This window comes from Ruminococcus flavefaciens, assembly GCF_900108555.1.
In the GTDB taxonomy this organism is placed as follows: domain Bacteria; phylum Bacillota; class Clostridia; order Oscillospirales; family Ruminococcaceae; genus Ruminococcus; species Ruminococcus flavefaciens_P.
This window is the reverse complement of record NZ_FNWV01000004.1, coordinates 230,076-287,746: the sequence shown is the minus strand read 5'-3', so window position 1 is coordinate 287,746 and position 57,671 is coordinate 230,076. Positions and strand designations below refer to the sequence as shown.

Below are 57,671 nucleotides of genomic sequence, written 5' to 3'. Positions count from 1 at the left end.
TTTTTCTTTTTCGGTCATTTTAAACCCTCCTTAATTTTAAATTATATTATTGTTAACTAAGTATTTGACGAGTAATGCTCCCCAGATAGGAGACGTGAACAATAAAAGGAAAAACATTGTTTTTAGATAGCTTTTCAGCTTGTAGGCATTCCGTCTGAAAAGATAGGGTGAATAGTACCTTTCAGGCTCATCCGGATCAATATATACCTTAAGAACAGGCTGGTCATTGAAAAATGATACCAGGCTTTCGTGGTCTGCGAAACGGTAGCTTTCGCCCTCGTAATAGTATTTGTATACAGGATTGCTGTAATGAGCTTCGGTATTCTGTGACGGATCGACAGCATAGAAGGAAAGGGTGTCACCTTCCACGTGTACAGGGCAGGTGCAGTGTCTTTTCCTGCTCGATACAGCCAGAACATTTATCACAAGAAAAATCAGCCTGCCGATGATTATTGCCGCAACAGCCAGTGCAAACAGTGTCAATATAATATTTGCACTGCTCATATCCGCCGAGCCTCTGCTGCCCTTGTTTTTTATGCTTGACAATGTGACAGCCACAGTCATGGAGCACACCAGCAATCCGATAATAAGGAAAGGCAGACGGTTCCATGCGTTGTTTTCGACTACTTTTCTGTTATGTCTGATAGTCCCCGAGCTGTCAAGCCCTGCCATTACGAAAGAAGCTCCGAACAAGAACATACATAAAGGCAGACAAATGAAGGCACAGATCATCATTACGGCGAACATAGAGAGGTAAACATAGAAAGGGAAAGTTATTTTAAATCCCTTTTCAGCGGGTACAGGTTTGTATATGTCATCGGCACTTATTTTTTCCGCCAATGGCAGTATATTCAGCTTTTTCATTTTTTCCCCCCATTATCACATAAGTCAGCGGTATATTTTATCATTTGAAAAGCAGCACTACCAGCAAGGGAATTGAAAAGACGAACATATACCCTAAAAACTGAAGGAATTCTATAAGGTTCTCACCGTTATCTGCAAAGAGATTGGGAGAATAATAACGATCGGGCTTTTCGGGATCTACGTATACCAGAGATGAGTCTGTAGGCGAAAAGAAATACAGATCCCTTGAATGGTCCGTGAAGCGATAGCCTATTCCCTCATAGTAGTATTTGTATACGGGAACATGGCACTTGTATTCGGTATCCGATGCAGTGACTGTACAGTCCGCAGCTGCTATGTCGGGCTCGATGTGTACAAGTGTACCGCAGTGTTCTCGCCTGCTGCGCAGGGCAAGCTCGACAGTCACAAGCATGATAAGTCTCGATATTCCCAATACTGCAAAAGCAATGAGAAACAGTTTCAGCATCAACATGAAATACGCTCTGGTCATGTCGGTATTGGCGCTTCTTGAGGGCTCTTCCGATATTAATATGAATATACCCGTTAATATGAAGAAAATACCCATGAATAATAGGGGGAGCCTTGTCCATATCATTTTCTCTGCTGTTGTGCCTTTTTTGTTCTTTCCTGTTTTGCCGTCTATACCTGCAACAATGAACAGTATACCGAATGCGATAATGCCGATGACAGGATCGGTATAACAGGCGATAAATGATATAACAGCTAAGACGGTATATACTGCCGAGGGTATTTTTACAGACGGCAGCTTTCTTTCGGTCGGTGCAGAGTAAAGGTTGTCGGCAGTTATTTTTTCTGCCAGCGGTAATATATGCAGCTTTTTCATTTTATCCCCCCTGTTAAACAGTACATTAATGAAGTATAAAAGGAAGAAACAGAGCCAATGGAAATAAGATAGCATTGCCAGCCAAATCACAGATTTGGGGCACTGCTTATTTGGCAGTCCGCAAGTGAGTAGTGAGTAGAGAGTAGTGAGTAGTATTGTAGGGAACGGTGGATTTAATTCGGAATTAAAAGTGCCGTAAGCGATGTACGAGTAAGGACGTTGATAAGAGTAAGCGAGTTTACGAGCGACAACGTGGCAAGCGGTCGAGCTGGCTCAGCTCGCAATGGGGTTAGGGTGCAGCGTCACGCTGCCTTAGCGTTTGCTGCCCTTTGAACCGAAGCTTCCGCCCATTGAAAGGATATTTGTATCGAAGGTATAGCTTATCTTCTCGCCCTGTCTGTAGCGTTTGAGAGCAAGCTGGATAAGTCTTTCGAGGAGCTCGGTATACTTCACGCCCTTTGGCTCCCAGAGATAGAATGCAAGAGAGCCCGGGATAGTGTTTATCTCATTTATGTAGACCTTATCTGTAGCCATATCTATCATGAAGTCGATACGTGTAACGCCGTTGAGACCAAGATAGCGGAATGCGTCAACTGCGGTCTTTCTGATGAATTCGTCCTGCTCGGGTGTGATATCAGCAGGTATCTTTCTTTTCAGGGTAGCCATACCCTTGCTGCCGCCCTTGCCGCCGCCTACGTACTTCTGGTCGTAGCTGAGGATATCATCGCCGCTTGCCTGTACAGGCTCTTCACATACGGAAGCTTCTGCGGACTCGCTGTCGCCTGCTACGGCGCAGTTTATCTCCTTGAGCTGTACTACGCATGGCTCGATGAGGATACGGTCAGCGAACTCGAAAGCCTCTTCGATAGACTTGATAAGGCTGTCTCTGTCCTTGCCCTTTGAGATACCAACGCTTGAACCGAGGTTGATAGGCTTAACGATAACAGGATAGCCGAACTTTTTCTCGACTGTCTCCACCATTCTGTCCATGTCGTTTATCTCGTATGAGGAGAAACGGCAGCAGTCAAGTACAGGGAAGCCTGCGTCTTTAAGGAGTATCTTCATTACGAATTTGTCCATGCCGATAGCAGAAGCCAGTACGTCACAGCCTACATAAGGCAGGTCGAGAGTCTGGAGATATCCCTGCAATGCGCCGTCCTCAACGTTTGTACCGTGAACGATAGGGAATGCAACGTCGATATCGGAAATGACATTAGTGCCGAACTTCTTCATTTTCTGGCGGATAAGCTGCACCTTGCCCTCGCTTCTTACGAAAACGCACTCGGTACACTCTTTGAGGAGTGCAGGTATATCCTTGAAGCTGTTGATGTCCATGAGCTTTTCGCCTGTCCAGAATTCGCTCTTCTTTGTCATATAGACAGGGATAATGTTGTATTTTTCCTTGTTTATGCTTGCCATAGCCTGAACAGCAGAGATAACTGATACCTCATGTTCAACGCTTCTTCCGCCGAAAAGAACTGCAAGATTGATCTTCATTGTAATTACTCCTTTTATTTGAGCCCTTAGCCGTTAGCCATTAGCTCTTAGTAGGGGAACCCGCCCTCGGGCTCCCGTTGGTTATATAATGTGTTTCGCGGGACGCCGAGGGCGGCGTCCCCTACTAACAGCCAATAGCTAATGGCTTTAATAGTTGTCGGGCAGGTCGTTTTCAAGAAGGACTATTTTCTTCTTGTCGGTCTGATATGCATTTACGTGGGTGAGAGCCTCGCCCAGACTGTCCGCAACGAAAACGTTGTCCATATCGTAGCCTGCGTCCTTGATACCGTTATATATAGGCACTGTCTGAGCCTTGCCCACAAGAACTATATGGTCACAAGCCTTTGCAGCTTCCTGACCAAACTCGAAATTCAGCTCCTCCTGCTTTGCGCCAAGCTCTACCATACCCGGAGTTACCAGTATACGGCAGGCATCGAAAAGACCGAGGACATTGAGAGCTGCACGGCAGCCGTTGGGATTTGAGTTGTATGCGTCGTCGATAAAGGTCATATTTCCGCCCTTGTCGAGAAGCTGTAATCTGTGTGGTACTGCGGCTATACGCTTAACGGGGAGCGTCAGCTTTTCAAGTGATATGCCCGTACCGTGTGCGTAGGCGATAGCTCCGAGGACGTTCTGAACATTGTGCTCGCCCAGAAGCTTCATTGAGAAACGCTGTGTCTCGCCGTTCGGAGCAGTTACCGTGAACTCAGTACCTCTGTCGGATACGGATATATCAGTTGCGCGGTAGTGGCTGCCCTCGGAAAGTCCGTAAAGCACAGCATTGGGGTACTCGGGAGCTTTCTTTCGGATAAGCTCGTTGTCGCCGTTGAGGTATATCTTACCGCCCTTTGCCTTTACATGGTCGGCAAGCTCGAACTTGGTATTAACTACATTCTCGATAGAGCCGAAGGTCTCTAAATGCTGAGGACCTACGGAAGTGATTATGCCGTCGTGGGGATCGGCAATGCCGCAGAGCTCCTTAATTTCGTGAACTCGTCTTGCACCCATTTCACAGATGAAGTATTCGTGAGTAGGCTTCAAGTCGCGGCGTATGGTTATGGTAACTCCCATAGGAGTATTGAAGCTCTCGGGAGTTTTCAGCGTGTTGTACTGTGAATTGAGAAGCTCGTCAAGGTAGAACTTCATGCTTGTTTTGCCGTAGCTTCCTGTGATACCGACCTTGTGAAGTGTGGGACACTCGGAGAGTATGCGCTTTGCGTCGTTGATGTACCAGTTCTGTACTGCCTTTTCTATGGGCTTATTGATAAGATTGGACAGCGGAACCAGTATAGGTGTGAGATACAGTGCCGAGCCCACAAGTATATATGGCAGAGCCGATATGAACCAGCGTTTTTCCATAGAGTCATAGGTGAAGTCTGTGTGAGCTTCGTTCCATATACGGCAGATATAGACCGTAGTCTCTCCCTTTAAAACAGCTATTACGTAGAATACTGCGATGAGTATGCCGCAGGTTATCATCATGCGCTTCATACGGGCTGTGTACACAAGTGGCTTCTTGAACTTCTTGCCCGGCTTGTTTGTAAGGGCTATTATTGCATTGAAGAAGCACAGCACTATGACGAGAGCCGTCCTCAGACCGCCGTGGAGCGGTATAAGCAGGAACTGCGCACACAGCAGCACCGCAGGGAGTATATACCTGTTTTTGTTTTTCTTCATCCAGCGTGAGTGCTCGGGGGTCTTGTAGCCGTTGAGCTGGAGCATATGGAACTCCCTCAGCCCGAGAAAAACAGCAGCAGTCAGCGAAATGACCGCATATATTATCCATAAAACCAAATTCATACTATTCTCCTTGTAATGAAGTTGAGAGTTGAAAGTGGAGAGTTGAGAGTTGCGGTGTCTGCTTCGCAGACTTATCTGAAAAAGCCTATTAACTCTCAATTCTCAACTCTAAACTCTCAACTATTATTCTATTTTGAGGAACGAGCACATCACGCGGTTGAATGTGAACTGCTGTTCGAGGAAGGAATAATGTCCTGCATTTTCCAGCTTTACAAGACCTGCATCGGGTATGAGCTTCTCCATTTTCTCGCCGTCGGACAGGGGAGTAGCCGTATCGTTCACGCCCCATACGAGCAGTGTGGGAGCTTTGATATTGGGCAGATATGGCTCTAAGTCCTCGTTGACTACCTTGACCATTACCTGACGCATCATGGGTGAAGCGGCGGCGTAGTCCGCACTGCCCATTTTCTTGCGGAAGTTCTCAAGCGCATCGGGGAAGAGCTTCTTGACTATGCCCCATGAGAGGACAGCCTTGCCCATTTTGTAATAACGCTGACGCCATGTCTTTTTACCCGACTTTGGCGGCATGATACCTGCGCTGTCCACGAGAATGACCTTAGTCACCTTGAAAGGCAGGTCATCACGGCTGTGCATCTTTATAATGACACGTCCGCCGAAGCTGTGACCGAGAAGCATTACTTCCTTTGTGCCGTAGTCTTTGAGGAAGTCGATGACGAACTGCACATATGAGCTCACGTCCCATACTTCCTTAGGCTCTTCGCTCTTTCCGAAGCCCGGCATATCCATAGCAACTACCTTGTACTTCTTAGAGAGGAGCTCTATCATGTTGGCGAAAAGGGTGATATTGCTGCCCCAGCCGTGAAGCAGTACGATAAGGTCGCCCTCGCCCTTTTCCTCGTAGTTTATCTTTAAACCGTTAACTGTCTTTATCAATTCTATTATCTCCAGATCGTTATTAATTGAGAATGGAGAATGTAGAATTGAGAATGAATGTGTTCGCGTACTTAATAGCAGAACAACTCTCAACTCTCAACTCTCAACTCTCAACTTTATATCATATACGGCATACAGCCGCAAATATACATATATAATCTATTATATCACCTGCACTATTTTATGTCAACAACTTTTTAGCCTTTAGCCTGTAGCCTGTAGGGGACGTTCTCGCCTGTCGGCTCGGTCGGTGCTTCTGCCTCTGGCAGAGGTGTCCCCCGGACACCCGCACCGTCCTCGACGTCCGGTGTATGCCGAACGATGCAAAAAGGACGGCATAAAGCCGTCCGAAAGAGGTCATTGTTCTTTTTCTTTTGTGTCGAGGTAGAGCTGCCAGAGGTCGATAACAACATCTTTGTCACGACAGTGGATAGTGAGGGTGCTGCCCTCTTTTACGTCAGGGAATCCGTGGACTAAGACATTAGGGCGATCGCCACGGTCGTCAAACGGAAGCTTGAAAGTTGGATATATCTCCATTGACAGTTTGTAATTTGTCATATCTGAGAAATCCCCGAAATCCCTGTGCTCAACATATCTTGCGTTGCTGCAGTCCGGCATAATGCGGACTATAAGTTCTTCGCGCGAGTCGATTTCGGCAGCGTCTGGTATTCCGTCATTGTTGCTATCGGTAATGTCAGCTTTATCACTCCAGCTATATGTGTTCACATTCGTGATTTCGGCTGTATAGTGGAGCTTATCAGAGCTAATGGGTATAACTCCCACAAACAGGAAAACAAATGCGGCTGCAAGCACTGCAAGTGTGCCGATGATAGCGGCGATTATTTTCAGCTTTATGCGTTTTTTCACCTTTTTCAGTGGTTTTATGTCCTTATTAGGGATATTTATATCATCTTCCTTTTTGTTCATGCTCTCATAGACTGCCTTGCACTCCTCACAGTCATGGAGATGCTTTTCTATTTCTTCGTTGCTGTCCTGAGATGTTAGCTTGTCGCAGTACAGCGGCAAAAGGTCTTTCACGATATTGCATTTCATAAGATCAACTCCTTTTTCGTGTAGGGGCTGATGCCTGCATCAGCCCGTTATTTTTATCATGACACGACGGGGCAATGTGGGTATCGCCCCCTACATAAGTTTCTGCTTGGCGCGATAGTAGGTCACTCGCGCCCATGTCTCTGTCTTGCCGAATATCTCACCTATCTCGCGGAAGCTCAGCTCCTGTGACGCGCGGAGCAGTATTATTTCCTTTTCCGTTTCGGGCAGGGAATGTATCTTTTTCAGAAGGCGCAGCCGTCCGTCGGAACTTTCCGCTTTCTCGTCGGGACGGGGAGCGGTATCCTCTATTAGCTTACTTATCTCCTCGGTCTTGTGTTTTCTGCGCTTGCGGAGCTCCTCGAGCCAGGCGTTTCGGGCGATACTGCAAAGCCACGTATAAACGGAGCACTCGCCCTTGTATTTCTTCAGGGAGCGGATAGCGCGGTAAAAGGTCTCCTGAGTGAGCTCCTCGGCAGTATCGGAGTTTCCGCACAGAGTCATCAGATAAAGGAACACCTTTCTGCCGTTTTCTTTGTAGTATTTTTCCATATCCGACGACATCGCGCCGCCTCCTCTCCTTGAACGTTCACTTATTAGTTGCATTAAAAGCACATTCGTTACAGAAAAAAACTAATTTTTTCAAATTGACATTGAAAATCTTTCGTGCTATACTTGATAAGTATCGAATATACGCTAATTATATCATACTCTACATACATCTTCAACCGCTACGCAGAACAACCGCGAAAAATGCACTTTACATTTATATATAAAAATGGTATAATAATAAGATAGCGGCGGAGCGCAGGTTTCCGCCATATGATTACTTCTACTGAGGTGTAAAATGTCAAATAAATATTCACTGGGCATTGATGTGGGTTCGACCACAGTAAAAACGGTCATAACGGACGCTGACAACAACATAATCTACTCGAAATACCAGCGTCATCTTTCCAAAGTAAAGGAAACTGTTACAGATCAGCTTAAAATAATACAGGCGGACTATCCCGATGAGGAATTCACAGTCTGCATCACAGGCTCGGCAGGTCTCGGACTTGCCAATTCTGCGGATATACCTTTCGTTCAGGAAGTCCATGCGGCTTTCCTTGCAGTTAAGGAGAAACAGCCCGATGCCGATGCAGTTATCGAGCTTGGCGGCGAGGACGCAAAGATAATCTTCCTTACAGGCGGAGTCGAGCAGCGTATGAACGGTACCTGTGCAGGCGGTACAGGTGCATTCATCGACCAGATGGCAACACTTCTCGGCATTACAGCCGATGAGCTTGACGAGCTTTCTCTCCACGCGCAGAAGATACACCCTATAGCTTCACGCTGCGGAGTATTCGCAAAGTCCGATATACAGCCGCTTCTCAATCAGGGAGCAAGGCGCGAGGACGTTGCCGCAAGTATCTTTCAGGCAGTTGTCGACCAGACCGTTTCGGGACTGGCTCAGGGACGCACTATCGAGGGAAAAGTCCTTTTCCTCGGCGGTCCGCTGTTCTTCTTAAAGGGACTGAAAAAGGCTTTCGTAAGGACTCTCGGGCTCGATGAGGAACACGCTGTATTTCCGCAGGAAGCTCCCGTATTCGTGGCTTACGGCTGCGCACTGTATGCAGCTAAGGCTGCGGAAGCGTACAAGATAGGCGATATGATCGAAAAGATACGCACTGCAAAGGCTTCTGACGCTATCGTTACAGGTGAACCCCTTTTCCGTTCACACTCAGAGTATGACGAGTTCATCGACCGCCACAAGAAGTTCGACCTCGGATATGCCGATATACGTACATATAAGGGCGATGCTTATCTCGGTATCGACGCAGGCTCTACCACTACGAAGCTTGTACTCATAACCGATGACGGACGTATGCTCTACAATCATTACTCCTCAAATCAGGGACAGCCTCTCGACAAGATAGCCGACCAGCTCAGACGCATATATTCGGCTATGAACCCCGAGATAACCATAAAGGGCTCGGCAGTTACGGGTTACGGCGAGGACCTTATAAAGGCAGGTCTTTCCGTTGACCACGGCATAGTTGAGACAGTTGCCCACTTCAAGGCTGCTGCATATTTCTGCCCCGATGTTGATTTCATCATTGATATCGGCGGACAGGACATCAAGTGCTTCAAGATAAAGAACAAGAGCATCGACAGCATCATGCTCAACGAGGCTTGTTCCTCGGGCTGCGGCTCTTTCATACAGACCTTTGCAATGGCTCTCGGCTACGATATCTCCGAGTTCTCTCAGTTGGGACTTTTCGCGGAGCACCCTGTTGACCTTGGCTCGCGCTGTACCGTATTCATGAATAGCTCGGTAAAACAGGCGCAGAAGGACGGTGCTACCGTTGAGGATATCTCCGCAGGACTTTCATCGTCTATCATCAAGAACGCCATTTACAAGGTAATACGTGCAAATTCTCCCGATGATCTCGGCAAAAACATCGTAGTACAGGGCGGTACATTCCTCAATGACGCAGTTCTCCGATCATTCGAGAAAGAGCTTGGCAGAAACGTTATCCGTCCTGCTATTTCGGGACTTATGGGAGCATTCGGCTGCGCACTCTACGCAAAGGAGAGAGCAAGCGGCGAGACTTCAAAGCTTATCTCTGCCGATGAGCTCGAAAACTTCACATACGAGTCACGTTCGGCTAACTGCGGCGGCTGTACCGCACACTGTCAGCTGAATATCATCAACTTCGGCAAGGGCAGACGCTTCATCTCGGGCAACCGCTGTGAAAAGGGCGGCGGTATCGCCAACAGGAACACAGTCCCCAATCTTTACGAGTTCAAGTATGACAGTATACTCAATACCGTAAAGACTCACCAGCCAAAGCGTTTCCGCGGCACAGTGGGACTTCCCCTTGCACTGGGCTTTTACGAGCAGCTGCCCTTCTGGCATATGCTGTTCACTACTCTCGGTTTCAGGACTGTTATCTCCGATGAGAGCTCCCGTGATATGTACTATCTCGGTCAGCACACTATCCCCTCGGATACGGTATGCTATCCTGCAAAGCTCACTCACGGACACATCGAAAACCTTCTTGACAAGGGTGTGGATTTCATATTCTATCCCTGCATGAGCTATAACCTTGACGAGGGCGGCAGCGATAACCACTTCAACTGCCCTGTCGTAGCCTACTATCCCGAGCTTCTCCTTGCAAACAACCCAAGACTCAACAATAAGAACTTCGTTCACCCATACCTTGACCTGAACATCAGAAAGAACGTCATAAAGGTGCTGGGACAGGTGCTGGGCAGGTACAACGTCAAGGGAAAGATATCCGAGGCAGTGGATAAGGCTTACGAAGCCCTTGAAAAGTATCATAACTCAGTTACGCGCAAGGCACTGGAGATAATAGATCAGGCAAGAGCCGAGGGACGCAAGATAATCGTCATCGCAGGCAGACCTTACCATATCGACAAGGAGATAAACCACGGCATACACAAGCTGGTATCAAGTCTCGGTATGGCTGTGATAACCGAGGACAGCGTTGCAGGTCTTGCAAGTACACCGAAGCTTGGGGTACTCAATCAGTGGACTTATCATTCGAGACTTTACCGTGCAGCCAAGTACGTTACCACACAGCCCGATATGCAGCTCATACAGCTGGTATCATTCGGCTGCGGAATTGACGCGGTTACAGGCGATGAGGTGAGACATATCCTCGAAAGCCGCGGTAAGCTCTATACACAGCTTAAAATAGACGAGATAAACAATCTCGGTGCGGCAAGGATAAGACTGAGAAGCCTTGTTGCCGCTATGGAGCAGGCAGAGCAGAAGCCTGCCAAAAAGCCCGAGGCACAGCCTGTAGCATAAGCTTAGGCTATGAAGATGATATATGGAGGTTTTTATGCCTGAATATGCAAGATTTACCGAGGATATGATAAAAACTCACACTATCCTCGTTCCCGATATGCTGCCCATACACTTCAAGATGCTCATTGCTATCTTTGAAGCAAAGGGCTATAAGCTGGAGCTGCTGAGGAACGACTCCCGTTCAGTTGTCGATGAGGGACTGAAAAACGTCCACAATGACGCCTGCTATCCTGCTCTCCTCGTTATAGGACAGTTCATGGACGCGCTGAAAAGCGGCAGGTACGATCCCGACAAGACAGCTCTCCTCATCACTCAGACAGGCGGCGGCTGCCGTGCATCGAACTATATCCACCTGCTGAGAAAGGCAGTTGCAAAGAACTATCCTCAGATACCCGTTGTATCACTTAATTTCAGCGGACTTGAAAAGGACAGCGCATTCAGGATAACCGCGCCTATGTTCATGCAGATGCTTTATGCAGTCCTTTACGGCGACCTGCTCATGACCTGCTATAACAAGTGCAGAGCCTATGAGATAAACAAGGGCGAGTCCAAGAAGATGCTGGATAAATGGCACAGGAGACTCTGCAATATCTTCCGCAAGGGCAGTAAGATGTTCCTGAAAACAAAGAAGATATACAGGGATATACTCGATGATTTCGCATCAATACAGCTCAGCGGCGAGAAAAAGATAAGAGTTGGCATAGTCGGCGAGATATACGTAAAATATTCGCCCCTTGCCAACAACCACCTTGAGGACTTCCTCATATCCGAGGGCTGCGAGCCTGTAGTTCCGTCACTTCTGGAATTCGTCATGTACTGCGCTGTTGCAAACTTCAACAATGCAAAGATATACGACCACCCCACAAAGAGCTCGGTTTTCAATAAGATAGGCTATAAGCTCATCTACGCAAAGCAGAAGGAGCTCATAAACGTTATGAAGGAGCAGGGCAGCTTTGAGCCTCTCCACGATTTCGAGCACCTGAGAAGGCTTGCCGACAAGTACATAAATCAGGGCGTAGTCATGGGCGAGGGCTGGCTCATTCCTGCGGAAATGGCTGCACTTGCAAAGTCGGGCGTTGAGAATATCATCTGCACTCAGCCCTTCGGCTGTCTGCCAAACCATATCGTTGCAAAGGGTATGTCAAGAGCTATCAAGGAGGACAACCCAAATGCAAATATCGTAGCCATAGACTATGATCCGGGAGCTACAAGAGTAAATCAGGAAAACAGAATAAAACTCATGCTTGCAAATGCCCGCCTTTGAGACTGAGCAAGGAGCTGTAACATGATAAAAACACGAAACGGCGATATTATCGTCACCAATGAAAAACAGAACAAGCTGCTGAAAAAGCTTTACGGCTGCTCACTTGGACGAGTTGCGCTGAAAACTCTCACCGCTCCCTGCGTATCCAAAGCGGCAGGAGCGTTCATGGACTCAAGAGCTTCAAAGCTTCTCATAAAGCCATTCATCAAAAGAAGCGGCATTGATACCTCACAGTATGTGATGTGTGATTTCCGCTCGTATAACGACTTCTTCACCCGTCTTGTAAAGCCCGATAAGCGTCCTGTGGACTATATTCCCAAGCATCTTATAAGCCCCTGCGACTCAAAGCTTACGGCGCATAAGATATCGAAGAACAGCATATTCCGCATAAAGGGTTCGCGCTACAGAGTAAGCGACCTTTTGCAGAACGACTTCCTCGCAAAGCGTTTCTGCGGCGGATACTGCCTTATATTCCGTCTCGAAGTGGACGATTACCACCGCTACTGCTATATCGACAATGGCACAAAGACCGATAATACCTTTATCGCAGGCGAGCTTCACACCGTAAACCCCATAGCTCTCGAACGCTACAACATCTACAAGCGCAACTGCCGCGAGTACACAGTGCTCCATACCGAGAATTTCGGCGATGTTGTGCAGATAGAGGTGGGAGCTATGATGGTGGGACGCATAGTCAACAACCACGGAGAAGCAAGCTTCGTCAGAGGCGAGGAAAAGGGCAGATTTGAGTTCGGCGGCTCTACTATAGTAATGCTCTTCGGCAGGGACAGTATCAGCGTTGACCATGATATACTGTGCAATTCCGCCGAGGGTATAGAGACTGTGGTAAAGCTTGGAGAAAAAATAGGAAAGGCAGGAGAATGACATGAAGAGATTACCGTTACTGCTTCTTGCAGGCGCGATGCTTTTTTCTCTGACAAGCTGTCTTGAGGACGAAAACAAGCCCGATATCCCTTTCGAGGTAGCACCAACTGTCGAGCCTCATACCGCTCCTGCGGGAACATTCGACGTTGATGCCGTAAGAAGTATGATAAACATTAAGGGACAGCATTTTGACCTGCCCCTGCCTATAGTCAAGCTTGGCAAGGACTGGGAGTTCAAATACTACGACAGGAAGGACTACGGACTCAAAGAGGGAAGCGGCTATGCTACACTATATTATAATGGTGTGGAAATGGGCACGGTATCTCTCGAAAACTGCTATACGGGCAGGGAGAAGGACAGCGTTATGTACAGTATCGCCATAAAGACCAGCGACTGCGATATATACGGCATAACTCCACAGATATCAACTATAGCCGATGTCGAGTACCTTGTAGGTCAGCCTGAGTCTGAGGACATGGTAGAAAAGCCGTATACCCATATATACCACTACGGTATCACCCTCGGCGAGGACGCTCACGGCATTGCCCGCGGTCATAATATCGCGGTATCCTTTGACGAGCAGGGCATAGTGGATTTCGTAAGCATTACCTATTCCGACCTTACTCAGCAGACACAGCAATAAAATTATTTCATTTACCCCTTGACAAAGTATGTGATATGTAGTATAATGTGTAAAGTGATTTTGTATTACACCTAAGAGAGGTGCGGCAAAAATGGCTAAGGAACTTAAATTTGTAATGCTTCTTGACTGTTACGGCGACCTGCTCACAGAGCACCAGCGCAGTATCATGGAGCTTTATTACTGCGAGGACCTTTCCCTTGCGGAGATAGGTCAGCCCCTTGATATTACGAGACAGGCTGTGCGCAGTATCATAAAACGCACCGAGGATATACTCCTCAACTATGAGGAAAAGCTTGGTTTTGCCGAAAGGCTCGGCAAAATGCGTGAATGCTTCGGACGCATACAGTCCGCCGCAGAGCATATCACAGACGAAGATGCAAGAAATACCATACTCTCCGAGACCGCAAAGGTAACGGAGCTGTTATAAATATACTAAGACAGAAGGAGGCTCGACATGGCATTCGAGGGACTTTCAGAAAAACTGAATACCGTCTTTAAAAAGCTCAAATCAAGAGGAAAGCTCAGCGAGTCTGATGTTAAAGAGGCTATGCGTGAGGTGCGTCTTGCACTTCTCGAAGCTGATGTCAGCTACAAGGTCGTTAAGGACTTTGTAAAGAGCGTTACAGAACGTGCTGTCGGAGAAGAAGTGCTGTCAAGCCTTACTCCTGCACAGCAGGTAATAAAGATAGTTAACGAAGAGCTGGTATCCCTTATGGGCAACAGCAATTCACGTATAAATATGGCATCAAAGCCGCCTACGGTCATCATGATGTGCGGACTTCAGGGTTCGGGTAAAACTACCCACGCCGCCAAGCTGGCTAAGCTTTTAAAGAAAGAGGGACACCGTCCGCTTCTGGCTGCCTGCGATATCTACCGTCCTGCCGCTATCAATCAGTTACAGGTAGTCGGCGCAAAGGCTGATGTCAAGGTATTTGAAATGGGACAGACTGATCCCGTTGTTATCGCTAAGAAGGCACTTGCCTATGCTAAGGACTACGGTCACGATATCCTTATCATAGATACAGCAGGTCGTCTCCATATAGATGAAGCTCTCATGGAAGAGCTTGTAAATATCAAGAGCGAAACTCAGCCCGATGAGATCATGCTGGTAGTTGACGCTATGACAGGTCAGGACGCTGTAAACGTTGCCAAGGCTTTCGATGATGCTGTTGGTATCACAGGTGTTCTCATGTCAAAGCTTGACTCTGATACAAGAGGCGGTGCGGCACTGTCTGTACTCTCTGTAACAGGTAAGCCGATCAAGTTCGTTGGTATGGGCGAAAAGCTTGACGATTTCGAGCAGTTCCACCCTGAGCGTATGGCTTCGAGAATACTGGGCATGGGCGATGTTCTTACCCTTATCGAAAAGGCTGAGAACGTTATGTCCCAGAAGGACGCTGAAAAGCTCACCAAGAAGTTCAAGGAGAACAAGTTCGATATGGACGATCTTCTCGACCAGATGAAGTCTATCAAGCGTATGGGCTCAATGAAGTCTATACTGGGTATGCTCCCGGGCGTCGGCGACAAGATCAAGGAAGCCGATATCGACGAGAGCCAGCTTGGCAGGATCGAGGCTATGATAACCTCAATGACCAAGGCTGAAAGAGCTAAGCCTTCTATCATAAACCCGTCACGCAAAAAGCGTATCGCAAAGGGCTCGGGTACAAAGGTCGAGGACGTAAACAGACTTCTCAAGCAGTTTGACCAGATGCAGTCCATTATGAAGCAGTTTACAGGCAAAAACGGCAAGATGTCACTGCGTAAGGCAAGAAAGAACCTTGCAGGCATGAACTTCGACAAGTATACAGGCAAGGGCGGCGGAAATCTGCCTTTCTAAAGCTTTCAATGCGGTCTCCCGCCGCTTGAATATATCATTATCAATCATACGGAGGTGAATTCAAATGGCAGTAAAGATCAGACTCAGAAGAATGGGTGCTAAGAAGGCTCCTTTCTATCGTGTAGTAGTTGCTGATTCAAGATACCCAAGAGACGGTCGTTTCATCGAAGAGATCGGTTTCTATGATCCTACAAAGGAGCCATCAGTTGTTAATATCGACGCTGATAAGGCTAAGAGCTGGATCGCTAATGGTGCTCAGCCTACTGATACAGTAAAGGAACTCCTCAAGAAAGAGGGCGTTCTTTGATCTAAAGCTTAATGGAAGAGGAGAGGCGTAAGGTCTCTGCCTCTGTCCCAGAGCTTGAACGGAGGTTTTACTATGAAAGATTTACTTTATGCTATCGCAGCAGGCCTCGTAGAAGACAAGTCCGCTATCAATATTACCGAAGATGCTCCTGATGAAGAGGGCGTTATCGTATTCCACCTTAACGTTGCTCCTGATGATATGGGCAGAGTTATCGGTAAGCAGGGCAGGATCGCAAAGGCACTCCGTACAATAATGCGCGCTGGCGCAGCTAAAAAGGACCAGAAGGTCTCTGTTACGATCGAATAAGTATGATAAGCTCCCCATTCGGGAGCTTTTTTGTTTTATACGCGGGGATATTGACAAAAAAGGCAATTTTTGATAGAATAAAATCATCATATATCAAGGGGGTATCGCTATGAGATGTAAATACTGTAATTACGAGAATAAACCCGGGGACAAGTACTGCGAGAACTGCGGCGCGAGCCTCGAAAACAATACGGGAATGAACGATATATCTTCTGTTCCTGTGCCGCCGCCTGCAAATCAGGGAGCAAATGCTCAGTCAACAGGCGCTAATAACGCTCCGCAGGCAGGAAACGGCTCTCAGGGCTATAACGGACAGCCTAACCCGTACGGACAGCCAAACGGTTATCAGGGCTATAACGGACAGCCTAACCCGTACGGTCAGCCAAACGGTTATCAGGGCTATAACGGACAGCCTAACCCGTACGGTCAGCCGAACGGCTATCAGGGTTATAATGGTCAGCCTAATCCGTACGGACAGCCAAACCCATATGGACAGCCTAATATGTACGGTCAGCCGCCTTTCGGCTATGATCCCATGTACTTCAATACTACTGACGAAAGTCCGAAGTATGTTGAATTCGGTGAAGCGGTATCGCTGTTTTTCAAGAACTACTTAAACTTCAAAGGACGCTCGACCCGAAGTGAATTCTGGTATGCTTTCCTGTTTACCTTCCTTGTGTGGCTTGGAGTAGTCTTTATGAGTATTTTTATGAGTAGGACTGCTTCAAATATTTTAACTTATGCTGTTGATGCGGCACTGTTTGTGCCTAATCTTGCCATTGAAGTAAGGAGACTGCATGATGCAGGGAAATCAGGCTGGTGGGTAGTAGGTTCTATACTGGCAACGCTGCTTATGGTTTATTCAACCATAGCAGGGCTTGTTGCAGGCTTAGGCGGCAATATTGAAGCTGGCAACGCGCTTATCGGACTTGGCTATCTGATAGCATTTCCTATATGCATCGTGCTTATCATATTCTGGTGCAGACCGAGCGTGGGCGCAAATAAATGGGGACTCCCTCCAAGACCTACAGGCTTCCGCAGGTGATTTAGCCCTTAGCCGTTAGCCTTTAGCCGCCCGTGCCTTACGGTGCAAATAACAAGATACCATGTGTAGGGGAGCCCGCCCACGGGCTCCCGTTACTTTACATTATATGTAAACCAAAGAAGCTCCGCAAATGCGGAGCTTCTTTTTGTATATTCGGTTTATTCTGCTGCGGACTGAACTGAGAATTTCTCCCCGTCCTTGACGGTGATATAGTAGAAATTATCCGAGTTTTCTGCAATGTAGACAAGGTCGCTGCCCTGTATTTTCAGGTAATTGACTTTTTTTGAAATACCCTCTGTCATTATAACAGTATCATCTGTTACTTTCCATGTTCCTGCACCCTTGTAGCTGCTCAGAACGCCCTCATAGTATCCGTAAGTACCGTCGGCATTAAAGGTGATAGTGAAATCGCTTCCCACGCCTTCTTTTTCGTATACATAGGTCTTGTCAGCAATGACTGCTCTATACGGACTTACAGCTTTCGCATCGAGCGATGCAGTAAATTTAGTGCGTTCCACCTGAGCTATATAAATTTTGCCAAGCTCAACACGCCTGTCGCCGTCAATAGCCTCTACAAGTACCTCGATATCCAAGCGTTCGGGACTGAAATTAAACTCGTAATCATAGGACATATATTTTTCAAGAGGCTCCCATATCACCATACCGCTTTTGCCTACTTCACAGGTCTTTCCGAGGATTTTATATTTACCTGTGCTGCTGTCGGTATTTTCAACAACAAAACCGCCTTCGGCAGCTGTCAGAGCTATGGGGTAGTCCTTAGAGTCGAATTCAAGGGATATGCCTATACCCTGATAGGCTTTGTTTTTTAAATAATCGTTGTCTATAGTTACGATATCGCTGAGCTTCGGAAACGGCTGACTGCTTGCGGAAGTATTAGGCTTTTGCAGAGTAACAAAGACTGCGCTCTCACTGCTGTTGGGATTTTTGCTGACAACGAGAGTGCCCAGATCAACGCTCTTGCCGCTGTCGTCACCTGTTACCTTTATCTTTGCTTCATAGCCGATAGGGATACTTATATCATCGGGCACCCAGCTTACAGAGCCGCTTTTGCCTACCTCGTAAGTCGAACCTACTTCGTTAACTGTGCCTATGCCGCCGCTTTTATAGGTGAATGTCTTGAAAGTACCCTTGTCAGCAGTCAGAGTTATCGGGTATTTTTCGGACTTAAACTCAAACCACACGCCTATTCCGTCAAGGGAGCTGAGTACAGGGGAGTAGCTGCTCGCCATTGGCTCATAAGGCTTCAATTCGACGTATTCGCTTCCCTTTTGAGGTATGACAGTGCTTAATTTGATAACGGGAGCTTCGTTCTCTGTGATACCGAGGAGCTTCTTCTGTATAGCCAATGCATCATTGACAGTCAGACCGTCACCGTTCATATCGGCGTTGAGCTTGCCCAATGCAGTGATACCTTGGTATTCCTCTGCTTTTTCGCCGTATCTATCAGGATTTGCAAGAGCCTGCATAATGAATACAACATCTGCCATATCCACCTGTCCATCGCAGTTAGAATCGCCTTTTATCAATCCTGCATCTTCCGAAACTACTTTAACATCATGTACTCCGCCGAATTGTCCGGGATATGTGTCAAGAGTTTCGGTATAACCAAATGTAAGCTTCATTCCCAGAACAGGATCAATATCACTGTCTATATCTTTTTTATACAGGAACATCAGATCCCTAAAAAAACGCGAACCATCAACACTTACTATTACATAAGTGTCGTATATATACTGAACCGTGAATGTTCTCAGATTTGTGTTTTCATTTGTCTCGCCTGTATCATTTCCGGAGTCTGTTGTTCCGCCGTAAGCAGTATTCGTGTTCAGATTAAAACCGTCCAGATACGGATCTAACTGGAGATAATTCAGTGCAGTGGTTATCTTTTTTATCTGAGTTTCCTCGTCGCTGTACATAGAAACAAAGTTATAATGGAAATATCTCCTGTAAACATATTCGCCCTTTTCGTTTTTCTCAGTGCGTATCTCAGCGTGTGAAAATAATAAAGATATCTCGTCACGGGGCAGTTTTGTAGCAAAATCAAGATAATTCGCCTGTACAGTGTTGTAGTCATCATATTTCAGCAATTCCGCAGCGCTTGAAGCTTCGTTGAGGACTTCTGTTCCGTCCTTTGTAACATAACGGGCATCGGGTTTAAGGATCACCGTAAAGGTATTGTCTTTGAGCGCAGCAGCAACTTCTTCTTTAGTCCATACGCCGTAGCCCTTATCCTCAGTAAGTCCCTTTTTGGCAAACAGAGCCTTCAGCTCGTTCTTTGTCATAGAGCCTATCTCATTGAAGTAATACTGCTTGCTTTCCAGAAAAGCTTTAACATCGTCTGTCCGTATGTCTATCTCTTCACACCCATTTATCTGGTCATTGCGGTAAAGAGTTATTTTTTCGGGAGATTTCCCCTTGCTTTCACCCATTACACGAAGAGTGTAACCGTCCTCAAGCTCAAACCTCCACTCAGTATAACCGTGACCTGACTCCTGACCGCTGTATATCATGAAATCCGACCAGTCAAGGGCATTGCCTTTCTTGGAAAGAGTGATAACATCGTCAAGTGTCATTTTCGTTTCGGCTGTATCGAGCTCGGAAGCATGGTAAAAATCCGAAGCCCATGCCATAAACTCGTCAATATCGTCCTTGCGTATATCAATGCGGTTCTCATAGCCGTCTTTGTACAGCTCCACAACAGCAGGTTCTTCGGGGGGATTACCCTCAACAAGCAGGAAAAATCCGCCGCCGAGGTCGTAATTGCAGACATGAGTATACATACCTATGCCGTGCCAGTCGCCTGCATACGGCTCAAAATCCGACCATGTTATCTTATCGCCCTTTTTGGAAAGCGGTATAACCTCTGACAGAGTGAGCTGCTTGGTGCCTTTAGATATAGTCAGACCGTTAAGCTCGCTGCTGTCAGCTTTTTTAGCGCAGTAAGCAAAAACTCCTTCACCGTTAATGTACTTCTTTAACAGCACATCACCGATGACAGTAGGCTTCATCATATAGTGCTTATTATCGCTCTCGGAAACATACTCTATCTTGAAAGCACCTGTGCTCCTGTCATCGAGGACTGTATAGGGAAGTCGCAGACTGCCGCTCAATATCGCTTCATCGGTCAGTGTGACAGCGGAGTCCTCAGAGCCGTAAAAAGTGACAGGTATGTACTTGTCATCTGTGACCTTGCAGCCGTCGCAAATCTCATGCCATACGATGCCCTTGCTATCCTTTCCGCAGGTAAGGCTGCCCTGTATAAAGAACGTAACAGAGCCTTTGTCAGCCTTTACGGTCATGGTCTTTTCGAGGACGGCTTCATCAAGCAGAACTATGATATCCTTGTCTCCTGCATCAATGGTAAGGTCTTTGCCGAGACTTTTTACAGTGCAGCTGCTGCTCACCGTATCGGAAGTATAGTTTTTGTCGATAATAAGCTTTGCAGTATCAGCTTCGGCAGTCGCGCTTATATCGCCGAGTTTAGAATAATAATCAACGTAAACGCCGTCAGACTGCTCACCCGAGATAAGGCTGCTGCCTGCTTCCTGAAGTCCCTTCAAGCCTTTGACCGAGTTTTCGGCAGTTGCATTATAAGGCACAGCACTTGCAAAGCACATCGCCGCAGTCAGAAACGCCAGTATTTTCCTTTTCATAATATCAGCTCCTCTGCATAAAAAATATCCGTTTATAATAAGTCGTATTTTTTCTGTTTTTGTCTCACTAAAACTGTCAAAAAGTCTATTTACGCTGTTTTCACCTTTATAATAGCATATAAGCAGCTTGAAATCAATACTGTGTCGAATATTTTTGTACGCAAAATGCTTCATTTTCCAAAATCATATATACTAAAATATTTTAATTTCAGAAAATAAAGTTTGTGAAATATTAGCCTTGAATTATGGGCGAAAAATGTGTATCATATAACATATAACGTTTTAAGTGTATCAAAAAGAAAGAGGTAACAATATGAAAAAGAAAATCATCATGTGTATCATAGCTTCCGCAATGATATGCGGCACATTTGCTTCGTGCGGCAAGGACAAGCCTTCCGACAGCAAATCAGATACAAAGACCACAACAGCTGCCACAACTACTGTAACAGAGGCTGCTGAGACAGAAACTACAGCTGCCGAGACTACAGAGGCTGTTACAACAACAGAAGCAGCCGAGACTACTACAGCTGCAAACAATAACGACAATGATGCTGCACAGGAGCATCTCACAGACGCTTCTGCTATCCTCAATAACCTTAATGATATCGACCGCATATTAGGCGGCAGTGTTGATACAGACGCAGATGACAAAAAAGAAGAGGGCACTATAGCTTACGAAAAAGTGACCGAAAGCCGTTTCACTAAAGTCGATGACGTAAAGAAGTATGTTACCGATAATATCTGCGGCACACTCCTTGACAGATACAGCAGCCTTTATGAGGGCAATGCTCCTTACTTCAAGGATTACGACGGCACACTTTACTTCAACAGTGTTCCGAGAGGCGGCGGCTTCTCATTCACAGATGAGCCTGTTATCACAGACGTAACAGATGAGACATTTACAATAACCGTAAAGTTTGACAATTTCGGCGGCGACTCCGAGTTAGTTGTCAAGGCTGTCAAGGATAACGGACTCTGGAAAGCAAGTTCTTTCACTGTTGACGGCGGCGCAGAAAATGCAAGATAATAAGCGAAAAGCTGAGAGTCGTATCAATCCATAATTGCAGCCGTTAGTGCTAAGAACTAAGAATTAAGAGCTAAATAGGGGCGGTGTTCCGACGACCGTGTACACGTAACCGTTATTTATGCCGTCCTCTACAGATTAAGGGCTGAGTGAAAGCGTCTTTTCCACAGCTAAATATACTAAAATAATAACATTTCGGCAAAATGTTCGTTGAAATTTACTCTTGAAAAATGGCTGAAAAATAGGTATCATAGTATTACTTAAAGGAAAACCATAATACTTACCGTTAAAAAGAGGGAATCCAACATGAAAAAACACATTCTTACCGTAGTGCTTATTTCAGGATTGGTATGCAGTTCGTTAGCGTCATGCACTCTCGAAACATATGAAAGCACGACTCCGCGCTCTGCAAACTGGTCTGTCTCAACCCCTACAAACGCACCAAACAACAATGTTCAATCAGTTGATACACCGCAGGCTGCTGTCGATAATAATGTTCAGCAGGTACAGCAGCAACAACAGTCTGCTCCTGCACAGCAGCAGACTCCGCAGGCAGAACAGCCACAGGCACAACAGCAGCAGGAAGCCCCTGCTCAGACACAGCAGGTCAATACTGCACAGCCGCCAAAAGCCGATCCGCCCGAGGTAACAGCTTCACCTGCACAGCAGGCTGCCGCTGCAAATAATTACTCGGAATACGTTCCCGTAGCAAAGAATATAATGCAGTCGCTTGACAGACTCGACAATATCGCAGGCGGATTTTATGTATCTTTAGATCCGAATACTTCGATACAGGACGGCGGTCAGACTTACAGCAAGGTCATTGACAACCGCTTTTCAACTGTCAACGATGTTATAAATTACGTTAATACCATTATCTGCGGCGATCTTATCTATAAATACAGCGGTCTCTACTCAGGGGATTCGCCTACGTTCAAGGAGTTCGGCGGCGAGCTGTACTATCTTAACGAATCAAGGAACTGCGGCTTCGGATATCAGGGTGATCCAACTATAACAAGCGTATCAGGTGGCTCGTTTTCGTTCACTGTGCCTATAGCAACAGGCAGCGGAGTAAAGACATTCTCCGTTAATGCTGTCAACGACGGCGGCACATGGAAAGCCTGCTCATACAGTTACACGTAAAATTAAACACGTATAACTAAGCCCCGAGGTATTGCCTCGGGGCTTCTGTAATATAATGAGACGTCGAGCTTGTATTGTCGGACTCGGGCTGATGTAGGTATCAGCACCTGCTATGTACTAACCACTAACCACTTGCGGAACGCCGAGGGCGGCGTTCCCTACAATCCTACTCACTGATACCCGAGAGCGCGTCTGTTACTTCGCGGTACATATACAGCGAGCCCAGCACTATAAGTGGCACATCATGCTCCTTTGCATAGCTGTAAGCGGCTCTGACTCCCTCCGCAAGTACTGCGAAAGGCTCTGTGCGGAGTCCCTTTGCATTAAGAGCGTCCGCAAGCTTCTGACTGTCGAGGGAACGGGGATTTGCAGGCTTTACCGCAAAGGCAGTCTCTGCAAGCTCGCCCAGCATATCCGCATACAGTCCGTACTCCTTATCAGCCATGACACCGATGAGCAATGCCACCTGTTTATCGCTGAAATATCGGCGTATACTGTCCGCAGCACAGCGTATACCGTCAGGGTTATGAGCACCGTCATAGATGATGAGCGGCTCTTTGCTAAGCACCTCAAAGCGTCCGTGCCACTTCACATCTGCAAGTCCTCTGCGGACTGCCTCACAGGAAATTTTAAGTCCCTCATGTCTGAGTATCTCAACACAGCTTATAACATTGACTGCATTTTCAAGCTGATATGTGCCGAGAAGGGGGATATGAAGCTTTTCACCATTATATATGAAGTCCGCACCGTTGATGCCAAAACAGCTTTCAGACCATTCAAATCTTGAATAATCGGGCAAGAAAAGCTCCGAGCCGTTTTTCTCAGCAGCATCGGCAATTATCTCGTAGGCTTCCTCGCTGTCGCCGCCGAAATAAACAGGTCTGCCCTTTTTGATGATGCCCGACTTGTGGGAAGCTATCTCCGCGATAGTATCTCCGAGGAACGCGCTGTGATCCTTCTGCACATTGGTTATCACCGACAGTACGGGAGCTTTTATGACGTTGGTGGAGTCAAGGTCACCGCCCATTCCGCACTCAACTACGGCTATATCGCAGCCTTTACGCACAAAAAGCTCGAATGCCGCAGCCGTAAGGACTTCAAATTCCGTGGGCTTCTCGTCCATGCTCTCGCATATGGGAACGATATCGCCGATAATATCCGCAAATTCCTGATTTGATATCTCACAGCCGTCAATGCGGAAGCTGTCGGTTACCTTGGTTATGGCAGGGGAGGAAAATCCCCCGACTTTATAGCCTGCATTTTTCAGCACCGATGTGAGCATAGCTCCGAAAGAGCCTTTGCCGTTAGTGCCTGAGATATGGACTGTTTTCAGCTTTCCCTGGGGATCGCCCATGAGCCGCAGGAGCTCTGTGATACGCGAAAGTCCCAGTACGCTGCCCCTTTCGGCAGCCTTTTTCATATATGCAAGTGCTTCGGAATAATTCATTTTCTTCTTACCTTGTTGAGCTCTGCTGTGAAAGCCTTATTTTTCAGCATAAGATAGATGACAGCTGTCTCTATTGCTGCTGTTATAAGGTATATCGGCACACGGAACAGGAGAGTCTCAAATGGAGTGTGATAGTAAACGTAAAGACCTATGGAAGTGATCATCATAGAGCCTATAGCGTGTGCGGTAACTGTTGAAGCTGCTATTTTCGGGAGCAGAGCGTTCTTGACACCGCGAAGTGCGAAATGATAGACAAGTCCCGAGAAAACACCGATACAGGTCGAACCTATGGTGATTATTGGATTGATAGCATAGCCTTTCATTATGCAGCCCACAACATCTGCCACAAGTCCTACAGCTCCGCCTATGACAGGTCCGAAGAATATGCCTGCCATTTGTATGGGGAGCCCACCAAAGCCTATGCGGATACTGTTGCCGATGTTGATAGAACCTAATTTGCCAAGAACCATGCTCATTGCCGCAAGAAGTCCTGCGATGATAAGCACCTTTGTGCTGCCGAAAAGCCTGATATCGCTCTTTACTGCTGTTCCTCTGTTGTTTGTGATCATAAAAATAACCTCCTTTTCCTCACTCATACGACAAGAAAAGAAGGTTTCGGTTCTTTTTTAGTTGTCCTATGAAGCGGGATGCAAAATGCGAACCGTAAGCCTGAGCTTTTCGTTTGACCGACAACTCCCCGTTCGGTCAACACTGGAATACCATGAGGTATAACGAACGCATTTTTACTCTTCAAATGATAATTTTGCAGTACCTTACTGCACTAACATTATACAGCGCATATCGCCGTTTGTCAATAGTTCGGGGCATGAAAAAGTGTTCTTTTAGAGTCTTTGTCAAATTGTTCTAAATACACATAGGAAGGTGGTAAAAATGAGTCAAAAAGCCGAAAATGTATAAAACCCTTGACAAAAGTCTATAATAGTGATAAATTATAGTTAGCACTCAGAGAGTTAGAGTGCTAACGAGATCGAAAGGTTGTGAGTATCGTGGACGACAGAAAGCTGAAAATACTTGCTGCTGTGGTTGACGAATATGTAAGGACAGGCGAACCCGTCGGCTCGAAATCTATCTCAAAGCTTGAAAATATAAATGTTTCTTCCGCTACTATCAGAAATGATATGGCGGCTCTCGAACAGATGGGATATCTGGAACAGCCCCATACATCGGCAGGCAGAGTTCCTACCTTCAAAGGCTATCGCCTATATATCGACGAGCTTATGACGCCTCACGACCTTCCCGATGAGGAAAAGCGGCGGCTCGATGAAATGCTCGGAGATAAGGATACTCCTGAAGAGCTTCTGGTACAGAATGCCGCAACTGCTCTTACCGAGATAACACAGTGTGCCGCAGTAGTATCAAACGCTGTACCGAGATTTTCGGTAATATCAAAGGTAGAAGTTATCCCAACGGGTAAAAGGCTGTACGTTATCCTGCTGATAACGTCCAACGGAAGCATTAAAAACAAGGCTTGCAGACTTGAATTCGACCTCAGCCATGAACAGCTTGATTTCTTTACACATTATATAGAGGAAAACCTCAGCGGTGTATCCGTAGACGAACTGTCTGAGGACGTTTTCGACAAAATGGTAGCAGCAGTGAGCGCGTACATGGTTTCGCTTTCACCGCTGGTAAAGGGTATCTGCGAACTTTCAGAGGATCTTCGTCAGGAAGAACTGACAGTCAGCGGAGGAGAAAAGCTCCTCTCCTGTGAGGACCTTGATAAAATGGAAGTCGTAAGGTTCATAGAACACAAGGACGGTCTTTCCGAGCTCCTCGAAAACGCATTCAGCGGTATACAGGTAAAGTTCGGAGCTGAAAACGACAGCCTTGCAATAGGCAATTCAAGCCTTATCGTCTCCAAGTACCGCAAGGGCGGCAAGGAGGCAGGCTCTTTAGGCATCATAGGTCCTATGAGAGTTGATTATAAAAAGATAATCCCATACGTCGAATACCTCACCCAGAAGATATCTTATCTTATGGACGGTACAGACGATGACATCATAAATGCTCCGCCAAACGGACAGGAGCTGTAGAAAGGAGAAATGACCGATGGAAAAGAATGAGAATTTCTCGGAAGAGCTTGAGGAGCAGGCAGGCGATACAGCCGAAACTCCCGATGCTGATGAAAACACAGACGCTCTTGACGAGGACGATGCAGCAAGCGAATACAACGATACAGCTACTCAGTTCTCCGACCTTGAGGACGCTCTTGCAGAGGCAAATGACAAGTATCTGAGGCTTTACGCAGAGTACGACAACTACCGCAAGCGTACAGCAAAGGAAAAGACAGAGACTTATCAGAACGCTTCCGCACAGTGTATAGAAAAGATCCTTCCCGTGCTTGACAGCTTTGAAAGATCACTGGAAGCAGAATGTTCCGATGAAAACTTCAAAAACGGCATGGCGATGATATACAATCAGATGAAGAACTTCCTTACTCAGATGAATGTAACTGAGATCGAAGCTCTCGGAGCTGAATTTGATCCCAATGTACACAACGCTATCCAGCAGCTCGACGGCACGGATTACGCAAGCAATCATGTATGCTCCGTATTCCAGAAGGGCTATATGCTCGGCGACAAGCTCGTAAGACCTGCTATGGTAGCAGTGGCTGTATAGCCAATAAATCAATTCGGAGTTCGGAATTCTGAATTCTGAATTGAATGTGTCCGCTTACGCGGATGTATCTGAAAAAATAATAATTATACATTTTTAAATTCATCGCCGTCAGGCGATACCATAATTCCGAATTCTGCATTCAGAATTACGAATTATGATTTAAAATTAGGAGGAATATATTATGTCAAAGATAATTGGTATCGACCTTGGTACAACTAACTCTTGCGTAGCTGTTATGGAAGGCGGCAACGCAGTCGTAATCCCCAACAGTGAGGGTGCAAGAACAACTCCTTCAGTCGTTGCTTTCACAAACAACGGCGAGCGTCTCGTAGGTCAGGTGGCTAAGAGACAGGCAATCACAAACCACGACAGAACAGTTTCTTCTATAAAGAGACACATGGGTTCTGATTATAAGGTAGCTATAGACGGCAAGAACTACACACCTCAGGAGATCTCAGCAATGATACTCCAGAAGCTCAAGGCTGACGCAGAGGCTTACCTGGGCGAGCCTGTAACAGAGGCTGTTATCACAGTTCCTGCTTACTTCACAGACTCACAGAGACAGGCTACAAAGGACGCAGGTCAGATCGCAGGTCTTACTGTTAAGCGTATCATCAACGAGCCTACAGCAGCTGCTCTTTCATACGGTATCGACAAGGAAGAGGAGCAGACCGTAATGGTTTACGACCTCGGCGGCGGTACATTCGATGTATCTATCATCGAAATGGGCGAAGATGTGCAGCAGGTACTTGCTACAGCAGGTAACAACCGTCTCGGCGGTGACGACTTCGATCAGCGTATCATCAACTGGATCGTTGAAGAGTTCAAAAAGACAGAGGGCATAGACCTCTCAGCTGACAAAATGGCTGCACAGAGACTCAAGGACGCAGCTGAAAAGTCAAAGATCGAGCTTTCATCTACAACAACATCAAATATCAATATCCCGTTCATCACTGTTGATGCTTCGGGTACTCCTAAGCACCTTGACCTTACACTTACACAGGCTAAGTTCAACGAGCTCACAGCTGACCTCGTTGAGGCTACAATGGGACCTGTAAGACAGGCTCTCAGCGACAGCGGACTCCAGATCTCAGAGATCAACAAGGTCCTCATGGTCGGCGGTTCTTCAAGAATACCTGCTGTACAGGAAGCTGTTAAGAAGCTCATCGGCAAGGAGCCATTCAAGGGCATCAACCCTGACGAGTGTGTTGCACTCGGTGCAGCATATCAGGGCGGCGTTCTCGGCGGCGACGTTAAGAACGGTCTCCTTCTTCTTGATGTTACACCACTTTCACTCGGTATCGAGACAGCAGGCGGCGTTTGCACAAAAATGATCGAAAGAAATACAACTATCCCTACAAAGAAGTCACAGGTATTCTCAACATATGCAGACAATCAGCCTGCTGTTGATATCAACGTACTCCAGGGTGAGCGTGAATTCGCAAGAGATAACAAGCAGCTCGGTACTTTCCGTCTCGACGGTATCGCTCCTGCACCAAGAGGAATCCCACAGATCGAAGTAACATTCGATATCGACCAGAACGGTATCGTTCACGTATCCGCTAAGGACCTCGGTACAGGCAAGGAGCAGAACATCACTATCACTTCTTCAACAAATATGTCCAAGGACGACATCGACAGGGCTGTTAAGGAAGCTGAGCAGTATGCTGCTGAGGACAAGAAGCGCCGTGAAGCTGTTGACAACAAGAACGAGGCAGAGAACCTTGTATTCCAGTGCGAGAAGGCTCTCACAGACTTCGGCGATAAGGTATCAGCTGACGAAAAGGCTAATATCGAAGCAAAGTGTACAGCTCTCAAGTCTGCTATCGAAGCAAACAACGATTCTGAGATAAAGACTCTCAAGGAAGATCTCCAGAAGGCATTCTATGATCTTTCTGCAAAGGTTTACCAGCAGGCAGCTCCTAACGGTGCAGCAGGCGCACAGGGCATAGATCCTTCACAGTTCGCTAACATGGGCGGTGCAGCAGGTGCAGGTGCTCAGGGCGGAAATGATGACGGCGTAGTTGACGCTGACTTCACAGAGGTTTGATGAACTGAAATATAACACCATAAAAAGGGCGGCTTAAACTCCGCCCTATAGGTGTATTTACAGGCGCAGTAAAAAATTAGTGTTTACTGTTAACTTTTGTAGGGGCTGGCGTCCCCGACAGCCCGTTTTTGTATTCTATAGTTTTTCAAGCGGGACGTCGAGGACGCCGTCCCCTACAAAATCTTTCCGCTGTATAACGGAAGAATGGAGTTATCTATGGCTGAAAAAAGAGATTATTATGAAGTCCTCGGTATCCAGAAGGGTGCTTCTGAGGACGAGATAAAAAAAGCCTTCCGTAAAAAGGCAAGAGAAAACCACCCCGACCTTCACCCCGACGATCCTTCCTACGTTGAGAAGTTCCAGGAGATAAACGAAGCTAACGAGGTGCTTTCAGATCCTGAAAAACGTGCTCGCTATGACCAGTTTGGTCACGCAGGCGTTGATCCGAGCTACGGTGGCGGTGCAGGCGGTATGGACGGCTTCGGCGGATTTGCCGATATGGACGATATCCTCGGAAGTATCTTCGGCGGTTTTGGTTTCGGCGGCGGTACAAAGCGTTCAAACGTCAATGCTCCGAGACGTGGTGCGGATATACAGGAAGCTGTTTCCATAAGCTTTATGGAAGCCTGCTCAGGCAAGAAGATAGACCTGAAAATAAATCGTATGTCTGTATGTGATAACTGTAAGGGCACAGGTGCAGAAGCAGGTTCAACACCCGATATCTGTCCCGACTGTCAGGGCAGAGGCTCTATCAAGGCAACTCAGCGTACTCCCTTCGGTGCTATATCATCTACAAAGCCATGTCCTCACTGTGGCGGAAAGGGCAAGATAATCAAAAATCCATGTTCAAAGTGCCGCGGCGTGGGCAGAGTAAGAGTGCAGAAAACAGTTACTGTTGATGTACCCGCAGGTATCGACGACGGACAGACACTGCGCGTAAGCGGACAGGGCGACTGCGGTATCAACGGAGGTCCTAACGGTGATCTTCTCGTTGGCATCAACGTAAAGTCACACCCTATCTTCAAGCGTGAGGGCTACGACATATACTGCGATATCCCTGTTACTTATACAGAAGCCGTTCTCGGTGCTGAAATAACCGTACCAACTATTGACGGCGATGTAAAATACAATATCAGCGAGGGAACTCAGACAGGCACTGTATTCCGACTTAAAGGCAAGGGCGTTACACGTCTCCACCGTACAGAGCGCGGAAACCAGTACGTAAAGATATATGTTGAAGTTCCGAAGAATCTCACCAAGAAGCAGAAAGACCTGCTGAAAGAGTTTGAGAATTCAATGACAGAAAAGAACTATGCAAAGCGTCAGAGCTTCTTTGATAAGCTCCGCTCAAAACTTGATTTCTGATAAACAATACAGACCTGTTGTGCTATATATGGTACGCATAAAGAAAGTTATAGTTATTACTCGGGGAAAACCTTTCTGAGGAAAGGTTCTTCCCCGAACCCCTTTCCAAAGACTTTTAGCTGATTTTTTCTATAATAAAGCCCATTTGAAGCAAATACAAAAGGGCATATCTGCTTGTGGGCTTTATTATAGAAAAAATGAAATAACGGTCATGAAAGAAGTTTGAGAAAAAACTTTTTCAAAAGGGCTTCCTCAATAATAGTTATAAAACTTCTGTATGTGCAGCACATTTAAACAGCAGGTCTGTTTTTATACCGAAAGGAGGCTGCCTTATGTTTGAACAGGACTATATCATGCGGCAGATAAAGGAAATGACCGCTATAATAGCAAAAATAATGTTCGGAGTAAATGACAGGAAATCGTTCTATATGCTGCAGGAGGCCGAGAGGCAGAAGGTCTACTCACTTGTAACGCAGGTGAAAAACGGCGAACCGAAAGAAGCTGTCCTGGAGCTTGACAGGCTCACCGACAACAACACAAAGGAAAATATGATGATAGGTCTTGAATTCTACGCTCAGCTCAGCGATATGGACGAGGAATACTTCATCAAAAGCGGCTACAGCTTCGGCAATTTGAGAGATGATTTCGAGAACTTTACAAAAAAATTCGGTATGGATCAGATGACCGAGCTTTACTTCGGAAAAGATGACGATAACGAATAAAAAAGTTTACACCGTAAGGTAGGAACGCCGAGGGTGACTCCCTCAGTTCTCTGCTTACTGGCGGACTGCCAAAGGCAGCCCCTACAGCGCAGAGCCTGCGCCCCATAACTACGTTGTTGCTCGTAAACTCGCTCACTCTTAACAAAATCGTTGATCGTACATCGCTTACGGTACTATTAATTACGTATTACGAATTATGCATTACGCATTAAAAAAGGACTGCCGAAGCAGTCCTTTTTATTATCAGCCCTCGATCTTAGGAAGATTTGCAAGTGACTTTGCAATTTCCTCGTCTGTCGGGATATAGTCGCTCATAGTACCGTCATTGAATGCACCGTAAGCGTACATATCAAAGTAGCCTGTACCTGTAAGACCAAAGAGGATAGTCTTTTCTTCGCCTGTCTCCTTGCACTTGAGTGCTTCGTCGATAGCAGCGCGGATAGCGTGGCTGCTCTCAGGAGCAGGGAGGATACCCTCAACTCTTGCGAACATCTCAGCAGCCTCGAATACAGCTGTCTGCTCAACAGATGTAGCTTCCATGAGACCCTGATCGTAAAGCTCAGAGAGTATAGAGCTCATACCGTGGTAACGGAGTCCGCCTGCGTGGTTAGGTGAAGGCATGAAGCCGCTGCCGAGAGTATACATCTTCTGGAGTGGGCAAACCTTACCTGTATCGCAGAAGTCGTAAGCGTAAGAACCTCTTGTAAGGCTCGGGCATGATGCAGGCTCTACTGCGATGAAGCGGTAATCAGCTTCGCCGCGGAGCTTTTCGCCCATGAAAGGTGAGATAAGTCCGCCCAGGTTTGAACCGCCGCCTGCACAGCCGATGATGATATCAGGCTTGATGTTGTACTTTTTCATAGCAGCCTTTGCTTCAAGACCGATGATAGACTGGTGGAGGAGTACCTGTGCAAGAACGCTTCCGAGAACGTAGCGGTAGCCTTCCTTTGATGTAGCAGCTTCAACAGCCTCTGAGATAGCGCAGCCGAGGCTTCCGTTAGTGCCCGGGAATTCTTCGAGTATCTTTCTTCCTACCTCTGTAGTATTTGAAGGTGAAGGAGTTACATTTGCACCGTAGGTACGCATAACCTCGCGGCGGAAAGGCTTCTGCTCGTAGCTTACCTTTACCATGTATACGTTACAGTCAAGGTTGAAGTATGAGCAAGCCATTGAAAGAGCTGTACCCCACTGACCTGCACCTGTTTCTGTAGTTACGCCCTTGAGACCCTGCTTCTTAGCGTAGTAAGCCTGAGCGATAGCGGAGTTGAGCTTGTGGCTTCCGCTGGTGTTGTTGCCCTCGAACTTGTAGTAGATCTTAGCAGGTGTGCCGAGCTTCTTTTCGAGGAAGTAAGCTCTTACGAGAGGAGATGGACGGAACATTCTGTAGAAGTCCTGTATCTCCTGTGGAATGTCGATATAAGGTGTAGTCTCATCGAGCTCCTGCTTTACAAGCTCGTCACAGAATACGTGGCTGAGTTCCTCAGCTGTACAAGGCTTGCCTGTACCCGGGTTGAGGAGCGGAGCAGGCTTCTTCTTCATATCAGCGCGTACGTTGTACCACTGCTTTGGAAGCTCGTTTTCCTCAAGATAAATTTTGTAAGGGATCTTCTCATCTGACATTGACATAGCAATTCTCCTTTTCGTTTTTTCAGATTTGACGTACTATGCAGAGACTGAAATACAAAAAAGCTTCTGTCTCCGCATTTGAATAATGCGGGGACAGAAGCGGTAATTCTTCTGCGGTGCCACCCTGCTTGACGATAAACGTCCACTCAGCACGTACATGATACGCTGGTTTTGTTAACGCAGCTCCTCTGCGTCTTACCTACGCGGTACAGCAAATACTGTACTTTCAGCTTGCCCTCGGAAGTCCATTCACTCTGTATCCCTTACCTGCTTTCAGCTGCCGCAGGCTCTCTGAAAAGTTCTTACAGAACTACTCCTCTTCTTCATAGGTTTATAACACTAAATAGAATTATATCACAGCTAAAAGCTTATGTCAAGGATACTCTGAAAAATCCGTTATAAAATTGCCATAATAACGGATAACAGAGCAGATATTGTCTGCTGATAGGCGTTTTTGCCTATATTGTGTAATAAATGGACTGCCACACAGGATACGCTGAACATATGTCAAAACGTGCTCCGATATCAGCACATATCTCCCATACGGACAGCTTTAGAGTTAGCTGCGACTAATTTTTATAAAAAGGCTTTTCTTTGACGCGAAAAAATGGTATAATGAAATGTACGATCACTTTATGTCGCTTCGATACTTCGCACGGGTACGCGAGATACTCTCTTCGCTTCGTTTGATAAGGTTGAGAAGTGATGACGAATACTGGGCATAATCCTTCTGGAGAGTTGCGGTGGTAACATAAAGGGTATCGAAATTGTCTACACAGTCGTTGCCGTCAAGGGCGATACCGCTGGACGCGGCTTTGATATTAGCTTCGCTCATGGATACTATTGCGTTTGCACTGTCGTTTGCGATGACCTTGGGGATACGGAAAAGCTTCTGGTCGTTATGCGGGTTAGCGTTGTAAACGATACGGAAAAGCTTGTAGACAGAGAGCATAAGATAGGAGGAAACCTCCTTGATGAGCGTTATGCTGTTAGCCTTCTGAGCGAGGCTGAAAAGAAGACTGATAGAGTTGTTGATGATCCTTCTGTTGAAGTTGATGATCTCGGGTGAAGGCATCTTCATGCTGTTGTTTCCGTCGTCATCGGGGATATCTTCGATAGTGATAGTCTTTCCCTCAGGTTCGGGAGTTCTTCCAAGAAGATAGTCACATGATACATTGTAATAATCAGCGATCTTTACAAGGAAATTAAGTCCGCATTCACGTATGCCTTTCTCGTAGTGTGAGAGCAGAGCCTGTGATATACCAAGGTCTGTTGCAGCCTGTTTCTGGCTTATATGTCTTTCCTTACGCTGTAAAGTGATTATTCTCGCAAAATCTGAGTTCATTGAAATTCCTCCTAAATCTGATACACGCTCTAAAAGCTGTTATTAATATTATAATACAAAATGTATAATTTGTAAAGATGCAGAAGTATGAAAGAATTGTAGAAAATTTATTGCATTTTTCGTGAAATTTACTAAGAGTTAAAAAAACGGGCAGTAAATTTGTGCATAATTATCCTACCTGTATGTTTTTTATTGTACAATCTAAAAATAAAGGAGACCGCCATGAAAGGTTACAGGATAAGTATTATCCGTCACGGAATGACGGAAGCAAACGAAAAAGGTATTTACATTGGAAATACCGATATACCGCTCTCAGCCAAGGGTGCAGCCGACCTTGCGGCAAAAATGGACGAGTTCTGTTATCCAACCGTCCACAGAGTCTATTCTTCGCCGCTTAAACGCTGTACAGAGACTGCGGAGATATTGTTCCCGTATACTGAGCTGTGCACGGTAGATGACCTGAAAGAGCTGAATTTCGGAGAATTCGAGAACAAGACCATTGACGAGCTCGCAAAGCGCGAGGACTACAATAAATGGCTTCGCGGCGGCAAGGACAGCCGTCCGCCTAAGGGGGAGAGCCTTGAGGAGCTTACAGCCCGTACCTATAAGGCTCTGCACTATGTCATAACCGATATGATGGAGACAGGTCTGACCCACTGCGCTATGATAACTCACGGCGGCATCATCTCGAATATGCTCAGCTGCTTCGGTATACCGAAGTATCCGCCGTCGCAGATAACTGCTGAGGCAGGCGGCGGCTTCGATGTAATAGTTACAGCGCAGATGTGGCTCAATTCGCAGGCATTTGAGATACTGGGCTATTGCCCTTACGACAAGATACCGGACGCCGAGGATTAAGAACTAAGTGAGTAGTAAGTAGTGAGTAGTAGGGGCGGTGGATTTAATTCGAAATGCGGAATTGTAGGGGCGCATGACCTGTGCCCGCGTAACACGTATTATGTGTAGGGGCTGCCTTTGGCAGTCCGTCAATCCCGAGGATTAAGAGCTAAGATCTAAGAACTTAGTAGGGGTGGCGTTCTCAACAGCCCGAGTGGTTAGTGTATAGTGCTTAGTATGGGCGGCGTTTCGCCGCCCGTCAACCGATACAGGCAACAAGATACGATGTGTAGGGGACGGCGTCTCGACGTCCCGAATAGATGTAGATGAATAATATCGTCTGATAAGGCAATAATATCTGCAAAACTGTTTTTCGGAGGCGCAGATATGAAGGTCAGAGAGCTTATCCGCTATTCAAAGGGACTTCTTGCAGGCAGACGGGCAAGGACTATGATGATATGCATACTTCCGCTGGGGGCAGAGCTTTTCTTTCGCTCATCGGAAGCGGCTGTGTACAGCCTTATGCTGTATTTCGGGGACTATGCTCCCATAAAGCTGTTCGGCGGCGATGAGCCTTTGCAGCTTGCAGTGGCGGCAGTTACGGCTCTACTCAGGTGGGTGACGACCGCTCCCCTAATGTATGCGGCGGCAATGCGGCTCTACAGCATAACTGCCGAGAAAAACGAACTCAGGCACAAGCCGTTCTCGCGGATACTGCTGAGAAAATGCACGTTAAAGCGCAGCATATCGGCAAAGCTCTGGACCAAGACCATAGGTCTTTTTACGCTCGTTCCTGCGGTATTCTTCGGAACATCGGCGTATGCTCTCCTCAGCGGAAAGCTTTACGCAAGAGAGGCTTTCCTTGCGATAAATGCCGTATTTCTGACTTTGGTATCGCTGCTGATATGGGCATCTCTGAAGCTCAGCTTTGCGGCTGTGCCGTTTCTGCTGGTGAGATACCCAAAGCGGACTGCATTCCGCACCGTCATATATTCCGTAGGCTTCATGCGCGGAAGAAAAAGCGTACTTCTCAGGCTTATAGCGGTATATCTGCCCCAGATGATGACTATAGCGGGACTTCCTTACGGACTCACAAAGCTGATGAACGCTTTTTCACTGAGTATAGATATTTTTATCAAGGAGGACGAATACCTTGAAGCAAATAGAGCTGATAGCGGACGTGGAAAGACCAACAACGCTGGAAAACTTCCTCGTAGGAAAAAAAGGTGTTTCAAAGCGTCTGCTGACAAAGCTTAAACGTCAGGAGGGCGGCATAACACGGGACGGTGTTACCATTAGGAGCATTGATACGGTCTCGGCAGGGGACAGGATAATCCTCAGCATGGAGGACGACAGCTTCCTTGAACCAAACGGCAGTCTTGATGTGCCCATAGCCTTTGAGAATGACAGCCTTGTGGTGTTCAATAAGCCCAGCGGTATGCCCGTACACCCGTCCATACGGCATCAGGGGGATACCCTCGGAAATTACTTCGCCTACCGCTATCCCGAGCTGACATTCCGCTCGGTGAACAGGCTCGACCGTGACACCTCGGGACTTTGCATAGTTGCCAAGGACGCTCTTGCGGCAAAGCTTTTGCAGGGACACTGCAAAAAGGTCTACTATGCGGCAGTACACGGCACTATCCCCGAAAGCGGCACCATAGACGAGCCTATCGCAAGGGAGAGAGAGTCCATAATCCTGCGCTGTGTACGCGAGGACGGACAAAGAGCAGTTACTCATTATAAACGGCTCGATACAAACGGTAAGTACTCCCTTGCTGAGATAGACCTCGAAACAGGACGTACCCACCAGATAAGAGTACATTTTGCTCATATCGGAGCTCCACTTGCAGGCGATGACCTGTACGGCGGACTTCGTGATGATATATCAAGACAGGCTCTGCACTGCGGAAAAATGAGCTTCAACGATCCGCTTACAGGTGAGCCCGTAACAGTTTCCTCGGAGATTCCCGAGGATATAAAGGCACTTTTCTAAAATGAACAGGAGGAATAAACATGGAAAAGATAGCAAGCTTTCAGGTAGACCACACTAAATTCAGCGTAGGTATGTACATATCAAGAATCGATGATGATATCGTTACATATGATGTCCGCATGGTAAAGCCAAACGGCGGAGTATACCTCGAAACACCGTCTATGCACACTATCGAGCACCTTTTCGCTACATATGCAAGAAATTCTCAGTTCGGAAAGAATATCGTATACGTAGGACCTATGGGCTGCCGTACGGGCTTTTATCTGCTCACAAGAGGTCTTTCGCACGAAGATGCCATAAAGCTTGTACGTGAGGCATATACTTTCATAAGAGACTATGAGGGCGAGATACCGGGCTGCACAGAGGTGGAGTGCGGAAACTACCGTGAGCATGACCTTGCTTCTGCAAAGAAGGACGTTGTGCCGCTTCTTGAAAAGCTTCAGGATTATACAGTTGAAATGCTGAATTATTCGTGGCATTTTGATAAATAATAAGCAGTTTTTTGTATATAATGACGAAATATCCCCTTGAAACTTGTTTTCGGGGGATTTTTTCGTTGTATTATCACATAAATTTGGTATAATATTATTTGTTGGACTTTCAATGGGGAAGTCTTTAAATAAGAAAGAAAGGAGATGCTGAAAAGATATGGACGATAATAACGGGCTGTTCGATGAGGAAAACAGTGATCTTTTTAATGATATAGATACTGATATTTTCGGTGATACAGAGCCCGAACCTCAGGAAGATGACATATCTCCCGAAGAAAAAGCCGAAAGAGAACGCAGGTCTGCTATACTTGCAGAGGCTTACAGGATAAATTCACGGTACAGTAAAATGGACTTTTTCACAAGAGCAGGTCATTTTGCGGTAAAAGTATTTGCGGCAGTCCTTATAGGCGTAATATTGGGCATAAAGCTCATATTCTCCGAGCTTGTCGACCTCGGTAAGTCTATACTGAAAGCACTCCTGTGGCTCTTTAAGGAGCTTATATCTCCTATGAAGAGCAGATTTGATCTGAACAAGAAGCTACAGAAAAATGTCCGCAAAGCCAAAAAAGAGGACGAGCGTGAATACAAAAAGGCACTCATTAACTTCTGGGGTTCGTACCTTTTCGGTGAGGACGGAGTTTTCTACACGGCTTTCAATTATATACTGCCCATACTATCAATTGCATTCCTTGTGGGTATAGTAAAATACGGCTCGGGACTGGAATATGGTCTCAGCGTTGAGTATAACGGCAAAGAGATAGGCATGATAACTGCGGAGGCTGACTTTGAAGAGGCTGAGCGTGAAGTCAAGCAGAGAATAGCTCACTCGGAAGAAGCGGAAAAGATCGACCTTTCGGCTAAATATTCGCTCAGGATAATAAATGAGAACGATACTGTTTTTTCTTCGGCTCAGCTGGCTAACGAGATGCTTGCTGCCTCGGATCAGGCTCTCAAGGAAGCTTACGGTATCTATATCGACGGTAAGTTCATAGGTGCAGTACAGAATAAGGACAAGGTGCAGGACGCTCTCAATGACAGGATACTTAATTTCCGCGTTGACGGTGTTGTAAAGGATCTCGGATATAAGAACACTGTCGAGTATTCTCACGGAATATACCTTGCAAGCAGTGTTATGACAGAAAAGGATGCTATCGAACTCCTTACCTCTTCCAAGGACAAAAAGGCTGTATATATCGCTCAGAGAGGCGATACGGCTGTTGCCATCGCACAGAAGTACAACATGGAAACAGAAAAGCTTGAAGAGCTAAATCCCGGTATATCAGAGCAATGCCGCAAGGGCACTCTTGTAAATGTTATCGAGAAGGAAAGCTACCTTCCTATACAGTATGTCCGCGAGCTTGATGCTGTCAGCTTCCTTGATTATGAATCGGTGGAAGTTGAAACAAGCTCCCTTAATAAAGGCGTAAGAGATGTTATCGTAAAGGGCAGACGAGGCGAAAAGGTAAGCCATATCGAAGTTACTTTCGTTGACGGCAAGGAGTATTCACGTAAGACCATAAGCTCAAAGGTAACAAAAGAGCCTGTTGTGGAAAAGATAGGTATAGGCGTATATGCTGCAAGACCTGACAGCCCGAGTACTATCCTTACAGGTTCGGGCGAGTTCGGTTGGCCTGTTGACGGAGGATATATAAGCGACCACTTCGGCGGTGCAAGAAACCACAAGGGATTGGATATAGCTGCTGACGGCGGAACTGATATCTATGCGGCTGCTGACGGCGAGGTAGTTTCGGCAGGCTGGAACACAGGCGGCTACGGCTATTTTGTACAGATCGGTCATACCGATGAGTATCAGACGGTATACGGTCATATGAGCAAGGTACTCGTTGACGAGGGACAGTATGTCTCACGCGGTCAGCTCATCGGTAAAGTAGGTACTACAGGCGACTCAACAGGAAACCACTGTCACTTTGAGGTGCGTCACCACGGAATATGCCTTAATCCTGAGTTGTTCCTGAATACTGTCAACAGTTTCGATGATGACAGAGATAAGGATAAAGACAAAGATAAGGATAAAAAGAAGAACTAACAGAAAAGCCGCTGCAAATGCAGCGGCTTTGATATTATCATTTCTTGTTCTTTCTGTAGATTATTGCAAGTCCCTTGATGAGCAGGTTGTTGTCGAGGATTATTTTGCGTTTGCAAAGCGGAACAACAAGCTCGGAAAGTCCGCCTGTTGCTACAGCTGTACACTTTTCACCAAGCTCTTCCTCGATGCGGTCGATTATGCCGTCGAGAGCACTTGCGTTTGAGTAGAGGATACCACTTTTCAGACAGTCGATAGTGTTTGTGCCGATAACGTGAGGCGGTACTTCAAAATTTACCTTCGGCAGCTGTGCAGTACGAGCTGTAAGAGCGTCCGCAGCCACTTTCATGCCTGTGAGGATAAGTCCTCCGCGGTAATTTTTCTTGCTGTCAACTACGGAAAGTGTGGTAGCTGTACCCATATCAATGATGATAAGTGGGACAGGGTATTCGTTTATAGCTGCAACAGCGTCAACAGCCTGATCGCTTCCCAGCTGAGCAGGGTTGTCGATGAGTATGTTAAGTCCTGTTTTTACTCCCGGACCTGCAACCATAACATCAACACCGAAAAGCTTGTGGATAGCTTCCTTGACTGTATTCGTAACGGACGGTACAACAGATGACATGATAGCGTCGTCTATGTCGGATACATTGAAGCTGTTCATTTCGAGGATAGTTCTGATAAGTACAGCGTATTCAGCGGATGTAGCGTTATGGTTTGTGCTTATGCGCTCAAAAAGGACTACCTCGTCCTTATCGTTGACACAGCCGAAAACTATATTTGTATTACCGATATCTACTGCTAAAAGCATAATGGTTCTCCTTTATATTTGTATTATTCCTGTTCTTCAAAGCGGTCGGTGCGGAAAGGTGCAAGAGGAAGTCCGTTTACGCCGAATAAGGATACCTCTGCATAGTTTGTCCACATGAAACGTACATTCTGCGGATTTGGCACCTTATCGCTCTTCAGCTCTATGTACGGGAGCTTTACCGCTGCATCTGCGGGATAGTATACTCCGTCGGCACCTGCTATCTCAAAGCCGTCGAGACAATTCTCGTTCTTGCCGCCCAGTCCCTTTTCACAGTTCATAAGGTGGATAAGGACAGCGTCATCTATTATCTCGAAATTGTCGTATAACGGCGGCAGTGACATACTGTAGCCCATGAGTCCGTAGACCTCGGTCATAGCCTGCATATACAGTCTGTGACCTACGGGAGCCTTGTCAACAGGGTGGATGTTGTTGAATTCTCCGCAGTCGAGACACACTGCAAGACCTGTATTTTTTACGGAAAGGTATACGTTTTCCTGAGCCTCGCGGATATATGCCCAGCTCTTGGTATCAGGCATATCTTCATATATGAACATTGGGAGCTGAACTATCATAAAGGGCAGTTCCTTGTCCTTCCATGTGTTTCGCCAGTTCTGTATCAGCGTTTTCAGCAGGTATTCATAGGTATGAGGACGGTGGTCGTCGGACTCTCCCTGATACCAGAGCACACCTGTGATAGTATACGGAGCTATTCTGCTGACCATAGTTTCGTAAAGTCCGCAGGGACGCATGGGATTTTTGATGCCCATAGGTCCGGGGTAGCGGTTCTCACCGAATAATTCTACTACCTTTGCCCATTTTACGCCGGGATTTGCAGCAATATACTCATTTATTTTCCTGTCCCATATGGTCTGCTTAACGGTATACTCGTCAAATTCTTTTATCATTTCCTCGTCGGTCTTGCCTGCAATGGCGTTGTCATAGTCGTCAAGGTAAGGCTTCAGACGTATGTCGTGTTCGAGGTATTCTCTCTTTATCCATGCAGAAGCGGAAGAACCGCCCCAGTTGCAGCCGATAATGCCTACTGTGACTCCAAGACGGGCACTCAGTTCCTTTGCAAAATAGTAGCCTACAGCCGACCATGAAGAAGCATTTTCTGCGGAGGGCAGCATCCAGCAGGACTCCCTTTCCGCACGTTCAAGGTTCTCGTCCACCATTTCACATTTAGGTGTATAATAATATCTTACATTGACATCGCTGCACTGAGTCAGTTCTTTGATGCCGTTTTTGTCGTTGTGAAGCTCGTACTCCATATTTGACTGACCGCCTGCCAGCCACACCTCGCCTATAGCAACGTTATGGAATATCTTCTTTATAGCTCCGCAGGATATCTCAAGTGTGCAGCAATTGCACTCCTTGCGCGGCGGCAGGATAGCCTCCCACCTGCCGTTTTTTACAGTAGCCTTTGCGAAGCTTTCAAGCTCGGGGATAGCTACGGTTATTATTTTTTCATCAGCGTTGCAGGTGCCGAATATGCGGATATTCTTGTTACGCTGAAGCACCATATTATCGCTGAAAACAGCGGCTGCTCTCATTAAATTACTCCTATTCGTTTCGTTGATGTCCATGAAAGTTCACGGACAAAGCATATTTTCTTATTTGAATACAAGCGCACCCGAATTTTCAAGGGATTTAAGCAGGATAAATCTTGCTTCGTCACGGCTTTCGGGCTTTGCCATATAGTAGATATAAGTCTCGAGTACATTGATAGGACTTGCAGTCCTGCCCTCTATCTTGAACTGCTCAAAGCCCATAGGTACGTACTTATCCCAGATATCATCAGGGGATATATGTGTGCTGAGACCTTTTATATCAAAGAGTCCTCTGTGTGAGTAAGGGCAGTCACGGAAGTGCTCGGGATCGTATTTGGTAGCATCAAATGGCAGATTAGGATACTTTTTGATATGCTCGTTGTAGGCTATCTGCTGAACGCCGATAGAGTGGTAATGTGCTGAACGGCGCGGACAATTCGGCTCACAGCAGGCATTTGAAAGAAACTCTATGCGGGGTCTGTCCTCCATAGGTATCTGTTCGAGAAGATCGAACTTGTTATTGAGATCATAGTCCATTACGACTATGCTGTAATCCTTTTTCAGCTCGTCAAGAAGTCCTTCTATGGAATTCAGACGCTTGCAGGTAGAGCTTGTAAGCTTATAGTTAGGGAAGTTCCTGCGGATATAGTCCTCGAGGATAGGTGACATAACGATAGCCTCGTTGAGACCGTTGTTTGCTAAATTCATGACCATATTGCAGAACGGATCGCTGAGATGCTTCTTTTCGAGTGCAGGATTTGTGAATGTGAAGCGAAGAGGTATACCTCTGTCGTTAAAGGTCTTGATGACGCTTTTTACAAAGGTCTTGTCACAGACTCCGCCCTGTGTCCTGCCGCCGTTCCATATTGACGGAGGGAAAACGCCGTAGAATGAAGCGATCTCCACACCCTCGCGGAATAATTCGGGGCGGTGGGCAAGCATTTCCGCAAACATAACATTAAGCTTGAAATTTCCCGAAAAATCGGGAAGATGAAAACGAACTCGCATAGTATTCTCCTTAAATTAATGTATAGGCAGATTTTAGTGTTTTTTATAACATAAAAGTTGAGAGTTGAGAATTGAGAGTTGAAAGTTATGGAGTCGCCTTTGGCGATAAAAATAAAATAACGTGAGCGAAGCGAACACCTAAACTCTCAACTCTTCACTCTCAACTCAGATCGATTTTTGCAAGGCAAAAATTGATCTAATCTATGCAGTCACCGCGTTCGGATACGACTTCGTATCCTGCGGAGTTTATGCGTCTTTGCAGGCAGCTCCTGCACTCTGCGGCTTCCTCGCCCGTGCATATCTTATTGTCATAAAGGTCGTACTTCTTGCGTACCTTTACAGGCGAAAGATTGGGCATTACAACGTTGCAGCCTGTTTGCAGACCGAGCTCTCTGCCGTTTGGAGCGATAGTGCCGAGTGCTGTTGTGGCAGGGAGAAGCACCTTAGGGAACATAAGGCGGAGTATACCGAGAAGTCTCAGGGTAAGCTCCAAAGTGCCGCCTTTTTCCTCTGCAAAGGGGGTATTGTGATGAGGTATGAAAGGTCCTATGCCTATCATCTGGGGCTGCAATTCCTGTAAAAACCGCAGGTCTGCTATTATATGCTCTGTGGTCTGATGAGGAGCTCCTACCATGAAGCCTGCGCCTACCTGATAGCCCAGCTCACGCAGTTCAAACAGGCACTTCTTGCGGTTTTCAAGGTTCATGCCCTCGGGGTGGAGCTGTGAATAAAGCTCCTCGGAGGCAGCCTCGTGACGGAGCAGATAGCGGTCCGCACCAGCTTCTTTCATGCGCTTGTAGCTTTCGTATGAGCGTTCTCCGAGAGAAAGCGTTACTGCACAGTCGGGATATTTCGACTTTATCTCGGATATCACATCGCACATGAAGTCATTGGTGAATGTGCCGTCCTCGCCGCCCTGCATTACGAATGTGCGGAAGCCCAGCTCATAGCCGTTTTCACAGCAGCTGAGTATATCCTCACGGGATAAGCGGTAGCGGTCAGCGTCCTTGTTGCTGCGGCGTATGCCGCAGTAGAGGCAGTCGTTCTTACAGTAGCTTGACACCTCGATAAGTCCGCGCAGGAACACCTTTTTGCCGTAGTGCTGCTGCCTTACCTCATCTGCTTTTTCTTTCAGCAGCTTTGCAGCAGCTTCGTCATTTGTTTCAATAAGAGCTTTCAGCTCGGTGTCGTCAAGGTCGCCTGTAGTATAAAGCTTCTGGACAAGTTCTGTCATATCAGCCGCCCAGCCTTATCATTTCGTCTATGCATTTTCTTGCCTGTGCAATAAGCTCGTCGTCCATGAGTATCTCAAATGCATCGCCGTCACCGCCGCTGATACCTACAAGAGTGTTGTATATGTCGGGGAGAGTTGTGAGCTTCATGTTGTGACAGACGAGGTCACGGCTTACAGGATAGAATTTCTTGTCGGGGCAGTCATACTGCAAATGCTCTACGATAGAGTTTTCTGTGCCGATGATGAATTCCTTTTTGTCGGACTTCTTTGCGTAGTCCATGATACCTGTGGTAGAGCCTACATAGTCAGCAAGCTCAACTACCTTAGGAGTACATTCGGGGTGAACGAGGAAGAGTGCATCGGGGTGTTCTTCCTTTGCTTTGAGGACTTCCTTTGGAGTTATCCTTGCGTGTGTGGGACAGCCGCCCTGTAGGAGCTTTATGTCCTTGTCGGGGCACTGCTTCTTTATATAATCACCGAGATTGCAGTCGGGGATAAACAGTATCTTGTCGCTGTCGAGAGCCTTTACTATTTTAAGTGCGCTTGAAGAAGTAACACATACGTCGCAGACTGTTTTCAGTGAAGCAGTTGTATTTATGTAAGCAACTACGGTGCGGTCAGGCTCCTGTGCGCGTATCATGCTTATCATCTCGGCGTCCATTTGCTCAGCCATAGGGCAGCCTGCGTGTTTATTCGAGAGAAAAACGCGCTTCTGAGGTGAGAGCATTTTTGCGGTCTCCGCCATGAAGTGTACTCCGCAGAAGAGGATATTCTCCTGAGATACGCCCTTTGCGTCAACGCTGAGCTTGTAGCTGTCGCCGACGAAATCGGCTATCTCGCATATCTCACGCGCCTGATAGCAGTGTGCGAGGATAGCGGTATTAGTCTCTTTTTTGAGCTTTATGATATTATCCTGTAATTCACGGACAGTCATATATATACTTCCTTTCTGGAGTAAAATTACAATTAACCTATTTTATCAATTATATCACATATGAGATATAATTTCAAGTAAAATACTTTTTTCGCTGATATGACAGCAAAAAGGCACAAAAAATCAGGGGCGGATATTTTCCGCCCCTGAATATATGATATGTCCGTATCAATAGGAATAATCAGCTGTCTCTGCTATTACCTCGACTTCTGCAAGTACGCCCTTTGGGAGCGTTTTTACTGCAACGCAGCTTCTTGCAGGGACAGATGTGAAGTATCTGCCGTATATCTCGTTGAAAGCAGCAAAGTCATTCATATCAGCAAGGAAACAGGTAGTCTTTACAGCCAGATCAAAACTTGAGCTTGCTTCTTCAAGAATTGCCTGGATATTCTTCATTATCTGCTCTGTCTGTTCCTCGATAGTAGTGCCCTTAACGGTATTGGTAGCAGGATCGATAGCTATCTGACCGCTTGTGTAGACCATTCCGTGTGAGACGATAGCCTGTGAATAAGGTCCTATTGCCGCAGGGGCTCTGTCTGTGCTGATCTTGATCATAATTATTCCTCCGTTCTGATGAGCGCGAGCTTAGCCAAAACTTACCTGCTTACGCGCTCTGTCATTGTTTGTATTATTATTTTCTTCTTCTGTGCTTTCGTCTTCGTCGTCCCAGTCCCAGTCTGAGTCATCGTCCCAATCGTCCCATTCTGATGACCAGTCGTCGTCATCGTCGCCGTTTTTAAGCTCGAAAGAGATATACTCAGGGCATGATGTGTCGCCCTTAGGTGAGATATATAACAGTAAATTAACGTAAGATACATCTTCGCCGTTGAAAGTCATGTGTGTTTCTTCCTCGGTGAGGAATACAGGACCTTCATAGTTCTTGGCAACGTACTTTGAGCTTGACTTGCAGTATTTCTTGAAGTCAAAGTCGCTTCCGTCAACACTGTAGATATTAGCACCGTCGTCTTCGCCCTCTGCAACAAGCTTGTAATCCTGTCCGCAGAAGTGAAGTATACCGTCCTCGGAAATGGTCATAGGATCATTTTTGAGAGCTTCCTCGATATTGTCAGGCTTTAGATCTTCTGGGAGATCACCCCATGAACCGTGACCGTTTTTTCTGTATTCGCCTGCATATTCCTTGATATCAGGTATGTTTGCGGCACTTTCAGACTTTTTGGAGTCTGTTTTTGTGTCTTTCTTTTCATCTGAGAGAGCTGTAGCTTTTGAGGACTTGCTTTCCTTGTCGGAAGACTTGTTCTTGTCTGCGCCGCAGCCTACAAGTGTTAATGCCATAACGAATGCTGTAAATCCATATAAACCCTTTTTCATTTTTATTCTCCTTTTCGTGAAAGAAAATTGTTTGTTGATTGCTGGTATATGCATATAATAATCACTTTTGCGAGCTTTGTCAAGAGGATAAAGTTAAAACTTTATCATATGTATCCTGACGTATATTCTTTTGCATATTTTAGCATATTTTCATTTGAAATTAGAGAATATCAGGAAAGGGATAATTTGCGAATTTGCCTGTATTAAGGGAAATCTCAGCTGCCGCAGCAAGTGTGCACGGGAGCTGTAAAAGGATCACAGCACTGTATCTTAGTATTATTTTTAACGAACAGAAAGTGCTGCGAATGATAAAAAACAGAATGAAGATATTCTAAAAAACTATGAATAGGTTCATGCGAACTCATAACATAATTTAAAGAACTTCAAGTATTGCCTGTGTCATCTGGGTACAGGTAAGAGGTGTTTCTCTGCTGCTGCCTCGGATATCAGCTGTGCGGCAGCCTTTTGCGAGAGCCTTTTCCACTGCCGCTTCAATAGCATCTGCTTCTTCGGAAAGACCTGCGGAATAGCGGAGCATCATTGCTCCCGAAAGGATAGCAGCTATAGGGTTTGCCTGATTTTTTCCTGCGATATCGGGCGCAGAACCGTGTATAGGCTCGAACATACCGCGCTTTGAAGCTCCCAGCGATGCAGAAGCCAGCATACCGATAGAGCCTGTTAACTGTGAAGCTTCATCTGAAAGTATATCTCCGAACATATTTGATGTAACGATAACGTCAAACTGCTGGGGATCGCGTATCAGCTGCATTGCGGCGTTGTCAACGATCATATCTGTGTATTTTACATTGGGGTATTTCAATGCGAGCTCATGCATGGTCTTGCGCCAGAGCCTTGAGGATTCGAGAACATTAGCCTTGTCGATGCTGCAAAGGCGTTTTCTGCGCTTCATGGCAGTTTCAAAGGCAACTCTGCCTATACGCTCTATCTCGGTGACACTATAAGCTTCTGTATCGTAGGCTTCTTTGCCGTACTTTCCCTCGCGGTAGCCGCGGTCGCCGAAGTATATACCGCCTGTGAGCTCGCGGACTATCATTATATCAAATCCACTGCCGATGACATCATCTTTCAGCGGAGAAGCTTCGCGGAGAGCAGGGTACAGCTTTGCAGGGCGCAGGTTGGTAAATAGTCCAAGAGCTTCACGGATACCGAGGAGAGCCTTTTCGGGACGGTTATCACCGGGTTGGTCGTCCCACTTGGGACCGCCTACAGAACCGAGAAGTATGCTGTCAGACTCCAGACAGCCTTCTATTGTCTCAGGGGGGAGAGGTACGCCCATTTCATCAATGGCACAGCCGCCTATTAGGTATGGCGTGAAAACGAATTCGTGACCGAATTTATCGGCTACCTTTTTGAGTACCGCAACGGCACTGTCCACTATTTCGGGACCTATTCCGTCGCCCTTTAACAATGCTACTTTAAATCTCATAATATCACCCTTTCTGTTTTCGGCTGTCAGCCATTAATGCTTCCTGACAGCTGAAAGATATATTCAAAGCGAGTTATCCTCGCTTGATAAACGTTTCCGACAGCTTACCACTGGTTTTCTGATTGAGTTTCCAGTGCCTTATAGCAGCGGTATGCAGCATAGCATATGCCTGCCGTTATAAGAGTATCCAATATGGCAGAATATGGCTGCCCCAGAGCTCCGCCGATGAAATTGCTGATAAAGTGCAGAAGCATGGCTAATGGCAGCATGAGCTTTGATTTGTTCATCTGTATGCCGTAGAATATGAGAATAGTCACAGCAATGCAGAATGCGGAGCCCTCAATGAATGAAAATAAATTCACAGGGAAAATGTCGGCAGCTGCTCTGCCTGTGCCTATAAGGTTAAAGCAAGCCATTCCTGCACCGAATTCCTCAAAGGCACTGTGACCTATGCCGTAGGTAACAGCGTCTTTGCGGTCGTCATAGGAGGTGAGCAGGTATCGCAGCACAAGGAACTTCGCGCCCTCTTCAAATATGCCGTAGAGCAGTCCCTGCTGTATATGGAAGGCTATCCAGTCGCTGTGGTCAAAGCCTGAGCGGATAGCTCCCGCAACGATAAAAACAGGGAAGCATACCACAAGTGCAACAGGGGCAGGGAGTATACGTGCGCCCGTTTTTTTGTGCCAGAATATCAGCAGGAGCAGAGGACCGAGCAGCCGCGTAAGTCCTGCAAGAAGGCAGTTGATGTCTGTCATATTTATCTCCGTAATTTAATTAGATTTAACGTGTTCGGGCGGAAATCAGGTGCCGCCCTTCAGGATATCAAATACATTGTTTTTCTCAAAATCGCTGATTATCTCCGTGGGGAGCAAAGACCTGCACTGCTGCTCGTCAGCCCATACAAAGGAGCTGTGCTCAAAGCTGAGCCTTACGTCCTTTTCATCTGTTTCGCACAGATATACTATGAGCAGGTCGGGAAGCTCATGGTTTAAGATCGCAACATAAGCGATTTTGCCTATCCTTATATCAGTAATGCCTGTTTCTTCTCTGACTTCTCTTTTTATCGCTTCCTCGGGAGTCTCTCCGTTCTCGATATTACCGCCTGCATTTTCCCATGTATCCGCGCCTGTGTCATCGCTTTCACAGCGTTTTATCAGAAGAAATCGGTTGAGTTTTTTATTGTAAATGATACATTTTACGATTATTTTTGCTATCATTTACGTTTCCTCAGAATGTACCGTTGGAAATAGACTGCATAAGTCCGCCGTTTTCGATTATATTTTGTATGAATTCTGGGAAAGGAGCTGTTTTGTACTCCCTGCCTGTAGTAATATTGCGTATGATACCGTTATCAAGGTCGGCTTCCACCTTATCGCCCTCGGATATCTCCTCGGCTGCCGCAGGACATTCCACGATAGCAAGTCCGATATTTATGGCGTTGCGGTAGAATATACGGGCAAAGCTCTTTGCGATAACGAGAGAGACTCCGCTTACTTTTATAGCTATGGGAGCGTGTTCACGGGACGAGCCGCAGCCGAAATTCTGACCTGCAACTATGATATCACCGTTCTGAACACGGCTCACAAAGGTTTTATCCAAGTCCTCCATGCAGTGGCTTGCAAGCTCGGCATGGTCGCTGGTATTGAGGTAACGTGCAGGGATAATAACGTCTGTATCAACGTTATCGCCGTATTTTATAACATTTCCTTTGTATTTCATTCTTTCATTACCTCCCACGGACTTGTTATCCTGCCTGTAAGCGCACTTGCTGCGGCAGTTGCAGGACTTGCAAGGTATACCTCAGACTCGGGGTGTCCCATACGTCCTACGAAATTGCGGTTAGTGGTGGTGACAGCCCTTTCTCCTGCGGCAAGTATGCCCATATATCCGCCTAAACACGGACCGCAGGTAGGCGTTGAGACTACTGCGCCGCTTTCGATAAAGGTGCGGAGAAGTCCCATTTCCATTGCGTCAAGGTATATCTGCTGAGTTGCGGGGATAATGATAACGCGGACGTTTTTAGCTACTTTGTGTCCTTTCATTATCTCAGCGGCAGCTATAAGGTCCTCAAGTCTGCCGTTTGTGCATGAGCCGATAACTACCTGATCTATCCTGATTTCATCTATGTTGTCGAATGTTCTTGCATTTTCGGGAAGATGGGGAAAAGCCACGGTAGGCTCTATCTGCGAAAGGTCAATATTTATAACTTCATCGTACTCCGCATCGGGGTCAGCCTTGTATACGACAGGCTCTGCGCTGCCGTGCTCGCGGATATAGTCAAGGGTGATATCATCGACTTCAAAAATGCCGTTCTTTGCACCTGCTTCGATAGCCATATTTGCTATGCAGAGGCGGTCAGCCATTGAAAGCGAGGAAAGTCCCACGCCTGTGAACTCCATAGAGCGGTAAAGTGCGCCGTCAACGCCTATTTTACCGATAATGTGGAGGATAACGTCCTTGCCCGAAACGTACCTGCGGAGACTGCCTGTAAGGTCAAACTTTATAGCCGAGGGCACTTTGAACCATGCTTTGCCTACAGCCATGCCGCAAGCCATATCCGTAGAGCCTACGCCTGTTGAGAACGCTCCGAGAGCACCGTAGGTACAGGTGTGTGAATCTGCGCCGATGACAACATTGCCTGCTGTGACAAGTCCTTTTTCGGGGAGCAGGGCGTGTTCAATTCCCATTTCTCCAACGTCGTAAAAATGGGTGACTTCCATATCATTGCAGAAATCACGGCACATCTTGCACTGCTCCGCCGCTTTTATGTCCTTATTCGGTGCGAAGTGATCCATGACCATTGTGACTTTGTTTTTGTCGAACACGCTGTCCTTGCCAAGCTTTGCGAACTCCTTTATAGCTACGGGAGAGGTGATATCGTTTCCGAGAACGAGATCAAGGTCTGCGAGGATAAGCTCTCCTGCGCTGACGGACTCCTTGCCCGAATGAGCCGCAAGTATCTTCTGCGTCATTGTCATTGCCATTTTTACACGCTTCTTTCATATATATTGGTCTTTACACAGACCATCTGCGTTTTATTTCACTGTTTTGAGGCAGTTCTCGCCGCGCTCTATAGCCACGATACCCGTGCGGCACATCTCCATTATGCCGAATGGTTTCAGAAGCTCGATAAATGCGTCTATCTTCGAGGTCTCGCCTGTGAGCTCGCAGGTAAGTGAAGAAGGGGAGTAGTCCACTATCTTTGAGCGGAATATCTCAACGGCAGTCATAATATCCTGTCGGATATCGGCCTTGTTTCTTACCTTTATGAGCAGCAGCTCGCGTATTACAGTTTCGTTCTTGTCCATTACCTCTACTTCTCTTACGTCGTAGAGCTTCTGGAGCTGGTGCAGTATACGCTCCTTTATATCCTCATCGCCGTGAAAGGCGATAGTTATTCTTGAAAATCCGCTTGACTCGGTCTCGCCAACGGTAAGGCTGTCGATATTGAAGCCGCGGCGTGTGAACATTCCCGAAACTCGTGAAAGTACACCTGATACGTTTGCTACTATAACTCCGATTACATACTGATCCATAACTGTCACCTCACTTGATCTCGGTAATAATATCGTCTACCGAACCGCTTGGGGGAAGCATCGGAAGTACGAATTCATCGCTGTCAACTGCACAGTCGATGACGAAAGGTCCGCTGCACGAAAAGGCTTTTTCAGCCAGCTTTTTCAGCTGTTTAGTGTCGCAGGCGCGTCCGCCCTCTGCACCGAAGGCTTCCGCAAGCTTTACGAAGTCCGTTTTGCGGTCGAGAGTCGTATTTGAATAGTGTTTGTCGAGGTAAAGTGTCTGCCACTGTCTTACCATTCCCAGAACGCCGTTATCCATAATAACTATGGTTATGGGCAGTTCCTGAGATACGGCTGTAGCAAGCTCATTAAGGTCCATTCCGAAGCTGCCGTCACCTGTAAAAAGAACTATCCTCTTTCCCGTTGCCATTGCAGCTCCGATAGCTGCGCCGAGACCGTAGCCCATTGTGCCGAGACCGCCGCTCGAAAGGAATGTACGGGGCTTTTTGAGGGGATATCTCTGAGCAGTCCACATCTGATGCTGACCTACGTCAGTGACTACGATGGCATCATCGGGAGCGTATGAGCTTATGGTATCGATCATATCGTAAGGGTTAAGCTTGCCCTTTATCTTCTTGCGTGCAGCCTTGGTAAGGCGTTTTTCCTCTTCTTTCAGCTTAGTGATACGCGAAGTCCATGCAGGGTGCTTTTTCTCGTCTATCATAGCAGTGAGACGCTCCACAGCATCGAGGATATCGCCGCGTATGGACAGGTCGGCAGGGATATTCTTGTTGAGCTCTGCGCCGTCTATATCAATATGGATTATGCTGAATTTTTTCAGTGACCTGCTGGTCTCCCATGTGGAGCGGTCACTGAACCTTGCACCGAGGGTGATGATAAGATCAGCCTCGTCCTCGGCAACTGTCGATGCATAATGTCCGTGTCTGCCCTGCATACCGAGAAAACGGGGATAGTCTGAGGGGACTGCGGATAGTCCCATGAGCGAGCAGCCCATAGGTGCGTCTATTTTTTCAGCAAGAGCCATTATCTGTGCGGAAGCCTTGCCGTTTATGATACCGCCGCCGAAGTAGATATAAGGTCTTTCGGAAGCGTTGATAAGCTCGGCAGCCTTTTTCAGCTTCTGTTCCGATGAAAAGATAAGGGGATAAGGGATAACAGGCTGAGCATTAGCCTCGAACTCATACTGTGCAAGCTGTATATCCTTTGGGATATCCACAAGTACAGGTCCGGGCCTGCCTGATTTTGCTATTTTGAAGGCAGTACGGAGAGTGTCGGCAAGGTCCTTGATATCCTTAACTATGAAATTATGCTTGGTAATAGGCATGGTTATGCCTACGATGTCAACTTCCTGAAAGCTGTCGCGTCCGATAAAGTCGCAGGAAACGTTTCCTGTGATAGCGACCATTGGTACAGAGTCAAGATAAGCGGTAGCTATGCCTGTTACAAGGTTTGTAGCTCCGGGACCCGATGTAGCGATGACAACGCCTACTTTTCCTGTTGATCTTGCATAGCCGTCGGCAGCATGAGCAGCTCCCTGCTCATCAGCGGTAAGTATATGTCTGATACGCTCCTTTGCGGTATAAAGCTCGTCAAAAAGATCTATTACCTGACCGCCGGGATAGCCGAATATAGTATCACAGCCCTGTTCGATCAGTATTTCAACAACTATTTTTGCACCTGATATCTTCATATGATCCGATCCTTTTTTATTTATTGTTGGTAATAATATGTGTAAACAAAAAACCTCCGACATTCTGTCGGAGGTCAAAGCTTCTTTGCATAAGATATACTTTTATCAGGCAAGAGCGGCTTTCGGACAGAACGAAAAGAATTTACAGTCAGATACAGTGCTGACTGCGCCTGAAATAATGACATGACCTGTGGCTTTGAATACAGTTCTCATTATTCTCGCTCCTTACTGATTAATATATTTGTATTATATCACTTTGGGGCGATAAAATCAATAAGGCACAGTGTATTTCAGAATTTTTTGACTGCTTGATATATTTTTGATGTGTTGGTTTGTGCATTATGTCAGATTTTTTGTAAGCATATTGTTTACCGCGCTGACAAGAGCCTTAACGGAAGAAGTGATGATATCGTTGTCGATACCTGTTCCCCAGAAGCTCATGCCGTTTCCTGCAACTATCTCAACATAGGATACAGCCTTCGATGCCGAACCGACTTCGAGAGCGTGTTCGGAGTAGGTATTAAGGCTGTAGTCCAGACCTGTGTATGAGCGTATAGCGTTGCTGACAGCGTCAAGACGACCGTTACCTGTATTGGCAGCTGTGACTTTTCTGCCCTTGTACTTGAAGCTGACAGAAGCTTCGATGCCGTCACGCTGTTTGAAGTGAGTTTCCGTGATCTCGATAGGCGAGATGATATCCACGTAGTTTTCTTTGAATATACTGTATACCTCGTCGGGGAGAAGCTCCCTGTGATCGCGGTCGGAGATGCCCTTGACCAGATAGCCCACATTTTCGCGCATCTTCTTCGGAAGATCGTAGCCGAAGCGTGTTTCGAGGATATAGCCGATACCGCCCTTGCCCGACTGGCTGTTGATGCGGATAACATCGGATTCGTACTCTCTGCCGATATCTTTCGGATCAAGCGGGAGATAAGGCACGTTCCAGACAGTTTCGCCCTTTTCCTCGCGCCATTTCATGCCCTTTGCGATAGCGTCCTGATGTGAGCCGCTGAATGCTGCGAATACCAGCTTGCCCGAATAGGGCTGGCGTTCATATATGCTCATATTCGTAAGCCTTGAATATACCTCGGATATTGACGGTATATCGCCTAATTCCAGCTTGGGATCAATTCCCTGTGAGTACATATTCATAGCAAGTGTTATTATATCCACATTGCCTGTGCGCTCGCCGTTGCCGAAGAGAGTGCCCTCAACACGGTCAGCACCTGCAAGGAGTCCCATTTCCGTATCGGCTATGGCGCAGCCGCGGTCGTTGTGGGGGTGGAGTGAGACTATGACGTTCTCGCGGTATCTGAGGTTCTCGCACATATACTCCACCTGATTTGCGTATACATGGGGCATTGAGAGCTGCACCGTAACAGGGAGATTGATTATCACCTTGTCATCGGGCGTGGGCTGCCATACATCGAGGACGGCATTGCATACTTCAAGTGCGAATTCGGGCTCTGTACCTGTGAAGCTTTCGGGGGAGTATTCAAACCTGAAATTGCCCTCATATCTTTCACGGTATTCCTTGCAGAGCTTTGCTCCGCTGACTGCTATATCTGTTATTTCTTCCTTGCTTTTGCGGAACACCTGTTCTCTCTGTGCTACAGATGTGGAGTTGTAGAGGTGGACTATTGCGTTCTTGCAGCCTTTCAGAGCTTCAAATGTCTTTTCTATGATATGTTCACGGGACTGTGTGAGCACCTGTATGGCAACATCATCGGGTATGAGCTCCTGTTCGATGAGTGCGCGGCAGAAGTTGTATTCGGTATCTGAAGCGGCAGGGAAGCCGATCTCAATCTCCTTGAAGCCGATATCCACCAGCATCTTGAAAAACTCCAGCTTTTCGCCCAGGCTCATGGGTACTATGAGAGCCTGATTTCCGTCACGGAGATCGACGCTGCACCATACAGGTGCTTTGTCAACATATGATCTCTGTGTCCATTTCATATCGGTTTTAGGTGCTTCAAAGAATTGTCTTGTGTACTTGCTAACGTTATTCATATAAAAACCTCCATTCCGATCCGTTTATACCGACCTCGTACAGGTAATAAAAAAGTCTCCTCCATGCGTCGGCATGGAAGAGACGAAGTTACGATCATACTCCGTGGTACCACTCTTCTTGATGTAAGAATACACCCACTCATCTGCGTCGGATCAACGCATATCTCTGTAACGGGAGAGACCGTCCGAGCCTACTTGAAGATATTTCTTCTTTGGGGCGGCTGCTCGGGGAGGAGTTATGACTTGTATTTGTCTGCCGACTTTCACCTGCCGTCGGTTCTCTGTGAAAACTTACACAAGCTTTTATTCCCTTCATAGCATTTTTAGTATATTAACTGTATTATACAATGAAATACAACTTTTGTCAAGCCCTGCCTTTTTAGCCCTTAGCCTTTAGCCTGTAGGTGCGAACAGTGTTCGCCCGTCAGTCGCCAACCCGTAAGGGCGGATATTAAGCAGTGCCCCAGATCTTTGATTCGGCTGGCAATGCTATATGCAAAGCGGGTCGTCTCTACAATCTTAGTTCTTAGTTCTACTTACTACTTACTACTTTCTACTCACTACTCACTTATAGGGGCTGTAGCCTAAAGGCTAACGGCTTTACTGCCGCAGTCAGGACAGAAATTGGTATCACATTCCCTGCCGCAGGTGCATTTCCACGGCTTTACGGGAGCTTTTGCACCGCAGTCGGGACAGAATTTAGTATCGTTTTCCTTTCCGCAGGTGCAGAGCCATTTATTACCGTTCCATTTATTGGCTGCTTTTTGTTCGGCAGCCATACGGAAAAGCTCTGTGCCGTTGGTCATATACTGAAATCCCATAACGGGGAAACCATAAATAAACATATGCTTCACCTCAATATCGGTAAAAACTGTAGCTTATCACATCTGCGACTTTATATAGTCCGCTATCATGTATACTGCGTAAAATACCCATATTATCCAAGATATCGCCCACAGTCCCGTGAATACGCTGAAAAGCAGATATATTGCCGCAGCGGCTAAAGTGATGAAAAGTTTCTTCATTTATTTCTTCATGCCCATTGAGAGAATTCTTCCTGCAAAATCGTTGAAGTTCTGAGTCTGGAGGATTATCTTTCCGGGACCTGTAAGACGTGTGAGGAAAAGACCTTCGCCGCCGAGGAATATATTTCCGAGACCCTTTACAGTCTCTATCTCATAGTTTATGGTAGGTTCAAAGGCAACAACATTACCTGTATCGACTTTGAGTACTTCACCCGGATTGAGGTAACGCTCGACCTTATCACCGTCTACTTCGAGGAAAGCCATGCCCTGACCGAAGAGGTGCTGGAGGATAAATCCTTCACCGCCGAAAAGTCCTGACATGAATTTCTTTGTGAAAACAGCCTTGAGGTCTACAGTCTGCTCGGCACAGAGGAAAGCACCCTTCTGGCATATAAGTCCGCCTTGAGAGATATTTACGGGAACTACCGAACCGGGTACAGTTGAGCCGAAAGCTACCTTAGCTCCCGAGACTTCTGCTGTGTAATTTGCCATGAAGATCGATTCGCCTGTGAATATTCTTCCCAGACTTCTTCCGAGACCGCCCCTTGCGTTAGTTGTCATCTTGATACCCTGAGTCTGCCAGATCATGCCGCCTGACTGGGTAAACATAGACTCTCCCTGATTGAGTTCACATTCTACTGCCGGAACAGTTTCACCAATAATAGTATATCTCATGCTGATATACCTCCCTATATTATATTTTACGGCTGTGAGCCGTAATAAGCTTAATTATCTGCTATCCTGCAAAGGTTTGCTTCACCCGAGCTGAGGTGCTTTTTCTCTCCCGAGGGCAGCCTTACTATAAGATTTGCATTGTCGTCAATGCCGATAGCTTCGCCTGATATCTTTTCTCTGCCTATATTTGCAGTTACTAAGTGTCCTGTAAGGTATTCACGCCGTCTGTAATCGTGGAGAAAGCTTCTGTCAACTATCTTGCCGAGGTAGTATTCGAGCGAGTTGAGTACCTCAGCACAGAGCCTGTTCCTGTTGACGATGACACCTGCTTCGTCTTGTATGGAAGTAACGGTCTTGCTCAGCTCTTCGCCGAATATTTCCTTTGCACTTCGTACATTTATGCCTATTCCGATAACTGCACAGTCAAGAGTACGCATTTCCAGACCGAAAGATGCTTCGGTGAGGATACCGCATATCTTTTTCCCGTTCATGTACAGGTCGTTTACCCATTTTATATTTACAGGACTGCCGCACAGCTTTTCAACAGCCTCGGCAGCTGCACAGGCTGCGGCGGCGGTTATCATAGGAGCATATTCGAGACTGAATTCAGGTCTTATGAGGGTACTCATGTAAAGTCCAACGCCTGACGGTGATACGAAAGACCTGCCTATCCTGCCTTTTCCTGCGGTCTGTCTGTTTGCGATTATGGTAGTGCCGTTTGGTACGTCATCTGAATCCAGTTCCTTTGTGGTATTGTTTGTGGACTCGACTTCTTCAAATATCTGAATATTTCGTCCCATTTCCTTGGTGCGCAGGAAAGGAGTTATGAGGTCTGCTGAAAGACGATTATTATCCTCGTTGAGTTTGTAGCCCTTTGAAGTCACCGAGCTTATGGAAAATCCCTCTGCTTCAAGGGATTTTACAGCTTTCCAGACAGCATTTCGACTGACACCGAGCTT

Annotated in this window: 53 protein-coding genes, 1 riboswitch and 2 other annotated features (2 of these 56 cut by a window edge); of the genes, 21 read left to right on the top strand and 32 right to left on the bottom strand. The window is 46.7% G+C overall.

What is annotated here, in order from left to right:
- The 8 genes from BLW60_RS08040 to BLW60_RS08005 form a co-directional block, all read right to left on the bottom strand.
- Nucleotides 1-18, bottom strand: partial view of a sugar O-acetyltransferase gene (locus BLW60_RS08040; protein WP_074716157.1) — the 5' end (the start) only. The gene continues 657 nt to the left of window position 1, outside the view; only the first 18 of its 675 coding nucleotides appear in the window; it begins with the start codon at nt 16-18; its stop codon lies beyond the left edge, outside the window.
- 18 nt (nt 19-36) lie between these two features.
- Entirely contained in the window at nt 37-864 is an 828-nt protein-coding gene (locus BLW60_RS08035) for a hypothetical protein (protein ID WP_074716154.1), read from the bottom strand.
- Between the two features lie 40 nt (nt 865-904).
- The gene (locus tag BLW60_RS08030; RefSeq protein WP_074716152.1) at nt 905-1,708 is read right to left on the bottom strand and encodes a hypothetical protein; all 804 of its coding nucleotides are present in this window, start codon (nt 1,706-1,708) and stop codon (nt 905-907) included.
- Between the two features lie 312 nt (nt 1,709-2,020).
- Nucleotides 2,021-3,205, bottom strand: coding sequence for a D-alanine--D-alanine ligase family protein (locus tag BLW60_RS08025; protein ID WP_074716150.1), 1,185 nt, complete (start codon nt 3,203-3,205; stop codon nt 2,021-2,023).
- Between the two features lie 147 nt (nt 3,206-3,352).
- Entirely contained in the window at nt 3,353-5,005 is a 1,653-nt protein-coding gene (locus BLW60_RS08020) for a Mur ligase family protein (RefSeq protein WP_074716148.1), read from the bottom strand.
- Nucleotides 5,006-5,128: 123 nt separating this feature from the next.
- The gene (locus tag BLW60_RS08015; RefSeq protein WP_074716146.1) at nt 5,129-5,899 is read right to left on the bottom strand and encodes an alpha/beta fold hydrolase; all 771 of its coding nucleotides are present in this window, start codon (nt 5,897-5,899) and stop codon (nt 5,129-5,131) included.
- Between the two features lie 357 nt (nt 5,900-6,256).
- Nucleotides 6,257-6,952: a zf-HC2 domain-containing protein gene (locus BLW60_RS08010; protein WP_074716144.1), complete on the bottom strand. Its 696-nt coding sequence runs from the start codon at nt 6,950-6,952 to the stop codon at nt 6,257-6,259.
- 90 nt (nt 6,953-7,042) lie between these two features.
- Nucleotides 7,043-7,513, bottom strand: coding sequence for an RNA polymerase sigma factor (locus BLW60_RS08005; protein WP_074716141.1), 471 nt, complete (start codon nt 7,511-7,513; stop codon nt 7,043-7,045).
- 283 nt (nt 7,514-7,796) lie between these two features.
- Here BLW60_RS08005 and BLW60_RS08000 point away from each other — a divergent pair, with 283 nt between their 5' ends.
- From BLW60_RS08000 to BLW60_RS07960, 9 genes are all read left to right on the top strand, one after another.
- Nucleotides 7,797-10,769, top strand: coding sequence for an acyl-CoA dehydratase activase (locus BLW60_RS08000; protein ID WP_074716138.1), 2,973 nt, complete (start codon nt 7,797-7,799; stop codon nt 10,767-10,769).
- Nucleotides 10,770-10,803: 34 nt separating this feature from the next.
- On the top strand, nt 10,804-12,033 hold the full coding sequence (locus BLW60_RS07995; RefSeq protein WP_074716136.1) for a 2-hydroxyacyl-CoA dehydratase: 1,230 nt from the start codon (nt 10,804-10,806) through the stop codon (nt 12,031-12,033).
- 21 nt (nt 12,034-12,054) lie between these two features.
- Entirely contained in the window at nt 12,055-12,918 is an 864-nt protein-coding gene (locus BLW60_RS07990) for a phosphatidylserine decarboxylase (RefSeq protein ID WP_074716134.1), read from the top strand.
- Between the two features lies 1 nt (nt 12,919).
- Nucleotides 12,920-13,561, top strand: coding sequence for a hypothetical protein (locus BLW60_RS07985; RefSeq protein WP_074716132.1), 642 nt, complete (start codon nt 12,920-12,922; stop codon nt 13,559-13,561).
- A 91-nt stretch (nt 13,562-13,652) separates the two neighbouring features.
- Nucleotides 13,653-13,988 carry a YlxM family DNA-binding protein gene (gene ylxM, locus BLW60_RS07980; RefSeq protein ID WP_074716130.1) on the top strand — a complete coding sequence of 112 codons (336 nt, stop codon included), beginning with the start codon at nt 13,653-13,655 and terminating at the stop codon, nt 13,986-13,988.
- Nucleotides 13,989-14,015: 27 nt separating this feature from the next.
- The gene (ffh, locus tag BLW60_RS07975; protein ID WP_074716128.1) at nt 14,016-15,398 is read left to right on the top strand and encodes a signal recognition particle protein; all 1,383 of its coding nucleotides are present in this window, start codon (nt 14,016-14,018) and stop codon (nt 15,396-15,398) included.
- 64 nt (nt 15,399-15,462) lie between these two features.
- On the top strand, nt 15,463-15,705 hold the full coding sequence (rpsP, locus tag BLW60_RS07970) for a 30S ribosomal protein S16 (protein ID WP_074716125.1): 243 nt from the start codon (nt 15,463-15,465) through the stop codon (nt 15,703-15,705).
- Between the two features lie 72 nt (nt 15,706-15,777).
- Nucleotides 15,778-16,011 (top strand): KH domain-containing protein, encoded by a 234-nt coding sequence (locus tag BLW60_RS07965; protein WP_024861192.1) that lies wholly within the window; start codon nt 15,778-15,780, stop codon nt 16,009-16,011.
- 109 nt (nt 16,012-16,120) lie between these two features.
- The gene (locus BLW60_RS07960; protein ID WP_074716123.1) at nt 16,121-17,056 is read left to right on the top strand and encodes a DUF805 domain-containing protein; all 936 of its coding nucleotides are present in this window, start codon (nt 16,121-16,123) and stop codon (nt 17,054-17,056) included.
- 158 nt (nt 17,057-17,214) lie between these two features.
- Here BLW60_RS07960 and BLW60_RS07955 read toward each other — a convergent pair whose 3' ends face one another.
- Nucleotides 17,215-20,730 carry a dockerin type I repeat-containing protein gene (locus BLW60_RS07955; RefSeq protein ID WP_139283385.1) on the bottom strand — a complete coding sequence of 1,172 codons (3,516 nt, stop codon included), beginning with the start codon at nt 20,728-20,730 and terminating at the stop codon, nt 17,215-17,217.
- A gap of 313 nt (nt 20,731-21,043) precedes the next feature.
- Between BLW60_RS07955 and BLW60_RS07950 the strand changes: the two genes are divergently transcribed.
- Nucleotides 21,044-21,757, top strand: a complete 714-nt coding sequence (locus BLW60_RS07950) for a hypothetical protein (RefSeq protein ID WP_074716119.1) — start codon at nt 21,044-21,046, stop codon at nt 21,755-21,757.
- A 303-nt stretch (nt 21,758-22,060) separates the two neighbouring features.
- On the top strand, nt 22,061-22,897 hold the full coding sequence (locus BLW60_RS07945; RefSeq protein WP_074716117.1) for a hypothetical protein: 837 nt from the start codon (nt 22,061-22,063) through the stop codon (nt 22,895-22,897).
- Between the two features lie 166 nt (nt 22,898-23,063).
- Here the strand turns inward: BLW60_RS07945 and BLW60_RS07940 are convergent, their stop codons facing one another.
- Both BLW60_RS07940 and BLW60_RS07935 read right to left on the bottom strand, forming a co-directional pair.
- On the bottom strand, nt 23,064-24,344 hold the full coding sequence (locus tag BLW60_RS07940; RefSeq protein WP_074716114.1) for a bifunctional folylpolyglutamate synthase/dihydrofolate synthase: 1,281 nt from the start codon (nt 24,342-24,344) through the stop codon (nt 23,064-23,066).
- Nucleotides 24,341-24,913 (bottom strand): folate family ECF transporter S component, encoded by a 573-nt coding sequence (locus BLW60_RS07935; RefSeq protein ID WP_074716111.1) that lies wholly within the window; start codon nt 24,911-24,913, stop codon nt 24,341-24,343. Before BLW60_RS07935 ends, BLW60_RS07940 begins: the two co-directional genes overlap by 4 nt.
- 69 nt (nt 24,914-24,982) lie before the next feature.
- A riboswitch (THF riboswitch) is annotated at nt 24,983-25,097 on the bottom strand.
- Nucleotides 25,098-25,351: 254 nt separating this feature from the next.
- Here BLW60_RS07935 and hrcA point away from each other — a divergent pair.
- The 5 genes from hrcA (at nt 25,352) to BLW60_RS07910 (ending at nt 31,121) form a co-directional block, all read left to right on the top strand.
- Nucleotides 25,352-26,398, top strand: a complete 1,047-nt coding sequence (hrcA, locus tag BLW60_RS07930; protein WP_074716109.1) for a heat-inducible transcriptional repressor HrcA — start codon at nt 25,352-25,354, stop codon at nt 26,396-26,398.
- A 16-nt stretch (nt 26,399-26,414) separates the two neighbouring features.
- On the top strand, nt 26,415-26,984 hold the full coding sequence (gene grpE / locus BLW60_RS07925) for a nucleotide exchange factor GrpE (RefSeq protein ID WP_074716107.1): 570 nt from the start codon (nt 26,415-26,417) through the stop codon (nt 26,982-26,984).
- Nucleotides 26,985-27,165: 181 nt separating this feature from the next.
- Nucleotides 27,166-29,034, top strand: a complete 1,869-nt coding sequence (dnaK, locus tag BLW60_RS07920) for a molecular chaperone DnaK (protein ID WP_074716104.1) — start codon at nt 27,166-27,168, stop codon at nt 29,032-29,034.
- Nucleotides 29,035-29,250: 216 nt separating this feature from the next.
- Nucleotides 29,251-30,399: a molecular chaperone DnaJ gene (gene dnaJ, locus BLW60_RS07915; protein ID WP_074716102.1), complete on the top strand. Its 1,149-nt coding sequence runs from the start codon at nt 29,251-29,253 to the stop codon at nt 30,397-30,399.
- Between the two features lie 332 nt (nt 30,400-30,731).
- Nucleotides 30,732-31,121: a DUF6483 family protein gene (locus BLW60_RS07910; RefSeq protein ID WP_074716100.1), complete on the top strand. Its 390-nt coding sequence runs from the start codon at nt 30,732-30,734 to the stop codon at nt 31,119-31,121.
- Nucleotides 31,122-31,364: 243 nt separating this feature from the next.
- On the opposite strand, the gene BLW60_RS07905 is transcribed toward BLW60_RS07910, so the two are convergent.
- Together BLW60_RS07905 and BLW60_RS07900 are read right to left on the bottom strand one after the other, a co-directional pair.
- Entirely contained in the window at nt 31,365-32,741 is a 1,377-nt protein-coding gene (locus BLW60_RS07905; protein WP_074716202.1) for a TrpB-like pyridoxal phosphate-dependent enzyme, read from the bottom strand.
- Nucleotides 32,742-32,833: 92 nt separating this feature from the next.
- Nucleotides 32,834-33,083, bottom strand: a binding site (T-box leader).
- 292 nt (nt 33,084-33,375) lie between these two features.
- Nucleotides 33,376-34,092 (bottom strand): helix-turn-helix domain-containing protein, encoded by a 717-nt coding sequence (locus BLW60_RS07900; protein WP_024861164.1) that lies wholly within the window; start codon nt 34,090-34,092, stop codon nt 33,376-33,378.
- Between the two features lie 222 nt (nt 34,093-34,314).
- Between BLW60_RS07900 and BLW60_RS07895 the strand changes: the two genes are divergently transcribed.
- The 5 genes from BLW60_RS07895 (at nt 34,315) to BLW60_RS07875 (ending at nt 39,463) form a co-directional block, all read left to right on the top strand.
- Entirely contained in the window at nt 34,315-34,950 is a 636-nt protein-coding gene (locus BLW60_RS07895) for a histidine phosphatase family protein (RefSeq protein ID WP_074716098.1), read from the top strand.
- A gap of 366 nt (nt 34,951-35,316) precedes the next feature.
- The gene (locus tag BLW60_RS16455; protein WP_074716096.1) at nt 35,317-36,186 is read left to right on the top strand and encodes a hypothetical protein; all 870 of its coding nucleotides are present in this window, start codon (nt 35,317-35,319) and stop codon (nt 36,184-36,186) included.
- Entirely contained in the window at nt 36,083-36,925 is an 843-nt protein-coding gene (locus BLW60_RS07885; protein WP_074716092.1) for an RluA family pseudouridine synthase, read from the top strand. The genes BLW60_RS16455 and BLW60_RS07885 overlap by 104 nt, the downstream gene beginning before the upstream one ends.
- Before the next feature lie 20 nt (nt 36,926-36,945).
- Entirely contained in the window at nt 36,946-37,416 is a 471-nt protein-coding gene (locus BLW60_RS07880) for an S-ribosylhomocysteine lyase (protein ID WP_074716090.1), read from the top strand.
- A gap of 157 nt (nt 37,417-37,573) precedes the next feature.
- Nucleotides 37,574-39,463: a peptidoglycan DD-metalloendopeptidase family protein gene (locus tag BLW60_RS07875; RefSeq protein WP_242872847.1), complete on the top strand. Its 1,890-nt coding sequence runs from the start codon at nt 37,574-37,576 to the stop codon at nt 39,461-39,463.
- Nucleotides 39,464-39,500: 37 nt separating this feature from the next.
- Here BLW60_RS07875 and BLW60_RS07870 read toward each other — a convergent pair whose 3' ends face one another.
- From BLW60_RS07870 to BLW60_RS07785, 19 genes are all read right to left on the bottom strand, one after another.
- Nucleotides 39,501-40,271, bottom strand: coding sequence for a type III pantothenate kinase (locus BLW60_RS07870; RefSeq protein WP_074716088.1), 771 nt, complete (start codon nt 40,269-40,271; stop codon nt 39,501-39,503).
- 23 nt (nt 40,272-40,294) lie between these two features.
- Nucleotides 40,295-41,824 carry a sialate O-acetylesterase gene (locus BLW60_RS07865; RefSeq protein WP_074716086.1) on the bottom strand — a complete coding sequence of 510 codons (1,530 nt, stop codon included), beginning with the start codon at nt 41,822-41,824 and terminating at the stop codon, nt 40,295-40,297.
- Between the two features lie 60 nt (nt 41,825-41,884).
- Complete coding sequence (locus BLW60_RS07860) at nt 41,885-42,829, bottom strand: hypothetical protein (protein ID WP_074716084.1); 945 nt, start codon at nt 42,827-42,829, stop codon at nt 41,885-41,887.
- Between the two features lie 196 nt (nt 42,830-43,025).
- On the bottom strand, nt 43,026-44,063 hold the full coding sequence (gene hydE / locus BLW60_RS07855) for a [FeFe] hydrogenase H-cluster radical SAM maturase HydE (RefSeq protein WP_074716082.1): 1,038 nt from the start codon (nt 44,061-44,063) through the stop codon (nt 43,026-43,028).
- A 1-nt stretch (nt 44,064) separates the two neighbouring features.
- Nucleotides 44,065-44,997 carry a quinolinate synthase NadA gene (gene nadA / locus BLW60_RS07850; protein WP_074716080.1) on the bottom strand — a complete coding sequence of 311 codons (933 nt, stop codon included), beginning with the start codon at nt 44,995-44,997 and terminating at the stop codon, nt 44,065-44,067.
- Nucleotides 44,998-45,165: 168 nt separating this feature from the next.
- Nucleotides 45,166-45,552, bottom strand: a complete 387-nt coding sequence (locus BLW60_RS07845) for a RidA family protein (RefSeq protein WP_074716078.1) — start codon at nt 45,550-45,552, stop codon at nt 45,166-45,168.
- A gap of 30 nt (nt 45,553-45,582) precedes the next feature.
- The gene (locus BLW60_RS07840) at nt 45,583-46,326 is read right to left on the bottom strand and encodes a hypothetical protein (protein WP_074716076.1); all 744 of its coding nucleotides are present in this window, start codon (nt 46,324-46,326) and stop codon (nt 45,583-45,585) included.
- Nucleotides 46,327-46,699: 373 nt separating this feature from the next.
- Nucleotides 46,700-47,773 carry a 3-isopropylmalate dehydrogenase gene (leuB, locus tag BLW60_RS07835; protein ID WP_074716074.1) on the bottom strand — a complete coding sequence of 358 codons (1,074 nt, stop codon included), beginning with the start codon at nt 47,771-47,773 and terminating at the stop codon, nt 46,700-46,702.
- A 104-nt stretch (nt 47,774-47,877) separates the two neighbouring features.
- On the bottom strand, nt 47,878-48,528 hold the full coding sequence (locus tag BLW60_RS07830; protein ID WP_074716072.1) for a YhfC family glutamic-type intramembrane protease: 651 nt from the start codon (nt 48,526-48,528) through the stop codon (nt 47,878-47,880).
- 45 nt (nt 48,529-48,573) lie between these two features.
- Nucleotides 48,574-48,990 (bottom strand): NUDIX domain-containing protein, encoded by a 417-nt coding sequence (locus BLW60_RS07825; RefSeq protein WP_074716069.1) that lies wholly within the window; start codon nt 48,988-48,990, stop codon nt 48,574-48,576.
- A 10-nt stretch (nt 48,991-49,000) separates the two neighbouring features.
- On the bottom strand, nt 49,001-49,492 hold the full coding sequence (gene leuD / locus BLW60_RS07820; protein WP_074716067.1) for a 3-isopropylmalate dehydratase small subunit: 492 nt from the start codon (nt 49,490-49,492) through the stop codon (nt 49,001-49,003).
- Nucleotides 49,489-50,757 (bottom strand): 3-isopropylmalate dehydratase large subunit, encoded by a 1,269-nt coding sequence (leuC, locus tag BLW60_RS07815; RefSeq protein ID WP_074716065.1) that lies wholly within the window; start codon nt 50,755-50,757, stop codon nt 49,489-49,491. The genes leuD and leuC overlap by 4 nt, the downstream gene beginning before the upstream one ends.
- Before the next feature lie 51 nt (nt 50,758-50,808).
- Nucleotides 50,809-51,309, bottom strand: coding sequence for an acetolactate synthase small subunit (gene ilvN, locus BLW60_RS07810; RefSeq protein WP_074716063.1), 501 nt, complete (start codon nt 51,307-51,309; stop codon nt 50,809-50,811).
- 10 nt (nt 51,310-51,319) lie between these two features.
- Entirely contained in the window at nt 51,320-53,002 is a 1,683-nt protein-coding gene (ilvB, locus tag BLW60_RS07805) for a biosynthetic-type acetolactate synthase large subunit (protein ID WP_074716061.1), read from the bottom strand.
- 339 nt (nt 53,003-53,341) lie between these two features.
- Nucleotides 53,342-55,012, bottom strand: coding sequence for a 2-isopropylmalate synthase (locus tag BLW60_RS07800; RefSeq protein WP_074716059.1), 1,671 nt, complete (start codon nt 55,010-55,012; stop codon nt 53,342-53,344).
- 75 nt (nt 55,013-55,087) lie between these two features.
- Nucleotides 55,088-55,337, bottom strand: a binding site (T-box leader).
- Between the two features lie 259 nt (nt 55,338-55,596).
- Complete coding sequence (locus BLW60_RS07795; protein WP_074716057.1) at nt 55,597-55,857, bottom strand: hypothetical protein; 261 nt, start codon at nt 55,855-55,857, stop codon at nt 55,597-55,599.
- 36 nt (nt 55,858-55,893) lie between these two features.
- Entirely contained in the window at nt 55,894-56,037 is a 144-nt protein-coding gene (locus BLW60_RS16790) for a WxxxWxxW domain-containing protein (protein WP_175460907.1), read from the bottom strand.
- Nucleotides 56,038-56,712 (bottom strand): TIGR00266 family protein, encoded by a 675-nt coding sequence (locus BLW60_RS07790; protein WP_074716055.1) that lies wholly within the window; start codon nt 56,710-56,712, stop codon nt 56,038-56,040.
- Between the two features lie 50 nt (nt 56,713-56,762).
- Nucleotides 56,763-57,671: the 3' portion of a biotin--[acetyl-CoA-carboxylase] ligase gene (locus tag BLW60_RS07785; protein WP_074716053.1), read on the bottom strand. It continues 78 nt past the right edge of the window; 909 of the gene's 987 nt are visible here — the last part of the coding sequence; its start codon lies off the right edge, out of view; its stop codon occupies nt 56,763-56,765.

Bases quoted from the DNA above. Each gene is read 5' to 3' on its own strand.
- BLW60_RS08035 (WP_074716154.1), bottom strand. From the start codon at position 864: ATGAAAAAGCTGAATATACTGCCATTGGCGGAAAAAATAAGTGCCGAT.
- BLW60_RS07875 (WP_242872847.1), top strand. From the start codon at position 37,574: ATGGACGATAATAACGGGCTGTTCGATGAGGAAAACAGTGATCTTTTT.
- dnaK (WP_074716104.1), top strand. From the start codon at position 27,166: ATGTCAAAGATAATTGGTATCGACCTTGGTACAACTAACTCTTGCGTA.
- BLW60_RS07865 (WP_074716086.1), bottom strand. From the start codon at position 41,824: ATGAGAGCAGCCGCTGTTTTCAGCGATAATATGGTGCTTCAGCGTAAC.
- BLW60_RS07830 (WP_074716072.1), bottom strand. From the start codon at position 48,528: ATGACAGACATCAACTGCCTTCTTGCAGGACTTACGCGGCTGCTCGGT.
- BLW60_RS07825 (WP_074716069.1), bottom strand. From the start codon at position 48,990: ATGATAGCAAAAATAATCGTAAAATGTATCATTTACAATAAAAAACTC.
- BLW60_RS07950 (WP_074716119.1), top strand. From the start codon at position 21,044: ATGAAAAAGAAAATCATCATGTGTATCATAGCTTCCGCAATGATATGC.
- BLW60_RS07960 (WP_074716123.1), top strand. From the start codon at position 16,121: ATGAGATGTAAATACTGTAATTACGAGAATAAACCCGGGGACAAGTAC.
- dnaJ (WP_074716102.1), top strand. From the start codon at position 29,251: ATGGCTGAAAAAAGAGATTATTATGAAGTCCTCGGTATCCAGAAGGGT.
- BLW60_RS07995 (WP_074716136.1), top strand. From the start codon at position 10,804: ATGCCTGAATATGCAAGATTTACCGAGGATATGATAAAAACTCACACT.
- BLW60_RS07990 (WP_074716134.1), top strand. From the start codon at position 12,055: ATGATAAAAACACGAAACGGCGATATTATCGTCACCAATGAAAAACAG.
- BLW60_RS07870 (WP_074716088.1), bottom strand. From the start codon at position 40,271: ATGCTTTTAGCAGTAGATATCGGTAATACAAATATAGTTTTCGGCTGT.
- leuB (WP_074716074.1), bottom strand. From the start codon at position 47,773: ATGAGATTTAAAGTAGCATTGTTAAAGGGCGACGGAATAGGTCCCGAA.
- BLW60_RS08020 (WP_074716148.1), bottom strand. From the start codon at position 5,005: ATGAATTTGGTTTTATGGATAATATATGCGGTCATTTCGCTGACTGCT.
- BLW60_RS07910 (WP_074716100.1), top strand. From the start codon at position 30,732: ATGTTTGAACAGGACTATATCATGCGGCAGATAAAGGAAATGACCGCT.
- BLW60_RS07845 (WP_074716078.1), bottom strand. From the start codon at position 45,552: ATGATCAAGATCAGCACAGACAGAGCCCCTGCGGCAATAGGACCTTAT.
- BLW60_RS07880 (WP_074716090.1), top strand. From the start codon at position 36,946: ATGGAAAAGATAGCAAGCTTTCAGGTAGACCACACTAAATTCAGCGTA.
- BLW60_RS07935 (WP_074716111.1), bottom strand. From the start codon at position 24,913: ATGATCACAAACAACAGAGGAACAGCAGTAAAGAGCGATATCAGGCTT.
- BLW60_RS07860 (WP_074716084.1), bottom strand. From the start codon at position 42,829: ATGCGAGTTCGTTTTCATCTTCCCGATTTTTCGGGAAATTTCAAGCTT.
- BLW60_RS08005 (WP_074716141.1), bottom strand. From the start codon at position 7,513: ATGTCGTCGGATATGGAAAAATACTACAAAGAAAACGGCAGAAAGGTG.
- hydE (WP_074716082.1), bottom strand. From the start codon at position 44,063: ATGACAGAACTTGTCCAGAAGCTTTATACTACAGGCGACCTTGACGAC.
- BLW60_RS07945 (WP_074716117.1), top strand. From the start codon at position 22,061: ATGAAAAAACACATTCTTACCGTAGTGCTTATTTCAGGATTGGTATGC.
- BLW60_RS08000 (WP_074716138.1), top strand. From the start codon at position 7,797: ATGTCAAATAAATATTCACTGGGCATTGATGTGGGTTCGACCACAGTA.
- leuC (WP_074716065.1), bottom strand. From the start codon at position 50,757: ATGGCAATGACAATGACGCAGAAGATACTTGCGGCTCATTCGGGCAAG.
- BLW60_RS07840 (WP_074716076.1), bottom strand. From the start codon at position 46,326: ATGAAAAAGGGTTTATATGGATTTACAGCATTCGTTATGGCATTAACA.
- BLW60_RS07790 (WP_074716055.1), bottom strand. From the start codon at position 56,712: ATGAGATATACTATTATTGGTGAAACTGTTCCGGCAGTAGAATGTGAA.
- leuD (WP_074716067.1), bottom strand. From the start codon at position 49,492: ATGAAATACAAAGGAAATGTTATAAAATACGGCGATAACGTTGATACA.
- grpE (WP_074716107.1), top strand. From the start codon at position 26,415: ATGGAAAAGAATGAGAATTTCTCGGAAGAGCTTGAGGAGCAGGCAGGC.
- BLW60_RS07940 (WP_074716114.1), bottom strand. From the start codon at position 24,344: ATGAATTATTCCGAAGCACTTGCATATATGAAAAAGGCTGCCGAAAGG.
- rpsP (WP_074716125.1), top strand. From the start codon at position 15,463: ATGGCAGTAAAGATCAGACTCAGAAGAATGGGTGCTAAGAAGGCTCCT.
- ilvN (WP_074716063.1), bottom strand. From the start codon at position 51,309: ATGGATCAGTATGTAATCGGAGTTATAGTAGCAAACGTATCAGGTGTA.
- ffh (WP_074716128.1), top strand. From the start codon at position 14,016: ATGGCATTCGAGGGACTTTCAGAAAAACTGAATACCGTCTTTAAAAAG.
- BLW60_RS07955 (WP_139283385.1), bottom strand. From the start codon at position 20,730: ATGAAAAGGAAAATACTGGCGTTTCTGACTGCGGCGATGTGCTTTGCA.
- nadA (WP_074716080.1), bottom strand. From the start codon at position 44,997: ATGACTGTCCGTGAATTACAGGATAATATCATAAAGCTCAAAAAAGAG.
- BLW60_RS16790 (WP_175460907.1), bottom strand. From the start codon at position 56,037: ATGAAGAAACTTTTCATCACTTTAGCCGCTGCGGCAATATATCTGCTT.
- BLW60_RS16455 (WP_074716096.1), top strand. From the start codon at position 35,317: ATGAAGGTCAGAGAGCTTATCCGCTATTCAAAGGGACTTCTTGCAGGC.
- BLW60_RS07895 (WP_074716098.1), top strand. From the start codon at position 34,315: ATGAAAGGTTACAGGATAAGTATTATCCGTCACGGAATGACGGAAGCA.
- BLW60_RS07900 (WP_024861164.1), bottom strand. From the start codon at position 34,092: ATGAACTCAGATTTTGCGAGAATAATCACTTTACAGCGTAAGGAAAGA.
- BLW60_RS08010 (WP_074716144.1), bottom strand. From the start codon at position 6,952: ATGAAATGCAATATCGTGAAAGACCTTTTGCCGCTGTACTGCGACAAG.
- BLW60_RS07800 (WP_074716059.1), bottom strand. From the start codon at position 55,012: ATGAATAACGTTAGCAAGTACACAAGACAATTCTTTGAAGCACCTAAA.
- BLW60_RS07985 (WP_074716132.1), top strand. From the start codon at position 12,920: ATGAAGAGATTACCGTTACTGCTTCTTGCAGGCGCGATGCTTTTTTCT.
- ilvB (WP_074716061.1), bottom strand. From the start codon at position 53,002: ATGAAGATATCAGGTGCAAAAATAGTTGTTGAAATACTGATCGAACAG.
- BLW60_RS07965 (WP_024861192.1), top strand. From the start codon at position 15,778: ATGAAAGATTTACTTTATGCTATCGCAGCAGGCCTCGTAGAAGACAAG.
- BLW60_RS07905 (WP_074716202.1), bottom strand. From the start codon at position 32,741: ATGTCAGATGAGAAGATCCCTTACAAAATTTATCTTGAGGAAAACGAG.
- BLW60_RS07795 (WP_074716057.1), bottom strand. From the start codon at position 55,857: ATGTTTATTTATGGTTTCCCCGTTATGGGATTTCAGTATATGACCAAC.
- BLW60_RS08025 (WP_074716150.1), bottom strand. From the start codon at position 3,205: ATGAAGATCAATCTTGCAGTTCTTTTCGGCGGAAGAAGCGTTGAACAT.
- BLW60_RS08030 (WP_074716152.1), bottom strand. From the start codon at position 1,708: ATGAAAAAGCTGCATATATTACCGCTGGCAGAAAAAATAACTGCCGAC.
- ylxM (WP_074716130.1), top strand. From the start codon at position 13,653: ATGGCTAAGGAACTTAAATTTGTAATGCTTCTTGACTGTTACGGCGAC.